The following is a 57,671-nucleotide window of genomic DNA, read 5'->3' on the forward strand; positions in this document are numbered from 1 at the left end:
ACCAGCCGCCTGAAGAACCGGTTTCATTTAAAGGCCAGCCGGCCCCGTGCATCACCAGACCTGGCTTATGTTTGGCCGGATCAATTTCCCAAAGTTCTTTAATGCCGATCCCGTAGTGCTGTGGATCAGCATCTTTATCCAGATTAAATTTTTGGATCAGGCGTTTACCTAAATGGCCACGGCAACCTTCAGCAAAGATGGTGTATTTGGCATGCAGCTCATAGCCCGGGGTAAAGTTATGCGTCGGTTCGCCATCTTTGCCAATGCCCATATCACCGGTTTGAATACCTTTGACCGTGCCATCTTCATGGTAGAGAATTTCAGCAGCAGCAAAGCCCGGGAAAATGGAGACTTCCAGCTCTTCGGCTTTCTGGCCTAACCAGCGCACCACGTTGCCGAGGGAAATGACATAGTTGCCATCATTATGCATGGTTTTTGGCACCATCCAGTGCGGAGCCTGTTTGGAGGTGGTTTCAGACAGCAGGAAGAACGTTTTGTCTTCAGTGACCGGCACATTAAGAGGCGCTCCCTGTTCTTTCCAGTCAGGGAAGAGTTCATTGATGGCACGAGGTTCGATAATTGCACCGGACAGGATGTGGGCACCGACTTCGGAGCCTTTCTCTACGACACAAACGGACAGATCGTTCAGGTTGTTTTCAATTGCAAGTTGACGGATTTTAATTGCCGCAGAAAGACCCGCAGGGCCTGCACCTACGATGACTACGTCAAACTCCATCGATTCACGTTCGATGTGTTCCATGTAGGACTCCTCATATGTCTATTCGGTGGCAACCATAATCAGCTGATTGGGTGCTGCCATGAGTGTTCTGAATTCCTAGACACAAAAATGCTAGTGTCTTTCATAATCTGGGCTAGTATAGTTTTAAACCCAGTTTTAGCCAATTGGCTGAAACATATTATTTTTCCGTCATTAAGGTCTTCTTTTATGGATAAGCCAATGCCAAACACGAATCCGACGAAAAAATTAACTGATCGTGATGATAAAAACTTAATGGACATCGCACAATACTTAAAAGATGCACAGGGCAGTCACAAAAGGTCAATCCCCCCTCTGGAGCAGTGGCAGCCAAAGCATTGTGGCGCAATGGATCTCAAGGTTTTGGCCAACGGCGAATGGTGGCACGAAGGTCAATTGATCAAGCGTCAGCCGATGATTGACCTGTTTGCAACGGTGCTCTGGAAAGAAAATGGTAAATTCTATCTAAAAACGCCGGTGGAAATGATTGAAATTGAAGTAGAGGACGAGCCTTTATTTGTCAATCAGGTCGATCAGGTCGAGATTGAAGGCAAAACCTATCTGCAGTTGAGCACCACGACCCAGGACCTGATAATTGTGGATCAAGCGCACCCGGTATTCATGCGGGAATATCAGGGCGAACTGCGTCCTTATGTGCATGTCCGTTTTGGAATCAATGCCCTGATCCAGCGTGCTGCCTTTTTACATCTGGTGGAGATGGGAGAGCTCAATGAAAATGCTGCCGGTGAAACCGTTTTAAGCTTAAAAAGTGGTGATTTAGACTTGCATTTGAGTACCTGAGGTTTAAGCTTTGCTTCAGGTATTTTGACACATCAATCCATTATTCCTTATGAGCGCCATTCAACCAGTTTCTTCAGTTCTTCAACCCATGCCTGAAGCGAGTGCAGATGCACCGATTGGTATTTTTGATTCGGGTGTTGGCGGCTTATCAGTCGCTGTAGAAATCGCCCGTTATCTACCGAATGAGCGTTTTATTTATTATGCCGATACTGCACATGTGCCTTATGGAGCACGGGATGATCAGGAAATTCGCAACCTGACTGCCAAGGCTGTGGACTGGCTGTATCGTCAGGGCTGTAAAGTTGTAGTGGTGGCCTGTAATACGGCATCTGCTTTCAGTCTGGATTATTTACGTGATTACTATGGGGAAAACTTTCCGATAATCGGTTTAGTGCCTGCTTTGAAACCTGCTGTGCTCAATACCCGCTCCAAAACAGTTGCTGTTCTGGCCACGCCTGCCACATTTCGCGGTCAACTGATTAAAGAAGTTATAACCCGGTTTGCCGAGCCTGCGCAGGTTCGCGTCCTGCCAGTAACCAGTCTGAAGCTGGTTCCTTTTGTAGAAGCAGGAGAGCAGCGAAGTGCGGCCTGTCTGGAAACTTTAAAACAGATTTTACAGCCTGTTGTCGATCAAGGCGCCGATTATTTAGTCTTAGGATGTACACATTACCCCTTCCTAAAACCCTCAATTCAGTATATTTTTGGTCATAAGCTGACACTAATTGACTCAGGATTGGCAGTAGCGAGACAAACCGCCCGTATTTTGATTAAAAATGGGTTACTATTTGAGCATGGTGATCAGCAAAACTTGAAAATTAGACTGGTTGTGAGTGGGCAGAATGCTGACCAGCTTCAACCTGTTTTACAGCGCCTGATTCCGGCTGATCTCAGCTGGCAACTTAGCAATATGGATACTTGATTCCAACCGGCGCAGTAAAAATTATTTCTATAAATTTGGAAAAGTATTTTTTAATACTGGGGGAGTCATAGGCTGCAAATGCGAAAGCTTTTTTGTGCCTATGCGGTAGAAGAGGATAACCCATGCTCGATAAACGCTATCAGGTATTCATTTCCACTTCTGGGGCAGACATGCAGCCAGAGCGGATTATTTTGTCTCAAACACTGGTGGGTATGGGGTTCTTTTCCTGGGGACTGGAACAGCGTACTCCGCTCAATACGGCATTTGCACGCCGCCAGATTGATGACTGTGATTATGTCGTGATCCTGCTGGGCAGCCAATATGGGGAGCAATCGGTTTCCGGTGTGGGCTATATGCACTTGGAATATATTTATGCGGTCGCGAAACAGAAGCCTATAATTGTCTTTATGCATGAGGACCCGGACTCACGTGATCCTGATCTGCATGATAGCAAGCCGGAATTAAAAGAAAAATTTAAGGAATTTCGTCAGTTACTCCAAAATGAAGCAGATCAGGTGTTTAGGTATCGCAGCCTGCGTGATCTGGAAATGGCGGTACGTCTGAACATGTCACAAATTCTGGAGCATTATCCGGTAGCGGGCTGGGTGCGTCCGCAAAATACCCAAGCCTTGCATGATGAAATTGACCAGTTGAAGACCAGACTGGCGCAACTGGAGCAGGAAATGGGAACACGCGAAATTGATCCATTTCTGAGCCTGCCTAAAGTCTCCATGCATGAGCTACTTTCTTTTGAATATCGTATGCATGCCTATCAGGATGGCAACTTTAAAGAATTGAAAGTCCAGAAAAAATTGACCTGGGCACAATTACTGCAGATCTTGGGCTCGACTTTTATCAATCCGACGCCTGAAGAATTTTTTTCCAAACGCATGAATGAATATTTAAATGAAACCGGTCTGGAAGATGCCCACGCAGAAATGCCGCGTGCACATGCGGTGGCTCGCGCCCAAATCAATATCCGTGCACTGCATAGCATAAAAATGCAAATGCGCCAGAATGACTGGATTATTCCTTCGGGGCGTGATGATCGCCAGCGTCTGCTTTGGCTGGTGACCCCAAAAGCACGTAAACTTCTGGACAGTCAGTTATTGGGTAAAGATCGTACTTTTCCATATAAGTCAGCCTATTAATCTATATAGAGAATAAGGTAAAAGCTGTTAAAGTAAGCGGGTTGATACCATGACGGATGCACTGAATGTTTTCTACAGCCAAACCTAAAGTCTCAATTATATTGGCAAATTTAGGCACGCCAGATGAACCGACCGTGCTAGCGGTACGCCGTTTCCTGAAACAGTTTTTGTCTGATCAGCGCGTAATTGAAATTCCCAAACCAATTTGGCAAATCATTTTGCGTTTATTCATTCTGCCTTTTCGTCCCAAGCGCGTTTCTCATGCTTATGCGCAGGTCTGGCAGCAGGATTCTCCTATGCGTGAGATTCTGTTGCAGCAGGTCGAGGCTGTAAAAGCCCAGCTGGCCGCGCGTTATCCACAGTTTGAGCTGAATGTGGTGCCAGCCATGACTTATGGCAATCCCAATATTCAAGAGGTGCTCCATCAGTTATCGGCCCAGCCCCAAGATCATATTATTCTGTTTCCCTTATTTCCCCAGTATTCGGCGACATCGACTGCGCCATTGTATGATGCGATAGCGAACTGGATTCCCAAACAGCGTAATCTGCCAGGTATCTCGATGATTCGGGACTATTATCAACACCCACTTTTTATTCGCTCTTTAGCGCAAAGTGTGCGGGATTATCAGGCAGTACACGGACAAGCAGAAAAGTTATTGATGTCTTTTCATGGTATTCCACAGCCTTATGCAGATAAAGGCGATCCCTATGCCGATCGTTGCCGGATTACCGGTCATCTGGTTGCGCAGGAACTGGGCTTGACTGAAGATCAATATGCGATCAGCTTTCAGTCGCGTTTTGGCAAGCAGGAATGGGTCAAGCCCTATACCGATGTACTGATTGAAGAGTGGGCCAGACAGGGGGTGAAATCCGTGCAGGTGATGAGTCCGGCTTTTTCAGCAGATTGTCTGGAAACCCTGGAAGAACTGGCCATCCAGAATGCCGAGCTGTTTAGCTCGCTAGGTGGTGGGCAGTATAGCTATATTCCGGCGCTGAATAATCGTGAAGATCATTTGCAATTGCTCAATACGTTGTTAGAAGCTAATCTTGAGGCGTTGACTCAAACTCTTGCCCATTAAAATATCTCGAGGTATTTCGTTCTATGCTACAAGTCAAAATTGTTCCTGTAACGGCCTTTCAGCAAAACTGTTCGATACTTTGGGATACGGACACTCAAGAAGCTATTTTGATCGATGCAGGAGGAGAGCCGGAAAAGCTGGTAGCTGAGGTGGAAGCACTGGGTGTAACGGTCAAAGCCCTGTGGCTCACACATGGTCATCTGGATCATGCCGGTGCAGTAGGTGCCCTACAAAAGAAATGGAATATTCCGGTTATAGGCCCGCATCGTGAAGACGCATTCTGGCTTGACATGATTCAGGAAGTTTCTGCACGTTATGGCTTTCCGATTCCTGAAAAAGTCGAGGTGACCCAATGGCTGGAAGGTGGGGAAGTCTTGCAACTGGGTGATGAGGAATTTGAAGTACGCTTTGCACCAGGTCATACCCCGGGCCATGTCATGTTCTATAACCAGAATCATGGCTTGTTATGGACCGGTGATGTGCTCTTTAAGGGTTCAATCGGTCGCACGGACTTTCCACGAGGCGATCATCAGCAATTACTGGACTCGATTCAACGAGAATGTTTTAGCTTACCTGATGACACTCGCTTTATTTCGGGGCATGGGCCAATAAGTAGCATTGGTTTTGAAAAACAGCATAACCCTTTTGTGGCGGGAAAGGCGGGTTGAGATAGCAGGCTAATTGTTAAAAAGACCAGCATTCGCTGGTTTTTTATCTGGAAAAAGGATTGTTAGGAAGCTGACGGGCTTGCATAGGCAATAACCCGCTTAGAAAGGCAAATAAAAAGCCTACCACAATAAACAGAACAGCTTGCTGAAAAATTCCAATACTCAGGCAAAGAAGGGCTAAGAAACACATCCCCATAAAAACAGCTTTTAAGAAGATATAGCCCATATGAATGCTCTAAAAATAATGTAATGGTTAAGTTCAGAGTAGGAGTGTGAGTAGGCGATCAATATGGTTAACTTGCGTGTAATTTTCGCTTAACTTGATCAGGTTTATATGAGTATGCCAGCTATTTTTCTATCTAGGGATAAGGAAAAAAGCAGACTTTCTCCGGTTTTAGTCTTCTGGAGCATCGGCTTGAGGCGCATCTTGGGTGGGCAGTTTATAGTCTTCATTGGCCCATGCCCCCAGATCAATCATTTTGCAGCGCTCTGAACAAAAGGGACGGAATTCATTATTTTCCCAAGTGGTGAGTTTGCCACAATGTGGACATTTTAAACTGGTAGACATGGTTAAACTCCCGATAAATATGCAGCTTCGATTAGGCAAATATAGCCGCAGTTGGTAGACTGATGCGGTTTTTATTAGTTTGATCTGATTATGCCGATTCGTCAATTTCAAGCACAGCGTATGCATGCGCCTCGTGATTTTCAAAGTATCAGTCCTGAGCCGATTTGTCTTGAAATCGGAGCGGGCAAGGGAAAACATGCTTTACTCTTTAGCCGGACACATCCGCAGAGTCAATTGATTGCCATTGAACGAACCCGGGAAAAATTTCTGGCCATGCAAAAAAAGCATGCGCTTGAAGGTCAGGCCAATCTGCAACCGGTTCATGCCGATGCGCTACCGTGGATTGTACATGCACTTTATCCGCAGCAAGTGGAACAGTGTTTTATTTTATATCCCAATCCGGAGCCGCATAATCCGGCACAGCGCTGGTTAAATATGCCATTTTTTGAATTCTTGTTATCCCGTTTAAAAAGCGGCGGTATGATCACTTTGGCCAGTAATATTCCGGAATATATTGCGGAAGCAGAACAGCAGTTAGTGCAAGTCTGGCAATTGCCATTTAAAAAAGAAGTGATTGCTCAGGATTCGGCGCGTACACATTTTGAAATTAAATATTTGGAGCGGGGGGAGCTGTGTCAGCAGTTAATCATTCGTAAACCAGAAGGTTATATCACCCGCTTTGACAAGTTTCAGCCTCTGCAAGGCCAGAACGCTCAAGTGATGGAATAATTTGCATGAGCCAGCGTATTGCAATTGTCGGTGCAGGTCCGGCCGGATTGATGGCGGCTGAAGTATTAAGCCAGTGGCATTATGAGGTGCATGTATATGAGCAAAAACCTTCGGCAGCGCGCAAGTTTTTAATGGCAGGAAAAACGGGGCTGAATATTTCCCATGCTGAACCTATTGAGCAGTTTATTCTGCGTTATGATCAGGCCGACTGGCTGGCGCCATGGCTAAGACAATGGGATGCTGCCTGGATTCAGAACTGGATGAAAAATTTGGGGATTGAACCTTATATTGGCTCCTCAGGCCGGGTCTTTCCCACCGAAATGAAGGCTGCACCGTTGCTGCGTGCCTGGTTACAGCGCCTGACCGAGCAAGGCATTCAGTTTCATTATCGGCATCAGGTGGAACAGGTGCAGCAGCAACACCTGCAACTTCAGGATATGAAGACTAAGCAAAGCCGGATCGAAGCGTTCGATGCGATTATTCTGGCCTGCGGGGCAGTCTCGTGGTCGCAGTTGGGCAGTGATGGAGCATGGCAAAGCTGGTTAGCGGCTGAAGAACTGGAGCCATTTCAGCCGAGTAATGCCGGGGTGGAGTATGTCTGGTCCCGGTTTATGCAGCCTGTGTTCGGACAGCCGCTAAAGCGTGTGGTGGCCTGGGTAGGACAGGGAGATAAAAGCACTGGCGATATTGTTATCAGTCATTATGGTCTGGAAAGTGGGCTGATCTATAAACAGGGCCGGGGGCTGCGTGAGCAATTAAAAGCTGGCCAGCCGATGCTGCTTGAGCTGGATTTATTTCCGGATCAAACGGTAGAGCAGCTGGCTAAAAAGCTGCAACCCGGCAAAAAACAGTCTCTGGCCAATGTCTGGCGTAAAGCGGGTCTGGAAGGAGCAAAAGCCGCCCTAGTGCGAGAACTGGTGGCGAAATCCATCTGGCAGGATGCAGACCAATTGGCTCAAAAAATCAAACAGCTGTCTATCACTTTAAGTGGCTTTCGGCCAATTGAAGAAGCAATCAGCTGTGCAGGCGGAGTGAAGCGTGAAGCGCTTTCGGAACAGCTGCAACTCAAATCCAATCCGCAGGTATTTCTTTGCGGCGAGATGCTGGATTGGGATGCACCGACCGGCGGCTATTTACTGACCGCCTGTTTTGCCACAGGGCGTGCAGCCGGAGAAGGGGTGCATCAGTTTCTGTCGAATTAAAGCCGAGCTGAATAGCTCAAATCAGACCAGAAACGGCTTAAATTCCCAGCTTCCTGTAAAGATGAAAAACGGTTTAATTCTGGGTGATTTTTGCTGGGGGTTGCGTATTTTGAGGATACTGCAAGCGCCAATGTTCTAACTGTTCCTGAGCATGCAGATATTTACCCAATCCCTGTACATTCTTGCTGGCTTCAGTGACGGTGCTGGCCTGACGTTCTGAACGCTTCAGTAGCTGTTCCTGATGTTCCCAGTATTGATACATCAAGCCCTGAATATAACGGCCCTGTTCAGTTTTAAGCTCCAGAGCCTTGAGCATGTTCAGGGCAGAACGAACATGGTCACGCTGACGTTGCTGGATAAATTCTTCAGTCAGATTTTCGTCTTTGCGCATCTGGTTCATTTCTGCTTCCAGATCCGCACTCATTTCCTGAAAGCGTAGCTCATAGTCCGTTAATACAGCAATGTCATGAGGATCATCAGCCGTTTGGGGGAAGGCTTTGACCGGATCGGTTTGTAGTTCTTTCATTACCTGTTCTGAGGCAGATGAATCTGGACTCGGCTCAGTATTTTCCGTATTTTTCTGATCACAGGCCATGAGAAATATGGCACTGCTCAAAAGCACAGTGCGTGTCATCCATTGCATTTTATTCATGATCAAATCCCATTTTTAGTCACTTCGCTGAAATACATATACATAAGTCCGATAGGGAAAATCTATCAGATCGTGGGCTTGTTTGGTCGTATATTGTTCAATTAGCTGTTCAAATTTCTGTTTAAGCTGCTGCCGCTGTGTCTCTGGCATCGCTGCAATAAAACTGGTCGATAGCAGACGCTTGGACACCACCTGTTCCACAGGACCATGCTGCACGTGCTGCATATGTGTCTCTGCATACGGCTGGAACAAGGTTTGTTGTTTAAATACCTCCTGCCATTGGCCATGATGAAAACGTGGCGTATTGCCTTCCAGGGGTGCGATATAATCTGCGAGAGCTTTTACCCAGTCTATCTCAGTATCACGCTGGTTCCAGACCAGAACCAGATAACCTTGCGGTTTAAGTACCCGATAAATGTCTTTTAAAGTATCCAGATTGGCAAACCAGTGAAATGACTGTGCACAAAACACGGCATTCACGCTATGATCCGGCAAGGGAAGCTGATGACTCAGACCTTCCAGGGTGTGAATATCTGGATGGGCCTGTTGCAGTTGGTTCAGCATTTCCGGCACAGGATCAATCGCCGTGATCCGGCTGCCGAGCGGACGTAAGGATGGGATAAATTTTCCCGTCCCACTGCCGAGATCTAAAAGATGCGCCTCCTCTGGCAAAGACAGGGTGGCGGCCAGCCAGCGGCTGAGATCTGCCGGATAGTCAGGCCGGACCTGCTGATAAAGCTCGGCCGCTGCACTAAACCCCTGTTGCGCTGCAGGATGTAATGATTGTGTCATATTTTGCGCTTTTTAATCTTTTTCATCGTTATAAAATAGCATATTCACTTTTTCGGTCGCATTCATTGACTGAATTGTTGCCGAAGGGTTCGATTAACCAGCACGGGAAAGTTATGGATAAGCAGATTGTTTTTGAAGATGAGCATATACGTGCGGTTTTTATGCCGGGATCATCTTCAGAATTGATTTTTTCATTTGGAGATTTGATTACCCGTGCGAAGGGCTTGAGCATCAATGCCGAGAAATCCTTGGCAAAATTTGAATTTAATGTACTCGGTATTATGCCTAAGCATAAATCCTGGTTTCCACAAGGTTCCATGTGGAACATGTTGCAGGCTATTGCCGAGCTGATTGCACCTTTCCAGCAGAGGATCGCCTATGGCGGCTCGATGGGCGGCTATGCGGCAATCAAATATTCCAATGCCTTAGATGTACAGCGCGTGGTGGCCATGGTGCCACAATATTCGATTGATCCTCAAGATGTCGAAGATCGCCGTTATAACATGTTCTATCAGCCAGAGCTTAATCAGGGCATGCGGATTGAAGTAGAAGATGTCAGTGCAGCGCGTGAATATATTATTATCTACGATCCTTATTGCGCCGAAGACCGTGCCCATTATCTGAAATTGCAGGCGGTCATTCCACAGCACCATGTCTTGCATTTGCCTTTTACCGGCCATGATGCCATCGCTGTGCTGGCCAGTTCCGAGTTGCTCTATGACTTTCTGGTACGGGATTATGATGCCAGCTATTTTTACCAGAAAATGCGCAAGGTCAAGAAAAACAGCAAGTTCTATTATCGTAAGGTGATCGAAAATATCCTGCCGCGCCATCGTCAGGCCCTGGGACGCATTTTAAAAAATAACGATCTGCTGCTGGATACCCAGTTTTTTGATGCGGCCCAGAAACAGGTCATTTTGCGGGAATTACTCAGCAATAAACAGGTAGATCAGCAGGATCTGCTGAAACTGGGGATTCATTTGAATCTGCCGCAGGAAAACCGTCAGCTATTGCTAGATGCCTATGGTCATGGGCTGGTGTTTAATGTGATCAGCAATAAAATTGAGAGCTATGCGGATGACGCGATTGCGCTGAACCATAAATTCCTGATTCCGATTTATGCCAAAGGCAACGGCTTGTTAACGATTAGCCTGAATGATGAGCGCTATCTGGTGGTGATGAATGACCGGCATATCATGAAACTGGTCAAGGAACAGGATACGCTCAGTCTGGGCATGCATCCAATTTTAATGAAGCGCTATGAAGACTTTTATATCTTCAGCTATAAACAGCTCAATCTGAGTACCAATGAATATGGCGCAGCCAGCTTTGTCGATTCAAGTGACAAGAATGTGCAGTTTGTGACTAAAAATGAGCTGGATTAACCAAAAAAAGTTAATCTAAAACAAATATTTGACATAAAGCTAAGGTGGCTTAAGATGTATTTAGGTGGCAGGCTAGGGGGGCTTGTCACTCCCGAAGCTGAAAACAGAAAGAGGGGATACAGAATGCAGTCTATGCCGATGAAGATTGGTTTGATCCTGACTGTGATGCTGCCAAATCTGGCCTATGCAGAAAGTGTGCATCCTAAAGTTATTTTATTCAGTGCATCTATTATTTTTGTGATTATTCTGGCGATTTATGTGATGTGCAAAATGCGGACTTCCTTGCGTAATTATATCGATAAGCCGCTCGACTAAAAAAACAGGCAGTGAAACGCCAGCACTAACTTGCTTTGTATGCCAATAGCGGTTAAGTCATGAGGTTATTGTCGAACAGGAACAAGGGAATTTATATGAACGGCGTTTTTCTGGACTATACATCCTTAGACAAGCAAGATCTGGATATGCAGGCTCTTCGGGCCGCTTTTGATGCACTGACCCTTTATCCGCTGACTTCTGCCGATGTGCTGCTGGAACGTGTGGCCGATGCCGAAGTGATCATCACCAATAAGGTGGTCATCAATGCCGAGACGATCCGGCAGTGTCCCCAGCTTAAACTCATTCTGATTTCAGCCACTGGCACCAATAATGTTGATCTGGCTGAGGCCAGGGCACGCGGTATTGTGGTATGTAACTGTCAGGCGTATGGAACCTCGGCTGTGGCACAGCATACCTTAATGTTGATGCTGAATCTGGCCACTTCATTTTTAAGCTATCAGCGTGCGATACAGCAGGGAGAATGGCAAAAATCTACCCAGTTCTGTTTGCTGGATGCACCGATTGTTGAGCTGGCTGGAAAAACGCTTGGAATTGTAGGTTATGGTGAATTGGGCCAGGCGGTCGCCCGACTGGCCGAAGCCTTTGGCATGCAGATCCGGATTGCTGCCTTGCCTGGCCGTCCTGCGGACGAATCGCGTATTCCATTTGCAGCGCTTTTGCCACAGGTAGATTTCCTCAGTCTGCATTGCCCGCTCACTGAAGATACCCGACATTTAATCAGTCATGCTGAGCTGGATGCGATGAAGCCCAGTGCATTTTTGCTGAACTGTGCGCGCGGCGGCATTGTCGACGAACAGGCACTGGCACAGGCCTTGCGTGAAGGCAAGATTGCAGGTGCAGCGACCGATGTGCTCTCGGTTGAACCGCCTAAAGAGGGCAATGTCCTGCTTGATGCTTCAATTCCGAACCTGATTGTGACGCCACATAATGCCTGGGGCAGTGTGGATGCACGTCAGCGAATCGTGGACCAGTTGCTGGAAAATGTCGAAGCCTTTAAACAGGGCCAGCCGATTCGGCAGGTGAATTGATTCTCGCCACTTGCGTGCAGCTAAAATTTTCCTGCTACACAAGATGTAAAAAGCCCATGAGGGGCTTTTTTTATAGATCAGTCACCGCATAACTGGTGGCTGCGCCTGCCTGCGGTTGAGCTTGTGGCATAGTTGGACTTTCGGTCACTGTTGACGACTGGCTTAAAGGTTGCTGTTGAATGGGTGCAGGCTGTTGAGGATTGCCACCCCACACCTCTTTAGTTTGCTGAATTTTTTGATTGGCCTGTTGAGCAGCCTGCTGGGCGCCCTGATCTACTTTTTGTACCGTATCAGAGGTTACACTCTTGGTATTGTCCCAGGCACGATCGACCCCCGGCTTAATTTTGGCAATACCTTTTTCAGTCACTTCACCTACTTTTTCGGCAGTATGGATTACGCCTTCCTGCGCCTTGTAGGCAAACACATGCAACAGGTTTGGATTTTCACCATAGGGTTTAACCGGTTTAGCGGGCTGAGTCGTGGTCTGTGCAAATGCCGGTATAGACAGCATTAAAGCTGCGCTTAAAAGAAGAGGAGTTTTGATATTCATTATGGAGCGACCTCGAATTTGTCTAAGAATGGTCTGAGTTTGTTTTTAGTGTAGCGGATGAAGGGTTGAAAACAATGAATATCCTGTGAAGAAAAAGATATTAAAATAGAGAGATTCAAAGCATTGTCATTTTTATAATGAAGAAAAAAGAGGAAGAAATAATTTTAAATTTTAGGCGGCTTAAAGAAATAGCCCTATTTTTTATCAAAATAGGGCCATCCATTTAGTCACATTGGCTCAGGGCATCTTTCGCGAAATGTTCTCTTAAGGTGACAAAGTTCTTTTGTACACCTGCGTCATGCAGATTAAATTTTTGCGCGGTGCTGGTGCCGTCGCGCTGGAAAGTTGCCGAACCGGCATCCATCAAGGTCATGCCTTTAAATGACCATTGTTCAATAATGCGGTTATTTTCAATATCGCCTGTAAATTCAATCACGCATTTATCGAGGAATTTGGTCAGTTTTGCCTGGTTATTGGTGGTTTCAGGAGATACGTCGAGGTTTTGTACTTCCTGTAAGACGCCAACTTCAAGCTGCGGAACTTTGGGTGCAGATGTACACGCTGTAAGAGCAATACTCGCAAGACCCGTCAAAATAAGAGCTTTAAATTTCATATGATTCTTTCTTGTTGAGTGTTGTTAGGGTGAGTATAGGGAATATATAGGGATATGCCTATAGTGGGTGAAATTTTAGAATCCAAAGATATTTAATTTTTAAATGAAAAATTACTTATTAAGTAAAGAAAAAAGGTCGTAGGTTTTTGTTACTATTAGATTAACAGGAATAAAAAAGAGATTGTTATGTACTTAAGAAATATTCATATTAGAAATATTGGACCACTTGAAAAACTAGATTTAGAGTTAGAATTACGAGAGGATTTAAATCCAAAGCACGTAATTTTAGTTGGAAAAAATGGTTCAGGTAAAACATATACACTCTCATACATTGCGGATTCATTTTTTGAACTAGCTAAAAGTGAATATCAGGACGCTGTAAAGGCTCAGACTAGTACATTTTCTCCATATTTTAAAATTGTTTCGGGTAATGATATAAATACAAATACAGTTAACCAAAGTGCTGCTGCATATTTAAGATATCAAGATGATCAGAATAATACAGAAATACATTACTGTGAAAAAATAGGTCAAACAGATTCTGCACGTGATCTGCTAAATCTATATTCTAATAAAATAACTTTTAATGAAGGAAAAAGAGGGAACGATAAGAAGGTTTTTGCTCAAACTAAAGATATAAAAAGCTTGTTCTCTAATACTATTGTTTTCTTCCCAAGTTTTAGAAAGGTTGTTCCTCATTGGTTAAACTTAAAAGCCCCAACTGAAGAATTATTTGATATAGAAACAAAATATGGGGGTAATCTGAATAAGGAAATAATGTGTATAGATACATTTCAAAAAAACATCCAGTGGATGTTAGATGTCATTTTGGATTCTGCTATTTTACCTGCAGAGTTAGATTGTCTAGTAGGAGATGGTGAGAGAGACCAAACCATACGAAATAAACATGCTATTAATAATTCATATAGAAATATAAATAAAGTTTTTCAAACAATTTTAGATAATCATGAACTATATTTAAAAACGGGTTGGCGAAATCAAGCTAAGTCTAGATTGTCTTTACATAGTAAAGGAAAGGTTGTTATTCCAACTTTAGAGCAACTTTCAACAGGTCAGTTAATTTTACTTAATTTATTTATCACGATTATTCGCCATGCTGATTATAAAAATATAAACAACAGTATTCGTTTAGATAATATTGAAGGAATTGTTGTTGTTGATGAAATAGATGCACATCTTCATAGTAAACATCAAAGTGAGATTTTACCAAAGCTAATAAAGCTTTTTCCTAAAGTGCAATTTATTGTTACTTCCCATTCGCCATTGTTTGTATTAGGAATGGAAAAAGAATTTGGTGCAGAAAATATTCAATTAATTGATTTACCATCAGGAATGAATATTACTTCTGAAAGGTTTAGCGAGTTTGAGGAATCATTTGATTTTTATAAGAACACTTCTAAATTTGAAGAAGAATTACATCAAAAAATTAAAGAAACACAAAAACCATTAATTCTAGTTGAAGGTAAAACTGATATTAAATTTCTAAGAAAAGCTTTTGAATTAAAAGGTAAAGCTGATTGGTTAGAGAATATCGAAATTGATGAAATTGGCATTACTACAGAAGATGGACAAGTTAAATTTGGTGGTGAAAGTAGTTTAGAAAAGGGGTTTGAATTTTTAAAACACAATTTAAATGCAATCAGTAGAAGAATATTATTTTTATATGATTGTGATACTAAAGCGCAGAAGCAAAAAATTGGAAGTGTTTTGAAGGAAAAAGTACCTTTTAATGGATGCAATAATAAAATCAAAAAGGGTTCTGAAAACCTTCTAAGTGAAGAACTTTTTACAGAAGAGTTTTATACAAAAATAGAGAAAATAGATGACTATGGGGCTCCATCAATAATCCAAAAATTTGAAAAAAATAAGTTTTGTGATCATGTATGTGAGAATGTTAATGATCCAATTAAATTTGATAAATTTGAAGAATTGGTGTTTCCTATTATTGAAGAATTTTTGGCACTTTAATAAAAAAACCCGCTCTAAAGCGGGTTTTTTATAGCTTAGAACTTAGTGCTGTAACACCGAAATATCAGCCACCTTGGTAAACAGATCACGTAGCTGAGCAAGTAGACGTAAACGGTTTGCTTTTAGCTCAGCATCATCCGCCATGACCATGACACCGTCAAAGAATGCATCGACTGGCGCACGCAGGGCAGCCAATGCAGACAACGCAGCCGTGTAATCCTTAGAAGCAAACAGCGGCTCAACCACTGGTGTGATTTTCGCAAGTTCAGCGAATAATGCTTTTTCAGCATCTTCAACCAGGTTTGCTTCAACCACAGCACCTTCAGGTGCAGCTTCTTTGGCAAGAATATTCGCAACACGTTTGTTGGCAGCAGCTAGAGCAGCAGCTTCAGGCAATGTACGGAAGTGATTAACCGCATTGACACGCTTGTCAAAATCCAGCGGGGATTTTGGTGTCAACGCCTGAACCGCTTGAATCACATCAACAGCAACGCCTTTGTCTTCATATTTGGCACGGTAACGACCTTCCAGGAAGGCAACAGCATCGGCTAGAGTCTTCGCCGGATCTTTCAGTACATCGCCGTAGGCAGCCAAAGCCAGTTTGATCAGTTCTTCAATTGAAACATCCAGCTCGTTTTCAGTCACCAGACGCAGGATACCAATCGCAGAACGACGCAGTGCAAACGGGTCTTTAGAGCCAGTCGGTGCCTGACCAATACCGAAAATCCCCGTCAAGGTATCTAAACGATCCGCCAGGGCAATCGTCGTACCGGTTTTGGTTTTCGGTAAAACGTCACCTGCAAATTTAGGTAAATATTGTTCACCTAAAGCTTCTGCAACTTCATCATTTTCGCTTTCAAGACGTGCGTAGTAAGTACCCGCAATCCCTTGAAGTTCAGGGAATTCGCCCACCAGCTCAGAGGTCAAATCGCATTTTGCCAGCAGAGCGGCTTTTTCAGCATCAGCAGCATTTGCACCGGTAATGGGCGCCAGTGCAACAGCCAGTTTAGCGATACGTTCAGACTTGTTCCAAAGCGTCCCCAATTCTATCTGGAAGATCATATTGGCCAGTTTCTCTTTACGAGAAGCCAGTGGCTGCTTCTGATCTTGCAGGAAGAAGAATTCAGCATCAGATAGACGCGGACGAACAACTTTCTCGTTACCTTCAATAATCTGGGCCGGATCTTTAGATTTGATATTCGATACAGTAATGAAGTAAGGCTGTAATTTATTTTCAGCATTTACCAGACAGAAGTACTTCTGGTTGTCCTGCATGGTGGTGATCAGCGCTTCTTGCGGCACGGTCAGGAAGCGCTCTTCAAAGCTGGCACGTAAAGCCACCGGCCATTCAACCAGCGCAGTCACTTCATCACGAAGGTCGCTTGGTACAATTGCAATCGCATTCACTTCATCCGCCAGTGCTTTGACTTGCTGGTCGATGATGGCTTGGCGCTCTTCAAAAGACGCCACAACGTAAGCTGCTTTTAACTTCGGAAGATATTCTTCCGCATGGGCCAGAGTAATCGCTTCAGGCGCATGGAAACGGTGACCATAGCTCAGGTTACCGGCTTGGTGGTCCTGAATAGTCGCTTCAATCACTTGATCATCTTTGAGCAATACCACCCATTTCACTGGACGTACAAACTCGGTACGGCTTGCCGCAGAGCGCATGCGTTTAGCGATAGGTAAGTTGTCCAGCGCATTTTGTAGAATTTGCGGTAATAGTGCATCCAGGCTTTGACCTTTGACATCTTTGTAGTAGCACACTTTTTCAACTTTACCAGCCTGAAAAGTAGAGACCTGATCAACGCTAATCCCTTGACCACGCATAAAGCCTTCTAGGGCTTTCGTCGGTTTGCCTTCTGCATCATACGCCGCTTGTACAGCAGGACCATCAAAACGTTTTTGCGTATCGGCTTGCGCAGCGTCAACATTGACAATTTTTAAAGCCAGACGACGGGGCGCTGCGTATGCTTCGATAGAATCAAAAGCCAGTCCAGCATCGTTTAAGCCTTTTACGGTTTCTGCTTGCAGCGCATCACGTAATTTTTTCAGGCTTTTGGGTGGAAGTTCTTCACAGCCAAGTTCAAATAAAATGGTATGTTTAGACATTATTTGTTCTCCGCTGATTTTTCTGCTTGGGCTGCTTCTGCTTCCACTTGGGCTTTTAATTGTGCCAAGACTTCATCACGCAGATGCGGTTCAGCCATTGGGAAGCCCAGTTTGGCACGTGCAGCAACATAACTTTGTGCGATAGAACGTGCAAGCGTGCGTACACGTAAAATATAGCGCTGACGCTCAGTCACCGAGATTGCGCCGCGTGCATCGAGCAAGTTAAAGCAATGAGATGCCTTGATGACTTGTTCATAAGCAGGCAATGGTAGTTCAGCTTCAATCAGGCGCGATGCTTCAGCTTCATAAAAGTCGAACAGATCGAGCATCTTCTCGATCGGGGCATATTCAAAGTTATAAGTCGATTGCTCTACTTCATTTTGATGGAATACATCGCCATAAGTCACTGTACCGAACTGGCCTTTGGTCCAGACCAGGTCGTAAACCGAATCTACTCCTTGTAAATACATGGCCAGACGTTCCAGACCATAGGTGATTTCACCAGTAACCGGGTAGCATTCAACACCACCGACTTGCTGGAAGTACGTGAACTGCGTCACTTCCATACCGTTGAGCCAAACTTCCCAGCCTAAGCCCCATGCGCCCAGTGTCGGCGATTCCCAGTTGTCTTCCACGAAACGGATGTCGTGTACCAAAGGATCAATACCAATCGCTTTTAAAGAATCCAGATAAAGCTGCTGGATGTTGTCCGGGTTGGGTTTTAGTACCACCTGGAACTGGTAGTAGTGTTGCAAACGGTTCGGGTTTTCACCATAACGGCCATCTTTGGGACGGCGTGAAGGCTGTACATAGGCCGCGTTCCAGGTTTCAGGACCCAGCGCACGCAGGAAGGTTGCAGTGTGGAATGTCCCTGCACCCATTTCCATGTCGTAAGGTTGTAACACGACGCAGCCTTGCTCCGCCCAGTAGTTTTGTAAGGCAAGAATTAAGCCTTGGAAAGTATCAATATGCGATATGGCGCGACTCATGGTCATCCACTTAAAATTAGAGAAAAATTGTGCTCAATTATAAGGACTTTGCCGGAGTGTGGCAAAGGTTTAAGCTCTGATCCCTGTTTTTAAATCTTTTATGCGCTGCCTGATTTCAAATGCACAGTTGGGATGGTTTTTTAGCCAAATCGCTAAACATCCAGGTAAAATCCAACAGCGTTTTATCATCAAAAGGTTCTAAAAAGATATTAATTTTTGGTTCATACATTAAGCTAAATCTTTGTGTAAATCTCAGTACAAGACAATGAAAATTCTGTAATTCTACATGAGTGATCGTGATTGACTCTTTGAACCTGTCCTCCATTCCCACTATGACGAGTAGCTGTTCTTCAGCCTTTATCTGACAAAAACGCATAATTTTTTCAGTGAGATCCGGCACAGGCAGGCAGATAGTGAGGTCTTTTACTTGAGCTAAAAGATGGATCACTTCAGCTTGAGATAATAGTTGCTGAGTGGAATAGAAAAGAATGGTGAAACTTTTTAAGCGTTAATTGTATTTGATATGATTTTAAGTTACTGATATTTATTGATTTTATTTTAAGCATTGTGGTATCAGTAAAAAAATCAATTTAGAAAAGATATAAAATGAATACATCTTCAATAACACTTGGTTTTATAATACGCAAAATTTGTAAAAAAATCAGACCAGGCAAAGCGTGTTTCACTCAAATCTCGAATGGCTTAATACCTTAAAACCCAATTTTAAAGTTCTTCCTTTTAAAGATCGTTTGTTATGTGGAATCGGTGCATTGCTGGGTCTTGGAGTATCCTCCCTGCTGAGTTACTGGATACTGGGAGACTTTGAGGCTTGGTATATTGCTCCGATGGGTGCGTCTTCGGTCCTACTTTTTGCTGTTCCAGCCAGTCCCCTGGCACAGCCCTGGAACATTATGGTGGGAAATACCATTGCTGCGGTGATCGGTGTGACCTGTGCCTTGTATATTGCCAATCCGACCGAAGCCTTTAGTCTGGCAGTGGCTCTAGCAATTATCCTGATGATGACCACGGATTCCCTGCATCCACCCAGTGGTGCGGTGGCTATTACGGCAGTACTGGGCGGTAGTGCGGTACATGAATTGGGCTATGCCTTTGTTTTTTACCCGGTACTGCTCAATTCGGTCTTGTTGATGGTGATTGCAATTATTTTTAACCGGATGATTGGCAAGCGTTATCCACAGCAACAGGCCCAGCTGAATACTCGTTCCAAAGACCCAACGCCGACCCAGAAAGTGACGATTCGGCCGCAAGATATTCAGGACGTGCTGGACCATCAGACCGAGCTGCTGGACATTAGTGAATATGATTTGCAAAAGATTATTTTAGAGGCACAAGACCTGGCCAATGCGCGTGCAGTCACCCAGTTCAGCTGTCAGGATATTATGACCAAGGACGTGGTCACATTGCATGAAACAGATAATATTCAGCATGCTCTGGACAAGTTTAAGCAGATGAACCTGATGAGCCTGCCAGTGGTCAATGCCAATGAAAAACTGGTCGGAACCCTGGCGATGTATGAGGTGGTGGAATGGTTGAAGCATGCCGGTGATCTTCGCAGCAGCTGGGAACATCCGGTCAAACACATTATGACCCGTAAGGTGGTGACAGTGCAGCCCTTGCAACCGATTCAGGATCTGGTGCCTTATTTTGTTGAACGTTCTTTTAATTATATTCCAGTGGTAAGTGAGCAGCAGCTGGTGGGGATTATTAGCCGGGCCGATATTATTGCCGCCTTAAATCAGGAACTGAACCATTTTAAAATGAAAGCTTAGACACTCAATTGTCTATAGCAGGGATGAGGCCTGTATTTTATTGAGTCTGCTTATCAGCCAGTTTTATAGAATTTGAGAGAAAAAAACAGGGCTTCTCTTTTTGCAGACTAGAACAATTTGGAGACGTCCATAAAAAAGCACACCGGAGTGTGCTTTGGTCTATATTTGAAAAGATAAATTAAATAAAGAACCAGTAAATAAATAGGGAAATCAGGAAAATACACATGATGTTCAGGACAAAGCCTACTTTCATCATTTCACTTTGCTGAATATGACCAGTACCAAACACAATCGCATTTGGCGGCGTTGCCACAGGTAGCATGAAGGCACAGGAAGCACCGATACCAATTACAATCACCAGAATTTCTTTAGGCATACCCATTTGGGCAGCAATGGCGGCAAAGACCGGAACCAGAAGTGCGGCAGAGGCTGTATTACTGGTAAATTCGGTCAGGAAAATAATGAAGGTTGCTACCACGAAAATAATCAGTAGTGGAGAGGCATCCCCAAAGGCATTGGCCAGAGTCTGACCCAGCACCAGTGAACTGCCTGAATCTTTCAGAACGGCACTTAATGTTAGGCCACCACCGAACAGATAGAGCACGCCCCAGTCGGTATTTTCTGAAATCTGTTTCCATGTCGCGGTGCCCAGAATGACCACCATACAAGCTGCTAAAATGGCAATCCAGGTATCGGGCTGGCTGATCCCGAAATTTTCCGTCAGCTTCTTGCTGAAAATCCAGGCGGTTGCAGTACATAGGAACAGAATCATGGTGGCGATACGGGTGCCGGTCCAGGGAATATCTTCAGTGATAAACTGGACCTTATGATTCAGTTTGGGACGCAGCACCAGATACAGACTGACCAGCATGGCAGGTAGGATAATCAGCATCATCGGTAAACCGATTTTCATCCAGTCGGCAAAATCATAGTCGAGCGCCTTGGCCGCAATCGCATTGGGCGGTGAGCCAACCATGGTGCCAAGACCGCCGATACTGGCGGAATAGGCAATCCCGAGCATAATAAAAACAAAGGTTTTGCGTTCATGCTGCACATCCAGATGTGCAAGTAAGCCCAGTGCCAGCGGTAACATCATTGCTGCGGTGGCAGTATTGGAAATCCACATGGAAAGCAAGGCGGTAACGATAAAAATTGCGAGCACCGAGACGCCAAGATGCCCACCGGAGAGTGAAATAATCCACATAGCAATTTTCTTGTCGAGTTTCTGGATATGCAGCGCCGTTGCCAAAGCAAAACCGCCGAAGAACAGGAAAATTACCGGATCAGCAAACGTGGCCAATGCTGCCTGAGTTGTGATGGGAACCAGTTCCTCACCCGAGGCCATGGGCATGCCCAGCAGTACCGCCAGCACGGGAACCAGTAGTGCAGTAATCGTAATATGTAAGGCTTCGGTCAGCCATAAAATACCAATAAAGATTAATAGGGCTAAGCCCTTATTGGCATTTTCATCATAGGGCAAAATGTTATACAGACCATAGGCAATCAGGGTGGAAAGAATAATCAGAATCCAACCCTTACGGCTTCCTTTGGGCATGACATTGGTCGGGGTGGTTAAATTAACACTCATACAATCTCCTTACTCCACATTTTATTTGAAAGAATTTGTCCTGGTTATTATTGATCTAATGTAATGGATATTGTCCTGAAAAATATACTACTTAATGAGTAGCGCAGAATGTTGTAATAGTGCAGTACTTTGCCAGAGTGCATGCAGGGCAAAGATCAGCAGCAGTCCTAAGACCAGAGATCTAAAATGTTGTGGTGATAGCCGATGGCGAATCTTTCCGCCTATCCAGACGCCGGCCAGCGCAAATGCTGTGATCCAGACTAAAATATACTGCTGTTGGGGATTGAGCTGTAGCAGAAGAGGGAAGAGCACACAGAGCTGCACCAGTTTGCTGACAATAAAATTCAGGTTGCTGACCATCACGACTTCAGGGGTAGAAATCTTGCAGCTCAGCAGATACATCATTAAAAAAGGGGCCATGGCATTGGTGGCCCCGCCAATTGTCCCTGCCAGCAGACCGAACCCGAGCATGCTCCATACAGTGGGGCTGACCTGAAAAGGTTGGTGGCGCAGCTGGTCTAGTACATAAAACAGGATCACTGCGCCGAGCAATAATTTAAGATAGCCCTCATTCAGCCAAAGCAGTAATTTTACACCGAGCAGGCTGCCCAACAGGCTGCTCAGAATCAGTGGCCAGTATTTTTTAAAATGATAAGCGATGCTTGCGAGCATCCCCCGGGAGGGATCGGCTTTGAGTAAGATCAGGTTAAGCAGCAGGCAGGGCAGAATGACCAGAGCGATGGCCAGACTTAAGGAGTATTGTGTCGAGAGTAACGCCGTACTCATCATTGGAAAGCCAAAGCCGCTTAATCCGTGTAACAGCGCGGCAAATGCACAAAGACATAAGATGATCCATTCTGCCTGCGTCATTGAATATCCATTTCTAGAAATACATGACTAAGTTATAGCGAATCTGCGGTAGGGTAAATAGCCAGCTTGAGATCGGCTTTAAAAAATAGAAAGAAAAATCAATAAAAAAACCGCAATAATTTGGGGGAATTATTGCGGTATAAAAGTTCACCACATTCAATCTTGGTGAAAAGTTAAAGGAAAATAAGGGTTATTCTTCCAGCATCAGGTTCTTTTTTGGAATCACCAGCCATAAGACCAGATAAACCAAAATACCCGGAAAGGCCGCGCTCATCACCGATAGCAAAACAAAAATAAGACGTAATAGGGTGACGTTCCAACCAAAACGTTCAGCAATACCGCCCATGACACCTGCAATCATATTGGAGCGGTTCGAGCGATATAAACCAACATTGGTCATACATATCTCCTGAAAAAAATAAGCTTGAATCTTTACAAAATGATTCATGAATTAAAAGATGGAGCTTTTTTGCAAATTTTAAAGCGTATCCTCCCGATTAATTCGTTAAGTAATGTTAATAAAGATTAATTATTTAGGCTCCAGCCTCTAACATAATGAAAAATTCATTGATTTATGTCAAAAATTTATACAACTCTTATAAGCCTTATGGCATATATAGCCCTATTGCGGTGCGTGAAAAGATGAAATCAATTGTGTCAGTTTATGCATTCAATACTTTGAGCCGGCTGGGTCTGGTATTCGCTGGTATAGCGGGGTTGTTGGCCTGTGATCGTCATCAGGTTCAGCCTATGCAGGAAATTGGTGGATCGGAACAGGCCAGTGGGATCAGCATAACGGCGGCCAATACCGTGCCTACAGAGCCGGTGGTCGCCAAGTCCTTGACCCAGATCGCTTCCCAGACCAATTTTCGGGCCGAAACAGCCGGGGAGTCTCAGCCTGTACCTGAATATGCTCAGGATTTTGTAGGACGCTATTGCGCTAAAATTCAGTGTGATGGCCGTTTTGTACCTTGTCTCGAGGGAACAGCTGAATTTATTCTGACTTTATTAGCAGATGGTACAGTGCATCGCAGTATTGTGCAGCATGGTAAAATTTTTATTGATAATTCAAAGAACTCCGATGATGGCAATATCACCTATCGTAAAGATCGCTGGATTGTGAATCCGGAACGTACCGAGCTGATTATCCAGCGTAAAGAAGGTGCCAGCTTTTATTACATTATTAAAAACAGCAATCAGCTGGTGATGAATCTGGAAAAAATTCACAGTGAAAAAGAAACCATCAATCAGGAGTTATTTGAGCGTGGCTATCCGGCACCCTCTAAAGCGTATGTCTTGAGCAAAAAAGATAATTTCCCACCGCAATAAGCGATCAGACCTTGAATAATGTCATGGGCATCGAAGGGTAAAAAACGGATTAGCTTGTTCGAACTTAGAATATACTTATAAAAATTAATAAGATAAGCGTTATACGCTAAACCGGAATAATCGGTTGATCAATAGAAAATTATTCTGGGAAGAAGAATGGTGGGTCGTCCGCGATTCGAACGCGGGACCAACGGATTAAAAGTCCGCTGCTCTACCGACTGAGCTAACGACCCATTCAAGATATTGCTTTAAAAGCGAAAAGAGCTTCGTATCAGAAGCCTTTAAAAGATGGTGGGTCGTCCGCGATTCGAACGCGGGACCAACGGATTAAAAGTCCGCTGCTCTACCGACTGAGCTAACGACCCATCTCTAGGTACATCAAAATAAGTGGTGGGTCGTCCGCGATTCGAACGCGGGACCAACGGATTAAAAGTCCGCTGCTCTACCGACTGAGCTAACGACCCCTGAACCAACACTCAAACTTGGTCTGAATGTGCAGTGCAAGAAAAAGAGATTTCCTCAACACCACTTCCGTTTTGATGGAGCGTATTGTAGCAAGTTATCAACTGAGCGCAAGTAAAAATTAGCAAACTTGTTGATGTTTGTTTATAAATGCAACAAATTCACTCAATCTCTTTAAAAAATACGCTTTGAAACTAAAAACGGTATTGATAGGCTTGAATATTGTTGAATATTTCCTGAGTCAATTCGCAATATTCTGTCGCATTCGGAAGCAAAACCAGCAAGCGTTCATCAGTTTTTTGAGGATCAAACGCCTGTTCTTTAAGCTGGTTTTTCTGGTATTTAAAGGTACCCGTAGTTTCCACTTGCTGCTGGATACGCAAGAACACCGGAATTGCATAAGCAGGCAAGCATTGCTTAAAGATGCTCACCATCTGTTTCAGATCCTGTTCGTTCAGTTCACTGCCTGGCTGCAGGGTAATGGCAGCCATGCCGGCACGGCCATTGGTATTGGGAATTTCCACGCCATAGACCACTGCTTCAACGATCTTGTCATATTCGGTCAGCATGTTTTCGACTTCAGTAGTCGAGACATTTTCGCCTTTCCAGCGGAAAGTGTCACCGAGACGGTCTACAAACTGGGCATGCCGAAAGCCGATATCACGCACCAGATCACCGGTATTGAAATAGGCATCTCCCTTAGTGAAAACGTCGGTCATAATCACGGACTTGTTTTTTTCCGGATCGGTATAGCCATCAAAAGGCGAACGACGGGTAATCTTGCCAATTAACAGGCCAGTTTCACCTTTTTTTACCCGTTTGCAGTGACCCTTGGTATCCCGGACTGGTTCATTTCTCTCTTTATCAAATTCGATAATTGCATAGGGCGTGGGCGAAAAGCCGACCGTATTGTCAAAATTAAACACATTACTAAAGCCGACATTGCCTTCGCTGGAGGCATATAGCTCTAGAACTTCTTTAATCCCAAAACGTGCCTTGAACTTGTCCCAGATATTCGGGCGCATGCCGTTGCCAATCATTTTGGTGACCCGGTGGCCGTGTTCCTGCTCCGAAGGCGGTGCATCCATCAGATAACGGCATAATTCGCCGACATATCCAATTGCGGATGCATCAAATTTTTTGACATCTTTCCAAAATGAGGAAGTCGAGAATTTACGCCGAATGGCCAGTGCGCTGCTTCCTGCAATCACGCCACACCAGCACACGACCATCCCCGTGGCATGATAAAGTGGCAGGGTGCAATACATCACATCCTCTTGATTCAGGTTCAGTACATGACCATAGGTACCATAGGCCAGTGTCCAGCGTCCATTGCTAAAGATAACAGCTTTCGGCAAACCGGTGGTTCCCGAAGTATAAATATAGAACAGACCGTCTTTGCCCTGCACTGAGCCGGTGGTAGACGGGTTGAATTTCGGGAACAGGTCAATTTTTTCTGCTAGATTGACAAAGCCTTCGGGTGCCTGCCCAGCATCTGTTTGTGTATCTTGGTCTGCAAACCAGTGGAAGTGACCCGCAGCAAGAGCCAGTTCATGCCGGATTTCATCAATTGCGACACGGCACTCTTCCCCGGCAATCACAGCAAACGGCTTGACCAGGTTGATGCTATGCGCAAGGACTTTGCCAACCTGTGAGGTATTGAGCAGGGCAATGGTCACGCCAATTTTTGCCAGACCAATAACCGTCGCGATGAGTTCGGGGCGGTTTTCGATTATGACCGCCACCACATCGCCTTTTCGTGCCCCTAAGGAAAGATAGCAATGAGCAATCTGATTGGCCCAGGCATTTAAATGCGCATAGCTATAACGCTGTTCTTCAAACAGTAAGGCGTTTCCGTCCGGATTACGCAGGACCGCTTTCTCAAAAGCCATACCTAGACCGGTTGGGGTATTGGGAGTACGTAAATAAGCCTGTTTTAGTCCATGCAGCAGGTTGGGTATTTTATTTAAAAAAGCTGGAATTTTGGCTGCGACATCTGCAATACCAATCAGATCGGGTTGGTTCATCTGGCTCATGATCTTCCTATTTATTTTTCGTATCCACTACATGTGATTTATATGCAATAAACGCTTAACTCTTATCTTTTAACGTTTAAAGTCTAGTGCAATCAACCTATTCTGACTAAATTTAGCAAAAAAAACCTAGTCACCGAAATGACTAGGTTTTTTTATCTTCCTACAATTGGGCGAATTATGACTCCGTTGCAGGATTTGCTTTTTTAGGTGGACGGCCACGTGGACGGCGTGGACGAGCAGCCTGCTTGTCGGCTTTCTCCGCCTCTGCTGCTTCAGTCGCTGTTTGATCTGCGGCAGGTGAATCCGCAGCTTCAGTGATAGGGGCTTTCTGTTCAGCTTGAGGCTTTTCTTCACGAGCTTCGCTGACTTCGGCCACTTCTACAGCTGCTGGCGTGTCCGTCACTTCTTCAGCTGTTACGGCTTCTTCGGGCACTGACTCGACTGCTGTGTTTTCCGGGACTTCAGCAGTTACGGTCGCACTTGTTGGCGCTTTCGCCACATCGGCCTGAACTGTCTCAGTGCTGGTCACTTCAGCTTGCTCTGCTTTTACTGCCTCAGCCTCTTCAACAGGTGCATCAGCCAGTTTTTTTGCCGACCCGGCCTGAGCTTGCTGCTTCGCCTGCTGTAAGGCTTGCTCTGCTGCAAGTTTAGCTAAACGACGGCGCTCTCGCGGGTCATTGGCTACACGCGCGGTTGGCGTAGGCGCTGGCGGTGTTAAATCCAGAACTGGTGCAGGCTCTGCTTCAGGCTGTGCCTTGGCAACTTCTACATCCCGGGTGACAGGCTTTTTCTCAGGCTCAGGCGCTGCTGCTTTGGCTACAGTCGCATTATATTCCTGCGTAAACTTCAGCAAGGCACGGTTAAAGGTGGGTAATAGACCAAACTGTTCAATCAGCACAGAACAGTCTTCACCATATACATGGCGAATCAGGCTGCCCACCGTAAACTGACCCAGAGTCGGAATTTGCGACGCAGTCAATTGTGGTGTTTTCGCCTGTTGAGATCGACCTTCACGCTGTTGACGACGGCGCTGACGCGGATCATTGCTGGCACGTGGCTTGGTCGACTGAGCTTCAGCTTTGACTTGCGGTTCTTCTGCTTCAGCTGTCTTCACCTCAGCCAACAACTCTTCAGCCGGTGGAGCCTCTACAGGTGCATCAGCTGGCGCAGTCACTTCAGGAGCTGGTGCTGCAACCGGTGCTACTGTGCCGTTTAATGCGACAATTTCACTGCTTGCCTGATCAATATTCACCACCATAGCTGTCGGCATAATGTCCTGACGCGGTGCATCTATCATCTCAACCTGAGGCTGTTTCTGGTTGATAGCTGCTGCTTCAGGCACTACCGGTGTTTCCACTGCTGGTTCATTCAGCACGCTTGGATCGCGGTGACGATTCGGGCGTTCCGGACGTTGCTGGTTGCGGCGGTCACGACGTGGCACACTCTGTTGCTGCTCATTGTTCTGAGCATCATGGCTCTGTGCGGTGTCGTTATGATGCTGACGGCGAGAATGACGTTTATGTTCACGTGCTTCTTGACGTTGCTCTTGACGTGATACCTGAACTACTTCTTCCACCACCTGATGAGAGGTGTTGGCGTGAGATGTCGATACAGGAGAGCTTTCAGACTGAGTGTGTTCACGTGTGTCTTTATGACGGCTAGGGCGCTGCTTTTTATGCGGACGCTGTGATTTTTCTTCACGCTCTACCAGTTTTTCAGTCGGCTCAGGCTCTTGCTTGTGTGCCACGGTAGAAGGCGCAAGATACACATTACTTGATGTTGCTGGTGCCACGCTGGCTACTGGTTGCGCCGGAGCTGCTGCATTGACCCGGCCAAACTGACCACGGCTAACCGCACCGCCATTTACCATTTGCTCAATTGCGGCAGCAGCATTATTTGCTGTACGGGACTGATCTACAGTGGCCGCCTGTTTTTGTACAAACAGGTTTTCTAACCATGCACATGGGCTGCTTGATGCTACAGGAGCTGCTGCCTGAACAGGGGCCTGCTGTGCAACTTGCGGTTGAGCCGGCTGGTTTTGCTGATTACGACGTTTATTGTGATTGCGGCCGTTGTTTTGTTGTGGCTGTGCAGGCGCTGGTGCAGCATGTTGTGCATGCTGTTCTTCTTCTAGATGCCATTCAGAAGACTCATAACCTAACTCTTTCTCACTTGAACGAGTGGCTTCTGTACGCTCATAGCTGGTCGGCGCAAAGCCTTCAGCATTATACGTGATTTCATAATGCGGAGTTTCCAAGTGCGGGTGCGGCAGCACAGTCACCCGTACATTGGAGGTTTGTTCCAGATAAACTAGGCTGTGACGCTTTTCATTCAGCATGAAGGCCGCGATTTCAACCGGAACTTCAACCTGTACTTCACCATGACGTTCACGTAGGGCAATTTCTTCGACTTTACGCATGATCGACAGGGAAAGTGAGCGTAAATCACGTACCATACCTGTGCCATGACAGCGAGGGCAAACATAGCCAGTCGCTTCTTCCAAAGACGGACGTAAACGCTGACGGCTCATTTCCATCAGGCCGAAACGGGATAATTGACCGAACTGGATACGTGCGCGGTCACTTTGGGTCGCTTCGCGCAGTTTGGCTTCGACCATACGCTGGTTGCGGTCTTTGGTCATGTCGATAAAGTCGATCACGACTAAACCGCCAATATCACGTAAACGTAATTGACGTGCGATTTCTTCAGCGGCTTCCAGGTTGGTGTTGAGTGCGGTGTCTTCAACGTCCTGACCACGGGTCGACTTTGCCGAGTTGATGTCAATTGACACCAGGGCTTCAGTCTGGTCAATCACGATTGAACCACCAGACGGAAGTTTGACTTCACGCTCATAAGCGGTCTGAATTTGGCTTTCAACACCGAAATGGGCAAATAAAGGCTCATTTAAGGTATAGGTTTTCAGCTTGTCAATTTGACGCGGCATGACGGCTTTTACAAAATTATAAGCTTCGTTATAGGCCTGCTCTGAGTCAATCAGGATTTCAGCAACATCATCACGTAAATAGTCACGAATGGCACGGGTTACGACACCAGCTTCTTGGTGCACCAGCATTGGGGATGGACCAGAATTGGCTGTGCTCTGGATTTGAGCCCAAAGATCCATCAAGTGTTGCAGATCAAGTTGTAACTCTTCCTGAGAACGGCCAATACCGGCAGTACGAACAATCACACTCATACCACGCGGTACGTTCAGGGAGGCCAGCATTTCTTTAAGTTCTTCACGTACTGCACCTGAAATCTGACGGCTGATACCGCCACCTTTCGGGTTATTTGGCATCAGCACCAGATAACGACCAGCCAGTGAAATAAACGTAGAAAGGGCCGCGCCTTTATTGCCACGTTCTTCTTTTTCCACCTGAACCAGAAGTTCGGTGCCTTCAGTGATCAGTTCGCGGATATTTGACGTTTGGCGAGGATCGGCTTTGTAATAAGAATTGGCGATTTCACGCATCGACAGGAAGCCTTGGCGACCTGCACCGTATTCAACGAATACAGCTTCTAAAGAAGGTTCAACGCGAGTCACGTGACCTTTGTAGATATTAGATTTTTTTTGTTCACGGGTACGGTTTTCTAAGTCGAAATCGTAAAGACGCTGACCAGTGACAAGTGCAACGCGAATTTCCTCGGCATGTGTTGCATTAATCAACATACGTTTCATGGGTGTAACACCTTATAGTGATACACAGCAAAAAATCGCTAGACACGTAGCGAACATCACACATCACGGATCAACGGCCCAGATACTAAATGTAAAGACATTGTGGTCTGAGTCTTTTTTTACCGGCTGCTACCTGTATAGATCAGCTTCGGCTTTGATTCACGTATTGAGGATGACAATACGGCTTCAATCTTTAAATGATTAAAGTCACCTGAACGCTTCACTGGCGGACGAGCGGTGCATTGGATGTGAGTAACTTTCACTGTCACGTTGTTCGAAGATCAACCCTTCTCTGTAGATAGGGGGTCTTGATACGGAATTATCATCGTATCTTTACAAACGGTGCAGATCCAATGCATCAAACACTGTAGCCTGAAGTCGTTTCCAGGGTGCGACTAATCTGATGTGTATCAGTTTACGTTTAAAAACCAACTAGGTTGGCGACATATTTTTTCAGACAAACTGATTTATGTACCTGAGGTACAATTAAACGCAACAGTTTGCTTTGTTTGCCGATATAATAAGCCTTCGGCGTCGGCATAATTCTTTGGGGACCTTCCCGTATCATGTGAGTCTTTAATTGAATAATCAAATTCAGAAAAAAATCTGAAATGCTTCAATTTTTATTCACAAACGATGGTTTCCGTGCGCTGACTATATCAAACCTTGCATCATCTGCCTATGGGCTAAGCTTATGTTTCTTGTGTAAAGCATAATCTAAATGATCATTTTTTATTCAATTTAAGTCAATTTCAGGTCACAGTAACTGTATGAATTCTACGCAACAATGGCAAAGTGTCACTTGGTTTGAAGTGGATGAACACCAGGATGGTCAGCGAATCGATAATTTCCTGTTTAGTCGTCTGAAAGGCGTGCCCAAAAGCCGTATCTATCGCTTGATTCGGGAAGGCCAGGTTCGTGTGAATAAAAAACGGATTAAGGCAGAAACCAAACTTTCGATTGGGGATCAAATTCGTGTAGCACCGATCCGTTATGAGCAGAAAGATGAAACTGCAGCGCCCGTCTCCGACAAGGTCGCTCAAGGTCTGTTGGCCCGTGTGATTTATGAAGATGAAGGCTTAATGGTGGTGAACAAGCCTTCCGGTATTGCCGTACATGGCGGTAGTGGTGTGGCCTATGGCCTGATTGAAGGGTTACGTGCTGCAACCGGTAAAAAATACCTGGAGCTGATTCACCGTATTGACCGGGATACTTCGGGCCTGGTGATGATCTCGAAAAAACGGAGCGTGCTAAAAACCCTGCAAGACCTGCTGCGAGAACATAAAATTCACAAGACCTATGCTGCGGTGGTCAAAGGCCAGGTGAGTCTGGACAAGCAGTTGATTGATGCCCCTTTGTATCGTTATGAGCTGCCAAATGGCGAACGTCGCGTGCGGGTGTCTAAAGAAGGCAAAGAGTCCAAAACCCAGTGGAATGTGCAAGAGCGTTTTATGCATGCCACATTGGTCTATGCCTCTCCGCTGTCGGGGCGTACCCACCAGATCCGTGTGCATGGTTTGAGTATTGGTCATCCTTTGGTGGGGGATGAAAAATATGGTCACGAAACCGAATATAGGGGACCTAAACCACGCCGTTTGTGCTTGCATGCTATGCGTCTGGATATTCCAGGCTATCCGACAGTTGAGGCGCCCTTGCCTGAAGATATGCAAAGTCTGGTGGCGCAGCTCAGAGCGCAGAAGGCGGATAAGCTGGTCACACTTGCCGAAGATGAAGAGTAATCTTTAGCTTTTTAATGAGTCTTCCTGATTTTGCTTTATTTGAGTGAGGAAAATTCCCTTCTTTATTAAAGGTAGAGATGATTCAAGACAATTTCTAAATCAATGAAGGGCGACATGGATGTCGCCGTTACTCTGTGGTACAAGGACGTGCCATCAGAGTAACAAAGGATTTTTGCTACTTTTCATCCTTGAAAAGTAGATAATACCTATACGAAAACAGCTGCTCACTGACATTAATTGTGGTAGTGAATTAAATTTAACTAACCTCTCCCAAACCCTCTCCTAGAAGGAGAGGGCTTAAAGATACTGAATCAAATATTAGGACCTTATATGAACTCACCTGTAAAACTGGTTATTTTTGATTGGGATGGCACCTTATTCGATTCAGTTGGCCAGATTGTGGCAAGTCTCCAGTTTGCAGCCCGGCAGTTTAATCAGCCGCTGACCGATGCCGATGCCAAAAGTATTATCGGTCTGGGTTTGCCTGAAGTTGCCGAGCGTCTGTTTCCGACAGTGCCAGAATTACATAGCGATATTTTACAGGCTTATTCTGAACATTATGTGGCGAACTCTACTGGAGATTGCTGGTTCGCAGGCGTGGCGGAGATGTTGCAAGAGCTGGCAGAGCAGGGCGTAAAACTGGCGGTCGCGACCGGAAAAAGCCGTAAAGGGCTGGATCGGGTCCTAAAGCAAACCGAGAGTGTCGAGCTGTTTGCGGTTACCCGCGCGGCCAGTGAGACCCGCTCCAAACCTGATCCGCTGATGCTGGCTGAGATTCTGTCTGAAACTGGTGTGGCGTCGCATGAGGCGATTATGGTGGGAGATACCTCCTATGACCTGGAGATGGCACAGAAGATTGCGATGCCGAGTGTGGGGGTGAGTTATGGCGTGCATACGCCTGAAACGCTGGCACAGTTTAATCCCTTGACCATCGTGCATGATATTCGCAGCCTGAATAGCTTTTTATTGGCTAAAGTTCAATGGAAAGAAGCGATTTAATCGCTTATCTTGAGATCGGTAAACTTGCAGGCACTCGGTTTGAAAAGAGTGCCTGTAAATGCACTCAACTGCCGGATATGTTCTTATCTTTTAGTCTAAAGCTGCAAACTTGATCAATTTAAGCGTCGAGCAATGTTGATGAATTTGCTGTGAATTTAGTCAAATTTATAACTTAAGTCGCTGTTTTATTTAAAATAATATTGGATTTATTAATAGTTAATAGCTATAGCGAAAAATAAAATAACTATTGGCATTCATCTCTTAATTTTCAGATTCTTAGATTGTATATGTTTATGTCTCGTTCAGGACAGACAATCCCAGCTCATTGTCAGGTCGTTTCCAGCTTGCTGAACGACTTCGTCTGGATGTAGGCATAAACTTCATTTTTGCAGTTTAAGGAAACACTGATGTCGAATTCTGCTGTTGTTGAATCAGTTGCACACGCCCTTCGTCGCGCTGAATTATCACAAACTGCGATCGCACCGATTCGCCCTGAACTTGGTGGTGAAAGTGCGGACGTGGATATTGCCTATGCCGTTCAAGAAATCAATACAGCGCGTGCGTTGTCTGAAGGCCGCCGTCTGGTGGGTCGTAAAATCGGGTTGACATCTAAAGTGGTTCAGACACAACTCGGCGTAGATCAGCCTGACTTTGGCATGTTGTTTGCAGACATGGCCTATGGCGATGGTGAAGCAATTCCTGCCGGTCTGTTGATTCAGCCTAAAGTTGAAGCGGAAATTGCATTGGTGATCAAAGAAGATTTAACCAAAGAAAAACACACCTATGCAGACATTATCAGCGCGACTGATTATGCACTTCCTGCAGTTGAAGTGGTCGATAGCCGTATCGAGAACTGGAAAATCAGCCTGATTGATACTGTGGCAGATAATGCCTCCTCGGCAGCATTTGTTTTGGGTTCACGCCCGGTGAAACTCGACAACCTTGACCTGGTGAACTGCAAGATGGTCATGACTCGCGGTGCTGAAGTGGTCTCACAAGGGGTGGGTAAAGCATGTTTGGCCAATCCTTTAAATGCAGCGGTCTGGCTTGCAGATGAGATGGTACGCCGTGGTCGCCCATTGCTCAAAGGTGACATCATCCTGACTGGTGCTTTAGGCCCAATGGTGGTTGCTCAGCCCGGCGATGAGTTCAAGGTTGAGATTGAAGGCTTTGGTTCAGTAACAGCTGCTTTTGCTGCTGAATAATGGAATATTGAGAGTACATTCATGAAAAAGATTAAATGTGCAATGATCGGTCCCGGCAACATTGGTACGGACTTGCTTTATAAATTACAGCGTAGCGAATGGTTGGAGCCAGTGTGGATGGTGGGCATTGACCCAACGTCTGAAGGTCTGGCACGTGCAGCGAAAATGGGCTTAAAAACCACGGCTGAAGGGGTAGACGGTCTGCTGCCGCATGTTCTGGAAGATGACATCAAAATCGCCTTTGATGCAACGTCTGCATACGTTCACGCTGAAAACAGCCGCAAGCTGAATGAGCTGGGCGTATTGATGATTGATTTGACACCTGCAGCGATTGGTCCGTTCTGTGTGCCGCCTGTAAACTTAGAAGCGTTATTGGCTGCTGGCGAAGTGCCGAACGTAAACATGGTAACGTGTGGTGGTCAGGCAACCATTCCTATGGTTGCTGCAGTTTCTCGTGTTCAACCGGTTGAATATGGTGAGATTATTGCAACCGTATCCACCAAGTCGGTAGGTCCGGGTACACGTAAAAATATTGACGAATTTACCCGTACCACTGCCGGTGCAATCGAAAAAGTCGGTGGTGCAAAACAAGGCAAGGCGATCATTATCATTAACCCGGCTGAACCACCATTGATGATGCGCGATACCGTGCATTGTCTGGTTAAAGGTGAACCGGATCAGGCGGCAATCACTGAATCAGTGCATGCCATGATCAAAGAAGTCCAAAAATATGTACCGGGCTACAAGCTGGTCAATGGTCCTGTGTTTGATGGCAACCGTGTGTCGATCTTCATGGAAGTCGAAGGTCTGGGTGACTTCTTGCCAAAATATGCGGGTAACCTGGACATCATGACTGCGGCGGCTGCACGTACTGCAGAAATGTTTGCTGAACACGTATTTGCAAAAGAACAGGCTTAAGGAGCAACCACATGTCTAAGATTATTGTTCATGATATGACTTTGCGTGATGGTATGCATCCACAGCGCCATCAAACCACTGTCGAGCAGATGATTGCGATTTCAACTGCACTTGATGAGGCGGGCGTACCGTTAATCGAGGTGACACATGGTGACGGGCTGGGTGGCTCATCAGTAAACTATGGTTTTGCTGCGGCAACAGATGAAGAATACCTGTCTGCTGTAGTGCCACGCATGAAGAATGCCAAAGTATCTGCATTGCTTTTGCCGGGTATCGGGACGGTTGACCATCTGAAAATGGCCCATGAGATTGGTGTATCAACCATCCGTGTGGCAACGCACTGTACGGAAGCGGATTGTTCTGAACAGCACATCACGGCTGCGCGTAAGCTGGAGATGGATACTGTAGGCTTCCTGATGCTGGCCCATATGGCAACTCCGGCTCAACTGCTTGAAGAAGCGAAGAAGATGGTGTCGTATGGTGCAAACTGTATCTATGTAACGGATTCTGCAGGTTATATGCTTCCTCAGGATGTAACCGATCGCGTTGCATGCTTGCGTGATGCGCTTGATCCAAGTATTGAACTAGGTTTCCACGGTCACCACAACTTAGGCATGGGCGTGGCAAACACGGTTGCTGCGGTGGATGCCGGTGCAGTGCGTGTCGATTTGGCCTCTGCCGGTTTGGGCGCAGGTGCAGGAAATACACCTCTTGAACTGTTCATTGCCGTTGCCAACCGTATGGGGATGGACACCGGGGTTGACCTGTTTAAAGTACAAGACGTGGCAGAAGATCTGGTAATTCCAATGATGCACAACCCGATCCGTGCAGACCGCGATGCGGCAACACTGGGCTATGCAGGCGTTTACTCATCATTCCTGTTGTTTGCGAAACGTGCGGAAGCCAAATATGGTGTATCTGCACGCGAAATTCTGCTGGAACTGGGCCGCCGTGGCACAGTCGGTGGTCAGGAAGACATGATTGAAGATCTGGCATTGACCATGTCCAAAGCCAAAGAAGCCGAAGCTTAATGTGTTTTTAACTGTTTAGCCTTTAAACCGCTGCGCAGTTATTTTCAGATCAACGTCCGATGTAGGTCATCGGGCGTTTTGTATTTTAAGAAGAGGAGCGCGAAGTAGAAGCGTTACTTGCTTAAATTTAAATTATAGCTAAAGCATATTGGTTTATAGCTGAAGTATATTAATATAATCAATTGCTTAGAAGAATTAATATGGGGATTTAAACTTAAAAGCGCTTAATTTTCTTGTTTTATATTTAAAAAACTAAAATTTTGTTAAAAATAAATGACAGAACAAGGGTTTAGAAAAAACCCCACGAATATCGAGCAAAATATCTTATTGTTTAAAGCTCTTAACCTGAGCGGAGGGCGAGTCAGGAAAAAACAAAAATAGGGTGCATGACTTAAATCTTAATACTCTGGTCGGATTCCGTTTCTGGCCATTGTTCAGCATGATGGCGCCCTAGCTTTATTTGATTATTGGGAATAAGTCATGCGTCGTCAAAATTTATGGATAGCAATGCTGGCTGCAACAGCAACTTTAGGAACCACTGCAACTCAGGCAGATTTTATTGACGACAGTCAGGTCCAGCTCAAATTTAAAAACTTTTACCTAGATCGCCAGATTAAAGACGATTCCGCTAAAAACTGGGGTTCGTGGTCTCAGGGGGTGATGCTGGATGCCAAATCTGGCTATCACGATATTGGTAGCGGTATTCAGGTTGGTGCAGACCTGTTGGTGCAGCATGCCTTTAAGCTGAATGGCCGTGACAGAAATCCAGACTTTATTTTGCCGCATGATGGTAAAGAGTCGAAAGACAATTTTGGTAAAGTCGGTGCCACCTTAAAAGCCAAAGTATCGCAAACTGAATTGAAAGTGGGTGAATTATTGCCAGTTTCTCCAGTTTTGGTGTTTGATCCATCGCGTCAGTTACTTACCACGTTTAGCGGTGCATGGTTAGAATCTAAAGACCTGAAAAATACCAAGTTAACGCTGGTCTATATTGACGGCATTAACAACCGTTATGACAACCAGTTTCGTGACCTCAGCAAATTTGCGCCACCTGCCTATGACAATGGTGCAACATCTGACGGAATGTGGCTTGCAGGATTAGACTATCAATTCACTCAGGAATTGGGTGCAAGCTATTGGTACGCAGATGTACAAGACATCTATCAGCAACATTTTGTAGGTTTAAACCATACTGCTGCTTTAGGTGAAAAAAGCAAACTGACCAGCCATGTACGTTACTTCGATAACTCGGATTCAGGTAACAAACTCTATGGTGAGATTGATAACCAGGCTTTATCAGTAGGTACTAAACTTAATCATGGTGGACATACGATTGGTTTGGGCTATCAGCAAATGCTGGGCGATTCAGCATTCCCGACATTGGGCGGCTGGGTGCCACAGCCTTATCTGGTCAACTGGGGGGTTGCGACTTTTACCAATCCTGATGAAAAATCATTGGGTTTAACCTATGGTTATGATTTCTCTGAACTGGGTGCCAAGGGCTTGAATGCTACCGCCGTGTATATGCTCGGGAAGGATGCAACTTACGGCACCAAAAAAGATCAGGATTCAGACGAGTTGAACCTGATTGTGAATTACACAGTGCCAGAGGGTAAATTAAAAGGCTTAGGCGTCCAGGCCATGTATATCGATGCTGATTTTGATTATAAGTCCGATTTGCAGGAATACCGTGTGGCGACCACCTATACCTATAAATTCTAAGCATTCAGCAGATTTAAACCGGCGATGCAACAGCATCGCCTTTTTAAGCCCTAAAGTCTGAGAAAACTTAAGGAATTAAAATAAAATATTTATATAAAACAGATATTTAAATTATATTTTTTTTGTAGCATACAATCGTAATTTTGTATCAGTTGACTCGGCTGCAGCGGTTAAGATAAGGGTGTAAAAAAGTCATTGTTAATGAGTCAACTTGGCGTTGACCTCTGTTATCAGATGGACACGCAAGCTAAAAACTGTAAGAGGAATCAACATGAGCACTGTTCAAATCCCAGAATACAAAACAGATCCATTTTTTGGTTTAGAAGACAAATGGATTGAAACGGCAGAAGGTGAGTTGACGCACTATCACGAGATTGGTGAAGGTACACCAATTCTGTTCCTGCACGGTTCAGGTACTGGTGTATCGGCGGCGGCAAACTGGTGGTTAAACCTTCCAGCCATTGGTGAGCAGGCACGTTGTATCGCCATTGATACCATTGGTTATGGCCAGACTGTGGTAGCACCTGGTACGGCTTATGGTATTCGTGCCTGGGTTGATCATGCGGTGCGTACTTTAGATGCACTGGGTATTGAAAAAACCTGGTTGGTCGGTAACTCACTGGGTGGCTGGTTGGCTTTCCAGATGGCACTTGACTATCCAGAACGTGTTCTTGGTATTGTTTCTATGGGAACCGGCGGTGCGAAACAAACTGCCGCGTTGAAAGCGCACGCAAATCCGGTGCTTACTGAAGAAGGGATCAAGAAAACCCTTTCTATGTTTGTCGTAAACAAAGACCTGATTACTGATGAACTGGTAAAAGTACGTTTTGCGTCTGCTGCAAATGACTATGCATCAAATCGTTTGATGGATGTGGTGGGTGCACGTGACCGTGACCGTTTTGAATTCCCGCTTGATTTTGAAAAAATGAAAGAGATCACAGTTCCTGTGCTGTTGATCCACGGTACGCAAGACGTGGTGATTCCTGTATCACGGACCTGGGATATTCTGAATATTGTGCCAAATGCCGATGCCCACATTTTCAGTCAGTGCGGCCACTGGTCCCAGGTGGAAAAAGCAGAAGAGTTTAATACCATTATCAAAAACTACCTGCTTGCACATGGCGTAAAATAAGCCCGAGTAAAAATATAAAAAAAGGATGCCAGGCATCCTTTTTTTATGGCTAAACGATTTTATGGGGAGAGCTAAAGCAGTCACCTTTCTCGTGTAGCAAGTTTGATAGATATTTTTAATCTGTTTTAAGTCTAGATTGAGGCTTTTTTAGAAGAAAAAACACTTAAATTTTCATTAGACTTAAGTTGTAAAGCAGATGATTTTTGAGCGGGAGTTCCTCATCTGTAGCCCAGGTTGAGGCTGATTTTGAGGCACCAAAAAGCTGGTCGTTATGAAAAAACCAGAATACAAAGCGGGTTTTAATAAGAAAATAATAAAAGCAAATAGCACAGGTATGTATAGAGCAACCTGTGCTGTCAAAAAAGGGGGAAATTTATTTTTGTTCGTCGCGATTGATATTGAGATAGAACACGTGGGTCAGTAACTCCAGGAACTTGTCCACGGCCATTGAATTTCCAGCTTTGCGGTAACTCACGTATAAATCCAGATAAGGCAGTTCAACGTCAAGCGGACGAATGACCGTATTATTCATGGTCAACGGGGCAATATAGCCCGGTAAAATCGTGCAACCTAAGCCCATGCTAATCGAGTTGATGTTGAACAGGATATTGTCAGCTTTTTGCACAATGTTGAATTCAAGATTGTTGACCTTGGCAAAGTCTAAAATCGCATTGTGCAGGGTCAGTGACTGTTCGGCAGCAGGAATAATAAAGTCTATGCCATTCAACTCTTTAACCGGAATTCGTTCATATTTGGCCAGTGGATGATCTTTAGGCAAAATAAAGATTAGCGGCTCACGCAGGACAAACTGGCTTTCAATTTCGTCGCTATGGAAGTTGTGACGGGTAAAGGTGAGATCTAGATCGCCTTTTTTCAGTAATCTCATTTGCTCTGTATTGTTCAGGCTGAGCAGTTCAATTTTCAGATCCGGGTTTTGGACACGCAGGTTGGGCAGAATGTACGGAAAGATCTTCATTTCGGCCACCGGCACAAAGCCGATGCGCAGCATCTGCTGCTTGGCCTGCGACACCTGACGCGCCATGGCAACGGCTTTGTCGGCCTGAGCCAGGGTCAAGCGGGCCTGTTCTAGAAATACAGCACCTTCTTCTGTCAGCTCGACCTTGCGTTTGGTACGGTACAGCAGTTGTACGCCGACATCTTCTTCCAGATCCTTAATCTGCTGGCTGAGAGAGGGTTGCGCCGTATAAAGTTTGAGTGCTGCCTTACTAAAGTTCAGTTCTTCAGCAACAGTGATAAAGTAGCGAAGGTGTCTTAATTCCATGTCATCAGCCCAAAGAGTAATCCAAAAAATGTCTTACTATAATTTGATAGGAGTATAGTCCATAAACAACTATGTCGTGAAGATGATTTTGTCATTTAGGAACTAAATACCTTAGAGGGGTGGATTGGTGTTTTAATATAAAAATAAGCGTGGTCAATAATTGCTTAAACCTATTAATTAAAACAAAAAAAATATTTCCCCAAAATCCTGCAAAAATCCATTATCCATTCGAGTTGAGTCTATTTATTGTGTGTCCATAGTGGCCACAGGAGAGCTTTTCATGAGTGGAAAAATTGATGTGCGCGAAATCGACGCTTTGGTCGATGCACAAAATGGACGTATCACGCCATCGATCTATACTGATCCTGACATTTACGAATTAGAACTTGAACGTGTCTTCGGTCGTACATGGTTATTTCTATGCCATGAAAGCCAAATTCCTAAGGCTGGTGATTTCTTCAATACCTATATGGGTGAAGATCCAATTATTGTGGCACGCCAAAAAGACGGCTCAATCAAAGCATTTTTAAACCAGTGCCGTCACCGTTCGATGCGGGTCAGCTTCGCAGACTGCGGTAATACCCGTGCATTTACTTGCCCATACCACGGCTGGTCATACGGTATTGATGGTTCACTCAAAGATATCCCGCTTGAAGAACGTGCTTATCCACATGGGGCATGTAAAGAACAATGGGGTCTGGTTGAAGTCAATCGTGTGAAGTCTTACAAAGGCTTAGTCTTCGGTTGCTGGGATGAAACCACACCTGATTTAGAAGAATACATGGGCGACATCGCCTGGTATCTGGATGGTGTGGTAGATCGTCGTCCGGGCGGGACAGAAATCATCGGTGGTGTACACAAATGGGAAATCGACTGTAACTGGAAATTTGCAGCGGAACAGTTTGCTTCTGACCAATACCATGCTTTGTTCTCTCACGCTTCTGCGATTCAAGTTCTGGGGGCAAAACCGGATGATGAATCCTCGAAGAAACTCGGTGCTGCACAAACAGCGCGTCCGGTGTGGGAAACCGCCAAAGACGCGATTCAATATGGTTCACGCGGTCATGGTTCAGGCTTCTTCTTTACTGAAAAGCCGGATGCCAACGTATGGGTGGATGGTGAGGTAGCGAACTATTTCCGTGAAACTTATGAAGAAGTCAAAGAGCGTTTAGGTGAAGTACGTGCGCTGCGTCTTGCAGGTCATAACACCATGTTCCCGACATTGTCTTGGTTAAACGGTACGGCAACACTGCGCGTATGGCACCCACGTGGTCCAAACAAAACTGAAGTTTGGGCATTCTGTATTGCGGATGCTGAAGCGTCGCAGGAAGTAAAAGAAGCTTTTGAACGTTCGGCAACGCGTGCCTTCGGTCCGGCCGGTTTCCTTGAGCAAGATGACTCGGAAAACTGGATCGAAATCCAGAAAGTGCTTCGGGGTTATAAAGCGCGTCAAAACCGCCTGATCATGGAAATGGGTAAAGGCAACGAGAAAGTTCGTGAAGATGATATTCCGGGCATTACCAACTACATTTTCTCAGAAACTGCAGCACGTGGCATGTACCGTCGCTGGGCAGATTTATTGATCCATGAAAAATGGGAAGACGTAGAAAAAGCCGCTGACGAATACGAGAAGGAGCTTGTGAAATGAGTCAAATCAGCTTAGAACTGCATCACCAGATCAGTCAGTTCTTGTACCGCGAAGCAAAATTGCTGGACGACTGGAAGTTCCGCGAATGGCTGGATGTATTGGCAGAAGATATTTCGTATACGCTGCGTACTACACCGAATGCGCAAACCCGTGACCGTCGCCGTTCGATTGAGCCGCCAACCACCTGGGTATTTAACGATTCTAAAGATCTGCTGGAACGCCGCGTTGCCCGTTTGGAAACCGGTATGGCCTGGGCGGAAGAACCTCCTTCACGTACTACACATATGGTGTCTAACATTATTGTGGAGCCGACTGAAGTTGACGGTGAATACGACGTGTATGTCACTTACCTGTTGTACCGCACCCAGAAAGAAAAAGATGTCACCATCTACTGCGGTAAGCGTCACGACAAAATCCGTCAGGTCGATTCCGAGCAAGGCTTCCAGATCTTCAACCGTAAGATCACACTGGACCAGGCGACTTATAACTCACACAACCTGAGCGTGTTCTTCTAATGAATAAGATTTTTGTTTGCCAAGTTGACGAACTGGACGAAGGCGAAGCGTTAAAAGTAGATTGTGGCGTAAACGGTATTGAAGCGCTGGCAGTATTCAATAACGGTGGTGAGTTTTTCGCCATGAACGACCGCTGTTCACATGGTAATGCCTCAATGTCTGAAGGTTATCTGGAAGATGACGGCACGGTGGAATGTCCACTTCATTCAGCGCGTTTCTGTCTAAAAACTGGTACAGCACTTTGCTTGCCAGCAACTGATCCGATTCAGACTTTCCCGGTAATTGTAGAAGATGGTCAGTTATTTGTTGAGATGGCAGGAGAGTAAGCATGGGTTGGCTACAAGGCGAAGTTGCACTGATCACGGGTGGTGGTTCAGGCTTAGGCTGGGCTTTGGTCGAGCGTTTTATTGAGGAAGGTGCACAAGTTGCGGTTCTTCAACGTTCAAAAGCTAAAGTGGATGCATTAAATGAACACTTCGGTGGGAAAGTTCTTGCGATCGAAGGTGATGTAGCCAGCTATGCAGATAACGTTCGTGCAGTTCAAGCAACTGTAGAACGTTTCGGTAAACTCGATTGTTTCGTGGGCAATGCCGGGATCTGGGATCATTATGCCGATATCGTCAATACTTCGGGCGAGCAGCTGGAAAAAGCCTTTGACGAAATCATGGGTATTAATACCAAATCTTTAATCCTGGGAGCGAAGGCTGCGCTGGATGCATTGATCGCTTCTGAAGGTTCTATCATATTTACTTTGTCTAATTCGGCACTGTACTCCGCTGGCGGAGGCCCTGTATATACTGCATCCAAGCATGCCGGTGTCGGGGTGATGAAGGAACTGGCTTATGAGCTTGCGCCTAAAGTACGAGTGAATGCGGTTGCACCCTCAGGTATGAATGTGAATATCAAAGGCGCGGCATCCTTGGGTCAGGATAATCTGGGCCTGCTGGATGCTCGCGACCCTGAGAAAATCGCACGTGGTATGCCACTGAATTTCTTGCCTGAACCGGAAGACATGACCGGTTCATACGTGCTGTTGGCATCGCGTCAAAATAACCGCCCACTGACCGGTGTTCTGATTAATGCAGAATGTGGTCTGGGAATTCGTGGCTTACGCCAGCCACGCGCCGGTTTCTTTGACGAATAAAAATCTAGTCTAGTCGAATGGACTTATCGGCAGCCTGTTCTGGGCTGCCTTCCTTATTCAGGAGTCTCTCATGGCCGTTAAACTCATTTGTGCATCGCACAGTCCGTTAATGGAATTTGCTTCACCGCAGGATCAATCCAAAGAGCAGAAAGTACGTGCTGCTTTTGAACAGTTGTCTGCTGAAGTAAAAGCCTATGATCCCACTCTCATTATCACGTTTGGTCCAGACCATTTTAACGGTTTCTTTTATGACCTGATGCCAAGCTTCTGCGTGGGGATTCGTGCCAAAGCCGCAGGCGACTGGGATTATGGCAAGGACAATGACCACATTGATGTACCGGAAGATCGGGCACTGGCGCTGGTTCGCCGGGTGCTGGATGAAGGGGTCGACGTTGCATACTCCTACCGTATGCAGGCGGACCACGGGGTGACTCAGCCTTTACATTTTCTGTGCGCAGGCAAGCTTGATCGTTATCCAACAATTCCGATTTTTATTAATGGCGCTGCAGCACCGATGCCGACCACCAAGCGCACCATCGCTTTGGGCCGTGCAGTCGGCCAGTTTATCAAGTCTTTAAACCTTGAAAATGAGCGCGTACTGGTGCTGGGTACAGGGGGGCTGTCCCATGATCCACCGACACCACAAATGGGTTCAGTACCACCAGAAGTGGAAGAGTTTCTGATCGCCGGCCGTCATCCGACAGTTGAAGCCCGGGAGGCACGTCAGGCAAAAATTATTGCTGTCGGCCAGAAACTCGCAGCAGGGGATACCTCGGTTGCAGTGCCACTCAGTCCGGAATGGGATGTCGCATTACTTGAAAAATTCAAGCAGGCCGACTTCGCTGCACTGGAAGCCATGACTGAAGCTGACATTCGCCGTGATGGGGGCCGTGGCGGTCAGGAAGTCCGTTCCTGGATGGCGGCTTTTGCTGCTTTAAGTGAAATGGGCGAATACGACATGACCACCCACTGCTATGAAGATATCAGTGAATGGATTGCGGGCTTTGGCATCGTATCTGCAGAGTTAAAAGGTTAATGACATGAGCAACATCGAAACCATCGTGATTGTAGGCGCAGGCCAGGCAGGTGCAAGCGCGATTTTAGAACTGCGTGGCAACAAGTTTGAAGGCAACATCATTCTGATTGGTGATGAAATACATCTGCCTTATGAACGTCCACCACTGTCTAAAGACGTGATTCTAAAACCTGAAGAAACCAAAATTGAAATCCTGTCCGAAGAAAAACTGGCAGATTTGGGGGTCGAGCATATCCGCGGCAATGGCGTGGTGAAAATCAATGCTGAAGCGCACACGGTTGAGCTGCAAAATGGTGACGTTGTTGCTTATGACAAGCTTTTGCTGGCCACCGGTGGTGCGGCACGCCGTTTGCCAAACTTCGATGCCTTAGGCAAGCACGTCTACACTTTGCGTAATCTGGAAGATTCACAAGCGCTGGTGCCTGTATTACAGCCGGGTCGCCGTATCATCCTGATCGGTGGTGGCGTGATCGGTCTGGAACTGGCCTCCAGTGCTCGCTTCAAAGACTGCGAAGTGACTGTGATTGAAATGGGTCCAATGGTCATGGGGCGTTCATCTCCACGTATATTGAGCGAGTTTTTATTGGCTCAGCAGCGTCTGGCTGGGGTCAATGTGCGTCTTGAAACCAAGATTGCAGACTGCCGTCTTGAAGGTGAAGAAGTTGTCGTTACTCTTGAAGGTGGTGAAGAGCTGCGTGCTGATGCAGTTGTTTACGGTATCGGGATTGTGCCAAATGCACAGCTGGCGATTGATGCCGGTTTAGCGGTGGATTGTGCGATTCAGGTGAATGAACACTGTCAAACGTCTCATCCTGATATTTATGCTGCCGGCGATGTAGCGACTCAGCTGCGTGACTGCGGCAATCATCGCCGTGTCGAAACCTGGGAAAATGCCAATCTGCAAGCCGGAATTTTTGCCCGTCATGTGATGGGGCTCGAGCAGCCAACCCCTAATCCGGCGTGGTTCTGGACCGATCAGCTCAATATCAACTACCAGTTCGTGGGTGATATGACAGCAAGCGAGTGGGTTGTACGTGGTGAAATGAATGCCGAGCAGGGGGCTGATTCATCATTTGTATTGTTTGGTGTCACAGATGGCATCATCGTCGGTGGCATCACGGTGAATGCGGCCAAAGACATGCGTCATCTGAAAAAACTGATCAGCAAGCAGGCGGCTTTTGAGGCGGATAAATATCTGGATTTAAGCCAGGATTTGCGTAAGCTGGTGAAGTAAGCTGAATGTTTAACAAAGGCAGATCTTGGGGAACTGGGGTCTGCTTTTTTTATGGCTACTTTATTTATTGTTTTGGCATGACCACTATTTATATTGCGACGTTTAATTACTTTGTGCAGTTGTGTCTTACTTTTCAAAGATGAAAAGTAACAAAAATCTTTTGAGCGTTTGAAGATACTTCCTTGTATCCCAAACGCTCGAGCGGCATCCATGCCGCTTGTAATACTGCTAATCGTGGATTTGAACAGAACTTTTGGTTTAATTCTTTTTATTATATTTAATTGAGTCATTTATGAATTCAAATTCATCTTCTATGCTGGTGACGGCAAGTATATATGCGCTTTTGGTGCTGATCTGGGCAGCGACGCCGCTGGCGATTGTCTGGAGTGTGGCAGAGGTGCATCCGATGTGGGTGCTGATTATCCGCTATTTTGGTGCCTCCATCATTGCGCTGCTAGTGCTCAAACTGATGCGCGGTCCATTACCTTTTGACCGTACCTCGATGCAAAGCTATCTGGCCGGAAGCTTGAATTTAATTGGCGCCCAGCTGTTTATTTATCTGGCTGCCAATTATTTAACTTCAGGTCTGATGGCCCTGATTTTTGGGTTCTCACCGCTAATTGCCGGCTTGATCGGGCATGTGATTTTAAAAACCCATCGGCTGGTATGGCTGCAATGGCTGGGAATGGCGGTTGCGGTAGCTGGCCTGAGTTTTGTCTTTGCCGATTCGGCAGATTCAAAAATTAACCCGTGGGGCGTGGTGCTGATGCTGATCAGTATGGTGTCGTATATCAGTTCGATTTTCTGGGTCAAACAGATTAATGCACCGCTAAAACCAATGTCGCAAGCCACCGGTTCATTATTGGTGTCTGCGGCAGGTTCACTGTTGTTAATCCCGTTTATCTGGCAGCATTTTCCCACACAGATGCCAGGTACCCATGCCATGATCGGGTTCCTGTTTACCATGATCATGTCATCAATTGTGGCCATGCTGTGCTATTTCTGGCTGATCCGCCGTCTGGCTGCGTCTACGGTCTCTTTAAGTAATGTAATGACCCCGGTGATTGCACTGGTTCTGGGAGCAACACTCAACAATGAAATAATTAGCAGTCATGCTTTCGCCGGAATTGCGGTGGTGATGTTGGGCATTGTCATGTATTTCTGGAAAGAATGGCGCGAACAGTATTTTTCCAGAACTTAGCGGCACAGCAAACAGGAAGGGCCTCAGCTGTTCTTTTTAGAACTTCAGTGCGCCCAACCGCCCGGATCATCCATCAATCTCACCACGCTACAACAATTTATAAAACAACTGCTGCTTATAAACTGATTAAAATACTGGTACATAAGATCAAGAAAAGCTGAATACAGCTTGTTTAGGACAGTTTCAGGATGTCTGAATCAAATAAAGTTGTGGTCTATGCTGCCCTGTTTGGGAATCTGACGATTGCAGTGGTGAAGTTTATTGCAGCCTATATGACCAACAGTTCAGCAATGCTGAGTGAAGCCATCCATTCCATTGTGGATACTTTAAATGAAATTCTGCTGCTGTATGGCATGAAAACCTCCCAAAAACCGGCAGATGCCCAACATCCTTTTGGCTATGGCCGCGAGTTGTATTTCTGGGCATTTATTGTGGCTCTGATGGTCTTTGCCCTAGGCGCCATCGTTTCCATTTATCAGGGCATACAGCATATTTTACAGCCTGAGGAAATGCAGGACCCTGTCATTAACTATATTGTGCTGGGTATCGCAATTGTATGTGAAGGGTTTTCCTGGTGGGTGGCTTTAAAAGCCTTTCGCAAGCAGAAGGGCAAGCTCGGATATTTTGCCGCATTCCGACGCAGTAAAGATCCCACCACTTTTACCGTATTATTTGAAGATACTGCTGCCTTGACCGGCTTATTGATTGCGCTGGTCGGAATTTTCTTGGCCCATCAACTGAATATTCCCGAGCTGGATGGTGCAGCATCAATTCTGATTGGCGTTGTGCTGGCGATTTCAGCCTGGCTTTTGGCGCAGAAAACCAAAGGTCTGTTACTCGGCGAAGTTGCAGATCCCAAACTGCGGGACCATGTTTTAAAAGTAGCCCAGCAGGATCATGCCGTTCATAGCGCCAACGGTCTGCTGACTGAACAGATGGGCGCGCATCAGGTGATTGTATTTTTAAGCCTGGAATTTAAAGATGATCTGACTTCAGATGAAATTGAACACTGTGTCAATCGGATAGAAGCCCAGATCAAACAGTTACATCCTGAAATTATTGCCCTCTTTGTCAAGCCGCAAACCAAGGCAGTATGGCTGGAACGCACCCGGGGCCGGGTCTAAACACCCCGCTTATCAGGTGAGGCTTCAGCTTAAGTGGATAGCGCCTGTTGTAAAAGGATGGTTTATGCGTTCAAGCCGGCTTTCTTTGAGAGCCAAAAGGCTGCTATATTTGAGCTGGGGTGTACTTCAGGGCAGCATATCGAAAGTCTGTTTAATCCGACCAGTAACTACTCGCAAAGTTTCGAAGCTCTTCCTTTTTTGGTTTTTTTGCTAAAAATAACAAAAACATAAATGAATACCCTGATCAGATTTCATAGTATGCTTAGATACGCAGGTATAGAAGTTGGTATGCTAATAACAAAGATACTTCGCTTGAGCGCCTCAAGTCGATGCTGTCTTGCATATAGCAAATAATAAATAGTGGATGTTTATGCAAGATTTTTTTAAAACTAAAAAGTTTCAGCTTGAGACCGAATCCAGTTGGAAGCATCTCTGGTCCAAGCCGGTATTTGACTATTTGCATTCAGCGCATTTTGATGGTCAACGGTTCAAAAATCTGGAGCCCTCTTCGCTTGAGCAGAGCCGCTTCGACTTGTATAAATGGTTATTTACCAGAAAGTCCAAAACCTGGGAAGTGAACCTGAAACAGGAGCAGGCCGACTTCCTGTCGCGTCCGCGTGCCTTACCGCATCACCGCCCCGATGCTTCTTTGGATGACTGGCAAATCTGGTTTATCGGCCATGCCACGGTCCTGATCCAGATCGGTCCTTATAACTTTCTGACCGATCCGGTCTGGTCAGAATATGCCAGCCCGTTTTCATCCCGCGGTCCACAACGGGTGATTCCTGCCGGGATTGCCCTGGATGAATTGCCTCCGATTGATGCAGTGCTGCTTAGCCATAACCATTATGATCATATGGATCTGGCCACACTCGGCTGGTTGCATCACAATTTTAAGATGCCGATCTATACCGGTCTGGGAAATGCCTGGTATCTGCCTAAAGACTATAATGTGATTGAAATGGACTGGTGGGAAAACAGCTTTTTTCAAAACATCCGGATTGTGTATACACCTGCGCAGCATGCCTCAGGACGCGGCATGCGTGATCAGAACTGTGCCTTATGGGGAGGATTTTCCTTGCTGCATGGTAAAGAACACTGTTTCTTTGCCGGCGACAGTGGCTATTCTTCGCATTTCAAGGAAATCCGCAAACGTCTGGGTGAGCCGCGAATTGCATTACTGCCTATCGGGGCCTATGAGCCGCGCGAGCTGATGCGTTATATCCATATGAACCCGGAAGATGCCTTTCATGCCCATCAGGACCTGCATGCGCGCTGTTCTCTGGCCATTCATTACCGGACCTTCCAGTTGACCGATGAAGACCGTGACCAGCCTGAAAATGTCCTGCAGGATATTATCCAGCATTCTTCCAAGCTGATTAACCCGTTTTACTGTATTCGTGAAGGCAAGCGCATTATTGTCTAGCTGCTGGATGCTGTTCTAGGACAATGAGAAGAATCAGCAGGGCAGGCTTCATGATCGGTGGGCTAAATCCTGCTGTCCGTGTGATAGGGGAGCTAAGCCCCATCAGCCAAAAAACATTCATCTCTCCAGAAAGTTCAAGCTGGAGTTTTCGCATAGTTCCCCCGATTCAGCCACCGTCCAACAATCCTGAGCCAAACCGTACAAAGTAGCTAAAAACTTAAGACTCATCCATCACATCTTCCAGAAAATGGCGCTTATTTTCACTAGAAGGTAGCAGGCAGGTATTGGTTTTTCCAAACCACTGATAACGGTTTAAAGCAACCTGACGATACAGAAAATCGCGTGCAACGCGTGGAATAATATACCCGATATTCATGAATGAAAAAGGCAAGCCGAGTTGCTGCATGACTTTTAGCACAGCAGTTGACTCGGTATAAAGCTGCCCCTCTTTAATGACGAGCAGCGTCGTATACTGCTCCGTTGACATCTGATAATGCTGAAGCAGGGCAGAGCCTAAGGGAGATTGTGCAGAGACCAATTTAAACTGGATTTTTCTGTCATATCGGATTAAAAAACGTGCCCAGCGCGTGCAGATGACACACACGGCATCAAATAAAATAATGTCGTATTCTTGAATGATGTCTTCTATCGTCTTGCGCATGGTTATACTTTTTTTGTAATGGGCTGTTTTCATATTGCATGAGCGACCAACAAAAAACCACCCGAAGGTGGTTTTTTACGCTCTTTACTCAAGTTTTAGAGAAAACTTGGTAAGTTTTTCGCAGGATCACTTTCACGCGCGGCTTGTGCATCGGCCACAGTCATGCCCAATGCTTTGGCGACACCTTCACCGTATGCAGGTTCACATGCATAGCAATTACGGATATGGCGGTATTTGATGAAATCCAGTGCATCCCCCATCGCGCCGGCAGTGTTATTGAACAAGGCCTGTTTTTGTTCATCGTTCATCAAGTTGAACAGGGCTCGTGGCTGGCTGAAATAATCGTTGTCGTCTTGGCGATAATCCCAGAAATCCGCATCACCGGTAATTTTCAGTGGGGGTTCTCTGAACTCTGGTTGTTCCTGCCACTGGCTGAAACTGTTTGGCTCATAATGGGGCAATGAACCATAGTTGCCATCCATACGGCCCTGACCGTCACGGCGGTTCGAATGCACAGGACAACGCGCAGCATTGACCGGAATTTGTGAATGATTCACGCCTACACGGTAGCGCACAGCATCGGCATAGTTCACCAAACGGGCCTGTAACATGCGGTCTGGTGAATAGCTGATCCCGGGAACCAGATTACTTGGCGCAAATGCCGCCTGTTCCACATCCTGGAAATAGTTTTCAGGGTTGCGGTTCAACTCGAACTCACCCACTTCAATCAGTGGATAGTCGCCTTTTGGCCAGACTTTGGTCAGGTCAAATGGATGATAGGGGACTTTTTCTGCCTCTGTTTCCGGCATGATCTGCACGTACATTGTCCATTTCGGGAAATCGCCACGCTCAATGGCATCAAATAGGTCGGTCTGGCTGCTTTCCCGGTCTTTGGCAATCAGCGCTGCTGCTTCCGCATCGGCCAGGTTTTGAATGCCTTGCTGGGTGCGCATGTGGAATTTCACCCAGAAGCGCTCATTTTGGGCATTAATAAAACTATAGGTATGGCTGCCAAAACCGTGCATATGACGATAGCCATCTGGAATGCCGCGGTCTGACATCACAATCGTCACCTGATGCAGGGCTTCAGGCAATAAAGTCCAGAAATCCCAGTTATTGGTGGCACTGCGCTTGTTGGTTTTTGGATCGCGTTTAACCGCTTTGTTTAAATCCGGGAATTTGCGAGGATCACGCAGGAAGAATACCGGGGTATTGTTGCCGACTAAGTCCCAGTTCCCTTCTTCCGTATAGAATTTCAGGGCAAAACCGCGAATATCACGTTCGGCATCAGCTGCGCCACGTTCACCCGCTACGGTAGAAAAACGCGCGAACATCTCGGTTTTTTTACCTACTGCAGAGAAGATCTTGGCACGGGTATAGCGGGTAATGTCATGGGTGACGGTAAAGGTACCGAAAGCGCCCGAACCTTTGGCGTGCATACGACGCTCAGGAATCACTTCACGCACAAAATTTGCCAGTTTTTCATTCAGCCATAAATCTTGGGCAAGCACGGGGCCACGAGCACCAGCTGTCATGCTGTTCTGATTGTCTACAACAGGCGCACCAGCTTCAGTGGTAAGGTGCGTGACAGGACATTTTTTAGAGTCATCGCTCATTGTATATCTCCATTATTATCATCATCATATTTTAAGGACTGCGAGAAGAATCTATGCAGAGTATCACGCTCAATCCAATATGAACCGTTCTGTAAATTGATTTTAAAGTGGCGTTGCTATAGCGATGCGATCTTCAAAAACCGAAAAATTAAAAAATGCAAAAATATCTAGAAGCACAATAACATGAAAGTTGTGGTTATCTTATTGCTCTAAGCGGAGTGTTAGGCTCTGAGATTAATCAGAATTATGCATTTTGACAAATAGAATATTATGTTTGCATTAACCGTTTATTTCGATCATTCAAGTTTTTGTTATTTATTTAAAATTAAATGAATTCACGGGTCTGGCGAGTTGTAGTGGATGGCTCCATTACAGCAGTCTTGGGCTAGGTCATTTGGCATAGATAAGCTATACAGCGCATGCGCCTCGTTGATTTTTGATAAAATTTTTATTTTAAAAACTGCCTATGCTGGGGAGATTTATTGACTATACTGGGATGAAAACCGCCATAAAAATAAAACAGGAATTAGAGCAATGCAGACATGGACGACCCATCAAATTCACAACCAGTTTGATGAAAAGCAGGATTATAATTTATTTGAAACCGATATCGTATTACAGCAAATTTTACAGCGCTATGGCAGCCAAGATCAGGCCACCTTGTCTAAAATGGCACAAATGGCCGGTTCAGCCGAATATTATCAACATGCCGAACTGGCCAATCAACATCCTCCCATCTTGCATGCCTTTGATGCCCGTGGCCGTCGTAAAGATTTCATTGAATTTCATCCCTCCTGGCACAAATGGATGGGCTTGAACCGTCACTTCGACACACATGCCTATCCCTTTAACCACCCGCAATCTCCATCCAGATGGGTGGAGTGGGCGGCTCGATTTTATCTGGCTGGACAGATCGAATGTGGCAACCTGTGCCCCAATTCCATGACGCTGGGCAGTATTCCGCTCATCCAGCGTGAACCTGAGCTATGGGCAAAGCTGGGTGAGCAACTGCTATCGACTGAATATGATGAGCGCGATGTACCGATTGCCCAGAAAAAATCAATTTGGCTAGGCATGGGCATGACCGAGAAGCAAGGTGGTTCAGATGTGCGGGCGAATCAGACCATTGCTGTGCCAATTGCGGAGCCGGGCCGTGGCAAAGCCTATGTGCTGACCGGACATAAATGGTTTTTTTCTGCGCCGATGTGTGATGCACATTTGGTGGTGGCAAAAACCGAGCAGGAAGGATTGGCTTGCTTCTTTGTACCACGCTGGCTGGACGATGGCACAAAAAATAATATTCATGTGCAGCGCTTAAAAGACAAAGTCGGCAATCGCAGTAATTCCAGTTCCGAGGTCGAATTTAATCAGGCCTGGGGCATAATGATTGGTGAAGCCGGGCGTGGGATTCCCACGATTATCGAAATGGCGAATTACACTCGGCTTACCTGTTCGGTGGGCAGTACCGCCATGCTGCGCCAGGCTCTGGTACAATGCCTTGCCTATACCCGTCAGCGTAAGGCTTTTGGCAAGCATTTGGTTGAACAGCCCTTGATGCGCGCCGTGTTGGCAGATTTGGCTTTAGAAACTGAAGCGGCCATGCAACTTAGTTTTCATTTGGCGCATTGTTATGAATCCGATGATGCCTTAGCACTGGCATGGAAACGCATCATGACACCAGCATCTAAATTCTGGATTTGCAAACGGGCTGTCGAGCTGACAGGCGAGGCGATGGAAGTCTTGGGCGGTAATGGTTATGTTGACGATGGTATTATGGCGCGTATCTTTAAAGAAGCCCCGGTAAATACCATCTGGGAAGGTTCAGGCAATGTCATGTGTCTGGATGTACTGCGTGCCATTGCACGTGAACCTGAGTCGATGGAAATGCTGTTTAAAGACTGGGCATCTACCGCTATGCACAATGAAACGCTAAAAACGGAATTGCAGTCTTTATTTAAACTCTTCCAGCAGCCGCCCGAAGAATTACAGTTTATGGGACGCAGTCTGGTTAGCCGTCTGGTGATTTTGGCCCAAGCAGTGTTGCTGACACGTCATGCCCCGGACTATGTAGCCGATGGATTTATTCAAACCCGCTATAGCGGTTTTCATGGCCGTGTGGCGGGAATGATTGAGGCGAAGCAGGTGGATGTGGAACGGGTGTTGGAGCGGGTCTTGGCAGCTTAAGAACCTGTCTTCCATTTTCTGGATGCTGTAATCCGCCCAGCTTGGCTGAATAAAAAAGATTGTACAATGTACAAAAAAGCGTATGATCAGCTTCTCTCAAGCTCATGGAAATGAGCGCCTACATGCAAGAAATAATGCAAGCTGAACGGGCTTGAATTTCAACCCTGTGAACCCATTAATCCTATAGGCAATAACTGAAATCCACAGGATTTGCAGGTTGACTCAACCGAAAACCTGAACCGAGACTAAAGCCCCTCAACTGAAAAAGGACAGCGCGATGGCAAAGAAAAAAGCACTGCCAGAAGTGGTCATTCACAACTTCGTGGCGAAACACATGCATGAGGTCAACAAGAGTCAGGTCTTTGTAGACCGGAAGAAAAATGCAAAACGTGGCTACACCAAGCACAAACAAGGGCGATATCAACAAGATGATCGCCCTTTTTTATTACTGCATTTTTTGGCGGCTGGTGTTTAAGCCCCGACAATCCGGGTGGTTGCTTTCACCATATCCCCCAGACCATGGGTTTTAAAATAATATTCAATCCGGCTTTTCACCACCAGAGGATTATCCATTTTTAAGGCATGTGCCAGCATCTCTTGCGCATCATTCATCGGTACATGACAGATCGCCTTGCGGACCCGCAAAATATTACTGGAACTCATCGACAGGGTATTAAAGCCCATTGCCATCAATAGAATTGCAGAAAGCGGATCTCCTGCCATTTCACCACAAATACTGACCGGCTTTTCATTGCGATGACAGTCTTGAACCAGGCGGTCCAGCGCGCGTAAGACAGCAGGATGCAAATGAGAATAGACATTGGCCACCCGCGGATTATTACGGTCGACTGCCAGCAAGTACTGGGTCAGGTCATTGGAGCCGACCGAAAAAAAGTCCACCAGTTCCGAGAACTCATCAATCTGATATAAGATACTGGGCACTTCCACCATAATACCGATTTTGGGTTTGGTAATTTTGACCTGTTCTTCTTCCTGAACGGCATGATGGTCGCGTTCCAGCAAATATAAGGCTTCTTCGACTTCGCTGACACTGGTCACCATTGGCAGCAGAATATGCAGATTATTCAGCCCGATACTGGCTTTTAGCATGGCGCGGATCTGGGAAGAGAAAATCTCCGGATGATCGAGGGTAAAACGGATGCCGCGCCAGCCCAAGGCTGAATTTTCTTCTTCAATGGAAAAATAAGGCAGATCCTTGTCGGCACCAATATCCAGGGTACGCATGACCACCGGTTTGTTGGCAAAATGGCTCAGCTGCTGGCGGTAAATGGCGCGCTGCTCTTCTTCACCGGGAAAGCGATCTCGCAGCATAAAAGGAATTTCAGAGCGATAAAGGCCAACGCCTTTGGCACCCCGTTGAACGCCACGAACCACATCAATCATCAGGCCGGTATTGACATACAGTTTCACCACAATGCCATCTGGGGTAATGGTATCCTTGGTTTCATACTGCCGCAGGTCTTTGGCAATCAGTTCTTCTTCTTTTTGAATTTCTTTATAACGGGTACGCAGGCGGCGCGGCGGATTGATAAACACCCGGCCCTGATGTGCATCCACAATCATTTCCACATCATCAATGCTACTGATTGGCAGCTCGGTCACCCCGACCACGGTAGGAATACCGAGGGCACGTGCCACAATGACCATATGCGAGTTCATGGCCCCTTCAGAGGTTACAATCGCTGCAATCTTATCGACCGGCAATTCGACCAGAGCAGCCGTCGAAATTTCTTCACCAATCAGGATACTTTCGTCGGTGAGTTCACGGTGGCTGGAATCCGCTTCCTGTAAGCGTGCCAGAATGCGCCGTCCCAGATCTTTCAGATCTGCAACCCGTTCCCGCAAATAGTCATCTTCCATCTGGGCGAACTGGGCCACATGGCTATCAATTACAATACGGACTGCGCCTTGTGCCCAGTTTCCATCACGAATTTCAGCTTTAATTTCAGCCGGCAGGGCATTTTCATCCAGCATGCGCAGGAACACACTAAACAGGGCGCGTTCTTCGGCCATCAGTGCATCCTGCATTTTTTCATCCAGCGCCTGAATTTCTTCACGCACTGAATCTAGGGCATTGTCCAGAAGCTGTAATTCTTCACTAATATCGTCGGCTTCGCGATCTGGTACAGCGGCCAGATCGGCAGGCGGATAGAGAATAACAGCGCGGCCCAGTGCAATTCCGCCAGAGCCGGAGATTCCCTGAAAGGTTTTATAGGCAGGCAGATTGCTGGGCTTGCGAAAGACATCAATATTGCCAACCGCGTGGGCATGTGCAATCACGCCCGACAACTGGGCACAAAGTGTGACCAGAAAAGATTCCGCTGCTTCAGAGAAATCCTGAGGTTCTTTGTTCTGGACCACCAGTACACCCATCACTTTGCGACGGTACATGACCGGCACGCCGAGAAAAGAGTTATAAATCTCTTCTCCGGTTGCAGGCAGGTACATAAAGCGTTCGTGTTTGGAGGCATTATCGAGGTTGACGATTTCCTCACGCTGCCCGACCAGACCCACCAGACCTTCACTGGTATGCAAGGAGACATGGCCGACAGACTCAGAGTTTAGACCCTTAGAAGCCATCAATAGATAACGCTGGTTGCGTTCATCCAGTAGATAGATGGAGCAGACATCCACATGCATGGCGGCAGCCACATGATTGACCATAATCTCGAGAGATTCATGCAAACTGGCCGAGGCATTGATTTCTTGAACAATGCGTCTTAAAGTGTCCAGTTGCATATTTGACATCAGTTCTGCTCCGTCATACTCAGAATTTTAATCGGATACTTATTTATAACAATAGCCAGCCAAAAAATCTGCATATTGATGCGATTTTTTAAGGTTTTTGCTGTGGGAGCTGCTGGCACAACTCGATCATTGCCTTGCGATAAACATCACGTTTAAAATTCACGACCTGGCCCAATGGATACCAATAACTGACCCATTGCCACTGATCAAATTCTGGTGGGTCGGACAGGTTCAACTGAATGTGCTGTACCGGCGCCGTCAATTTGAGTAAAAACCACTTTTGCTTTTGACCGATACATACCGGATCTGAATCCGTACGTATATAGCGGTGTGGCAAACGATAACGCAACCAGCCTTTGGTTTGCGCAACTATTTGGACATGTTCAGGCAGTAAGCCAACTTCTTCTCTCAGCTCACGATAGAGTGCCTGCTCGGGGGTTTCTCCAAATTGGATCCCGCCTTGTGGAAATTGCCATGCATTATGACCAATGCGTTTTGCCCATAAAACCTGTCCAGCATCGTTTGCCAAAATGATCCCGACATTCGGTCGGAAACCTTCAGAGTCGATCATTTGGCTACCTAAAAAATTTGTTTAATTTATGCCTTTGCTTCTGGGGGATGTTTATTTCTTTATCCTGCACACAAAAAGCAAAGTTTAAAAATGTTAAAATTGTTATGATCTTAACGAATTTCTATCGACTAGCGGAGATAGATTTACAAATTTTTTCTTAAATTTCAGTTTTTACGAGTATTTTCATGAAATTGGCACTATTTGATCTCGATCACACCTTGTTAAATACTGATTCAGATCATTCTTGGGGAGAGTTTTTGGTTCATGAAGGCCTGGTCGATCCAGTTCAGCATCGCGCCATAAACGATAAATTTTATGAAGATTATAAAAAAGGCCAGCTGGACCCGATTGCCTATAACGAATTTGTATTCCAGTTTTTAACCCGACATGAGCAGGATTATCTGACCAAATTACATCAATTGTTCATGCAAAAAGTGATT

51 protein-coding genes and 3 tRNA genes (1 of these 54 running past the window's edge) are annotated in these 57,671 nt (G+C 45.9%); 32 read left to right on the top strand and 22 right to left on the bottom strand.

Annotated features, from left to right (window positions below):
* The coding region (locus NI461_RS01525; RefSeq protein WP_253156306.1) for an NAD(P)/FAD-dependent oxidoreductase at positions 1-760 on the bottom strand (760 nt) is incomplete at its 3' end.
* Between the two features lie 186 nt (positions 761-946).
* Here NI461_RS01525 and NI461_RS01530 point away from each other — a divergent pair.
* The 5 genes from NI461_RS01530 (at position 947) to NI461_RS01550 (ending at position 5,375) form a co-directional block, all read left to right on the top strand.
* The gene (locus NI461_RS01530; RefSeq protein WP_151208154.1) at positions 947-1,558 is read left to right on the top strand and encodes a DUF1285 domain-containing protein; all 612 of its coding nucleotides are present in this window, start codon (positions 947-949) and stop codon (positions 1,556-1,558) included.
* A gap of 49 nt (positions 1,559-1,607) precedes the next feature.
* Complete coding sequence (gene murI / locus NI461_RS01535; protein ID WP_151208155.1) at positions 1,608-2,477, top strand: glutamate racemase; 870 nt, start codon at positions 1,608-1,610, stop codon at positions 2,475-2,477.
* Positions 2,478-2,599: 122 nt separating this feature from the next.
* On the top strand, positions 2,600-3,628 hold the full coding sequence (locus NI461_RS01540; RefSeq protein WP_151208156.1) for a DUF4062 domain-containing protein: 1,029 nt from the start codon (positions 2,600-2,602) through the stop codon (positions 3,626-3,628).
* Positions 3,629-3,693: 65 nt separating this feature from the next.
* Positions 3,694-4,707 carry a ferrochelatase gene (gene hemH, locus NI461_RS01545; RefSeq protein ID WP_151208157.1) on the top strand — a complete coding sequence of 338 codons (1,014 nt, stop codon included), beginning with the start codon at positions 3,694-3,696 and terminating at the stop codon, positions 4,705-4,707.
* Between the two features lie 23 nt (positions 4,708-4,730).
* A complete protein-coding gene (locus NI461_RS01550; RefSeq protein WP_151208158.1) occupies positions 4,731-5,375 on the top strand; it encodes an MBL fold metallo-hydrolase in 645 nt (214 codons plus the stop codon).
* Between the two features lie 43 nt (positions 5,376-5,418).
* On the opposite strand, the gene NI461_RS01555 is transcribed toward NI461_RS01550, so the two are convergent.
* Both NI461_RS01555 and NI461_RS01560 read right to left on the bottom strand, forming a co-directional pair.
* Positions 5,419-5,601 (bottom strand): hypothetical protein, encoded by a 183-nt coding sequence (locus tag NI461_RS01555; RefSeq protein ID WP_151208159.1) that lies wholly within the window; start codon positions 5,599-5,601, stop codon positions 5,419-5,421.
* A 168-nt stretch (positions 5,602-5,769) separates the two neighbouring features.
* Complete coding sequence (locus NI461_RS01560; protein ID WP_151208160.1) at positions 5,770-5,943, bottom strand: DNA gyrase inhibitor YacG; 174 nt, start codon at positions 5,941-5,943, stop codon at positions 5,770-5,772.
* 84 nt (positions 5,944-6,027) lie between these two features.
* On the opposite strand from NI461_RS01560, the gene NI461_RS01565 reads away from it, so the two are divergent.
* A complete protein-coding gene (locus NI461_RS01565; RefSeq protein WP_171480689.1) occupies positions 6,028-6,672 on the top strand; it encodes an SAM-dependent methyltransferase in 645 nt (214 codons plus the stop codon).
* Positions 6,673-6,677: 5 nt separating this feature from the next.
* Positions 6,678-7,874 carry a TIGR03862 family flavoprotein gene (locus NI461_RS01570; protein ID WP_151208162.1) on the top strand — a complete coding sequence of 399 codons (1,197 nt, stop codon included), beginning with the start codon at positions 6,678-6,680 and terminating at the stop codon, positions 7,872-7,874.
* Between the two features lie 73 nt (positions 7,875-7,947).
* Here NI461_RS01570 and NI461_RS01575 read toward each other — a convergent pair whose 3' ends face one another.
* Together NI461_RS01575 and NI461_RS01580 are read right to left on the bottom strand one after the other, a co-directional pair.
* On the bottom strand, positions 7,948-8,526 hold the full coding sequence (locus tag NI461_RS01575) for a hypothetical protein (protein WP_151208163.1): 579 nt from the start codon (positions 8,524-8,526) through the stop codon (positions 7,948-7,950).
* A gap of 15 nt (positions 8,527-8,541) precedes the next feature.
* Positions 8,542-9,318 carry a class I SAM-dependent methyltransferase gene (locus NI461_RS01580; RefSeq protein WP_151208164.1) on the bottom strand — a complete coding sequence of 259 codons (777 nt, stop codon included), beginning with the start codon at positions 9,316-9,318 and terminating at the stop codon, positions 8,542-8,544.
* 113 nt (positions 9,319-9,431) lie between these two features.
* Between NI461_RS01580 and NI461_RS01585 the strand changes: the two genes are divergently transcribed.
* The 3 genes from NI461_RS01585 to NI461_RS01595 all read left to right on the top strand — a co-directional run bounded on the left by NI461_RS01585 (position 9,432) and on the right by NI461_RS01595 (position 12,067).
* Positions 9,432-10,703 carry a hypothetical protein gene (locus NI461_RS01585; RefSeq protein WP_151208165.1) on the top strand — a complete coding sequence of 424 codons (1,272 nt, stop codon included), beginning with the start codon at positions 9,432-9,434 and terminating at the stop codon, positions 10,701-10,703.
* A 123-nt stretch (positions 10,704-10,826) separates the two neighbouring features.
* Positions 10,827-11,018: a hypothetical protein gene (locus tag NI461_RS01590; protein ID WP_151205637.1), complete on the top strand. Its 192-nt coding sequence runs from the start codon at positions 10,827-10,829 to the stop codon at positions 11,016-11,018.
* 95 nt (positions 11,019-11,113) lie between these two features.
* Positions 11,114-12,067 carry a 2-hydroxyacid dehydrogenase gene (locus NI461_RS01595; protein ID WP_151208166.1) on the top strand — a complete coding sequence of 318 codons (954 nt, stop codon included), beginning with the start codon at positions 11,114-11,116 and terminating at the stop codon, positions 12,065-12,067.
* A 70-nt stretch (positions 12,068-12,137) separates the two neighbouring features.
* Here NI461_RS01595 and NI461_RS01600 read toward each other — a convergent pair whose 3' ends face one another.
* Together NI461_RS01600 and NI461_RS01605 are read right to left on the bottom strand one after the other, a co-directional pair.
* The gene (locus tag NI461_RS01600; protein ID WP_151205130.1) at positions 12,138-12,617 is read right to left on the bottom strand and encodes a hypothetical protein; all 480 of its coding nucleotides are present in this window, start codon (positions 12,615-12,617) and stop codon (positions 12,138-12,140) included.
* A 223-nt stretch (positions 12,618-12,840) separates the two neighbouring features.
* Positions 12,841-13,230: a hypothetical protein gene (locus NI461_RS01605; protein WP_151208168.1), complete on the bottom strand. Its 390-nt coding sequence runs from the start codon at positions 13,228-13,230 to the stop codon at positions 12,841-12,843.
* 186 nt (positions 13,231-13,416) lie between these two features.
* On the opposite strand from NI461_RS01605, the gene NI461_RS01610 reads away from it, so the two are divergent.
* Complete coding sequence (locus tag NI461_RS01610; RefSeq protein WP_253156308.1) at positions 13,417-15,219, top strand: AAA family ATPase; 1,803 nt, start codon at positions 13,417-13,419, stop codon at positions 15,217-15,219.
* Positions 15,220-15,261: 42 nt separating this feature from the next.
* Here NI461_RS01610 and glyS read toward each other — a convergent pair whose 3' ends face one another.
* Together glyS and glyQ are read right to left on the bottom strand one after the other, a co-directional pair.
* Positions 15,262-17,331, bottom strand: a complete 2,070-nt coding sequence (glyS, locus tag NI461_RS01615) for a glycine--tRNA ligase subunit beta (RefSeq protein WP_253156310.1) — start codon at positions 17,329-17,331, stop codon at positions 15,262-15,264.
* Positions 17,331-18,320, bottom strand: coding sequence for a glycine--tRNA ligase subunit alpha (gene glyQ, locus NI461_RS01620; RefSeq protein WP_151205127.1), 990 nt, complete (start codon positions 18,318-18,320; stop codon positions 17,331-17,333). Before glyQ ends, glyS begins: the two co-directional genes overlap by 1 nt.
* A 677-nt stretch (positions 18,321-18,997) precedes the next feature.
* Here glyQ and NI461_RS01625 point away from each other — a divergent pair.
* Entirely contained in the window at positions 18,998-20,110 is a 1,113-nt protein-coding gene (locus NI461_RS01625) for an HPP family protein (protein WP_253151571.1), read from the top strand.
* A 178-nt stretch (positions 20,111-20,288) separates the two neighbouring features.
* On the opposite strand, the gene NI461_RS01630 is transcribed toward NI461_RS01625, so the two are convergent.
* The 3 genes from NI461_RS01630 to NI461_RS01640 form a co-directional block, all read right to left on the bottom strand.
* Positions 20,289-21,698, bottom strand: a complete 1,410-nt coding sequence (locus tag NI461_RS01630) for a DASS family sodium-coupled anion symporter (protein ID WP_253156312.1) — start codon at positions 21,696-21,698, stop codon at positions 20,289-20,291.
* 87 nt (positions 21,699-21,785) lie between these two features.
* Positions 21,786-22,568, bottom strand: a complete 783-nt coding sequence (locus NI461_RS01635; RefSeq protein ID WP_253156314.1) for a sulfite exporter TauE/SafE family protein — start codon at positions 22,566-22,568, stop codon at positions 21,786-21,788.
* 190 nt (positions 22,569-22,758) lie between these two features.
* Positions 22,759-22,968, bottom strand: coding sequence for a PspC domain-containing protein (locus NI461_RS01640; protein ID WP_151205123.1), 210 nt, complete (start codon positions 22,966-22,968; stop codon positions 22,759-22,761).
* 350 nt (positions 22,969-23,318) lie between these two features.
* Between NI461_RS01640 and NI461_RS01645 the strand changes: the two genes are divergently transcribed.
* Positions 23,319-23,897, top strand: a complete 579-nt coding sequence (locus NI461_RS01645) for a hypothetical protein (protein WP_227548235.1) — start codon at positions 23,319-23,321, stop codon at positions 23,895-23,897.
* A gap of 157 nt (positions 23,898-24,054) precedes the next feature.
* Here NI461_RS01645 and NI461_RS01650 read toward each other — a convergent pair.
* The 5 genes from NI461_RS01650 to NI461_RS01670 form a co-directional block, all read right to left on the bottom strand.
* Positions 24,055-24,130, bottom strand: a tRNA-Lys gene (locus NI461_RS01650).
* A 56-nt stretch (positions 24,131-24,186) separates the two neighbouring features.
* Positions 24,187-24,262 (bottom strand) — tRNA-Lys (locus tag NI461_RS01655).
* A 23-nt stretch (positions 24,263-24,285) separates the two neighbouring features.
* Positions 24,286-24,361, bottom strand: a tRNA-Lys gene (locus tag NI461_RS01660).
* Between the two features lie 192 nt (positions 24,362-24,553).
* A complete protein-coding gene (locus NI461_RS01665; protein ID WP_253156316.1) occupies positions 24,554-26,395 on the bottom strand; it encodes a long-chain-acyl-CoA synthetase in 1,842 nt (613 codons plus the stop codon).
* A 175-nt stretch (positions 26,396-26,570) separates the two neighbouring features.
* Positions 26,571-30,074: an Rne/Rng family ribonuclease gene (locus NI461_RS01670; RefSeq protein ID WP_253156317.1), complete on the bottom strand. Its 3,504-nt coding sequence runs from the start codon at positions 30,072-30,074 to the stop codon at positions 26,571-26,573.
* A gap of 770 nt (positions 30,075-30,844) precedes the next feature.
* On the opposite strand from NI461_RS01670, the gene NI461_RS01675 reads away from it, so the two are divergent.
* From NI461_RS01675 to NI461_RS01705, 7 genes are all read left to right on the top strand, one after another.
* Positions 30,845-31,813: an RluA family pseudouridine synthase gene (locus NI461_RS01675; RefSeq protein ID WP_253156319.1), complete on the top strand. Its 969-nt coding sequence runs from the start codon at positions 30,845-30,847 to the stop codon at positions 31,811-31,813.
* 330 nt (positions 31,814-32,143) lie between these two features.
* Positions 32,144-32,812, top strand: coding sequence for an HAD-IA family hydrolase (locus NI461_RS01680; protein WP_151207102.1), 669 nt, complete (start codon positions 32,144-32,146; stop codon positions 32,810-32,812).
* A gap of 407 nt (positions 32,813-33,219) precedes the next feature.
* The gene (locus NI461_RS01685; protein ID WP_151205424.1) at positions 33,220-34,017 is read left to right on the top strand and encodes a fumarylacetoacetate hydrolase family protein; all 798 of its coding nucleotides are present in this window, start codon (positions 33,220-33,222) and stop codon (positions 34,015-34,017) included.
* Positions 34,018-34,038: 21 nt separating this feature from the next.
* Positions 34,039-34,935: an acetaldehyde dehydrogenase (acetylating) gene (locus NI461_RS01690; protein WP_253156321.1), complete on the top strand. Its 897-nt coding sequence runs from the start codon at positions 34,039-34,041 to the stop codon at positions 34,933-34,935.
* A gap of 11 nt (positions 34,936-34,946) precedes the next feature.
* Complete coding sequence (gene dmpG / locus NI461_RS01695; RefSeq protein WP_151207099.1) at positions 34,947-35,966, top strand: 4-hydroxy-2-oxovalerate aldolase; 1,020 nt, start codon at positions 34,947-34,949, stop codon at positions 35,964-35,966.
* A 480-nt stretch (positions 35,967-36,446) separates the two neighbouring features.
* Positions 36,447-37,688 (top strand): OprD family outer membrane porin, encoded by a 1,242-nt coding sequence (locus NI461_RS01700; protein WP_253156323.1) that lies wholly within the window; start codon positions 36,447-36,449, stop codon positions 37,686-37,688.
* Between the two features lie 271 nt (positions 37,689-37,959).
* The gene (locus tag NI461_RS01705; RefSeq protein WP_151205557.1) at positions 37,960-38,820 is read left to right on the top strand and encodes an alpha/beta hydrolase; all 861 of its coding nucleotides are present in this window, start codon (positions 37,960-37,962) and stop codon (positions 38,818-38,820) included.
* A 373-nt stretch (positions 38,821-39,193) separates the two neighbouring features.
* On the opposite strand, the gene hcaR is transcribed toward NI461_RS01705, so the two are convergent.
* Positions 39,194-40,102 (bottom strand): DNA-binding transcriptional regulator HcaR, encoded by a 909-nt coding sequence (gene hcaR / locus NI461_RS01710; RefSeq protein WP_253156324.1) that lies wholly within the window; start codon positions 40,100-40,102, stop codon positions 39,194-39,196.
* Between the two features lie 280 nt (positions 40,103-40,382).
* Here hcaR and hcaE point away from each other — a divergent pair, with 280 nt between their 5' ends.
* The 9 genes from hcaE to NI461_RS01755 all read left to right on the top strand — a co-directional run bounded on the left by hcaE (position 40,383) and on the right by NI461_RS01755 (position 49,430).
* Positions 40,383-41,750, top strand: coding sequence for a 3-phenylpropionate/cinnamic acid dioxygenase subunit alpha (hcaE, locus tag NI461_RS01715; RefSeq protein ID WP_151205625.1), 1,368 nt, complete (start codon positions 40,383-40,385; stop codon positions 41,748-41,750).
* Positions 41,747-42,265, top strand: coding sequence for a 3-phenylpropionate/cinnamic acid dioxygenase subunit beta (hcaF, locus tag NI461_RS01720; protein ID WP_151207093.1), 519 nt, complete (start codon positions 41,747-41,749; stop codon positions 42,263-42,265). Before hcaE ends, hcaF begins: the two co-directional genes overlap by 4 nt.
* On the top strand, positions 42,265-42,591 hold the full coding sequence (gene hcaC, locus NI461_RS01725; protein ID WP_151205623.1) for a 3-phenylpropionate/cinnamic acid dioxygenase ferredoxin subunit: 327 nt from the start codon (positions 42,265-42,267) through the stop codon (positions 42,589-42,591). The genes hcaF and hcaC overlap by 1 nt, the downstream gene beginning before the upstream one ends.
* A gap of 2 nt (positions 42,592-42,593) precedes the next feature.
* On the top strand, positions 42,594-43,409 hold the full coding sequence (gene hcaB, locus NI461_RS01730; RefSeq protein WP_151207091.1) for a 3-phenylpropionate-dihydrodiol/cinnamic acid-dihydrodiol dehydrogenase: 816 nt from the start codon (positions 42,594-42,596) through the stop codon (positions 43,407-43,409).
* Between the two features lie 70 nt (positions 43,410-43,479).
* Positions 43,480-44,445 carry a 3-carboxyethylcatechol 2,3-dioxygenase gene (locus tag NI461_RS01735; RefSeq protein WP_253156327.1) on the top strand — a complete coding sequence of 322 codons (966 nt, stop codon included), beginning with the start codon at positions 43,480-43,482 and terminating at the stop codon, positions 44,443-44,445.
* 4 nt (positions 44,446-44,449) lie between these two features.
* Positions 44,450-45,679 carry a 3-phenylpropionate/cinnamic acid dioxygenase ferredoxin--NAD(+) reductase subunit gene (gene hcaD, locus NI461_RS01740; RefSeq protein ID WP_253156329.1) on the top strand — a complete coding sequence of 410 codons (1,230 nt, stop codon included), beginning with the start codon at positions 44,450-44,452 and terminating at the stop codon, positions 45,677-45,679.
* A gap of 292 nt (positions 45,680-45,971) precedes the next feature.
* A complete protein-coding gene (locus tag NI461_RS01745) occupies positions 45,972-46,880 on the top strand; it encodes an EamA family transporter (protein ID WP_151204028.1) in 909 nt (302 codons plus the stop codon).
* A 188-nt stretch (positions 46,881-47,068) separates the two neighbouring features.
* Positions 47,069-48,004: a cation diffusion facilitator family transporter gene (locus NI461_RS01750; RefSeq protein ID WP_253156331.1), complete on the top strand. Its 936-nt coding sequence runs from the start codon at positions 47,069-47,071 to the stop codon at positions 48,002-48,004.
* A gap of 370 nt (positions 48,005-48,374) precedes the next feature.
* Positions 48,375-49,430 carry an MBL fold metallo-hydrolase gene (locus tag NI461_RS01755; protein WP_253151604.1) on the top strand — a complete coding sequence of 352 codons (1,056 nt, stop codon included), beginning with the start codon at positions 48,375-48,377 and terminating at the stop codon, positions 49,428-49,430.
* 217 nt (positions 49,431-49,647) lie between these two features.
* On the opposite strand, the gene NI461_RS01760 is transcribed toward NI461_RS01755, so the two are convergent.
* On the bottom strand, positions 49,648-50,091 hold the full coding sequence (locus NI461_RS01760) for a thiol-disulfide oxidoreductase DCC family protein (protein WP_253156333.1): 444 nt from the start codon (positions 50,089-50,091) through the stop codon (positions 49,648-49,650).
* A gap of 95 nt (positions 50,092-50,186) precedes the next feature.
* Positions 50,187-51,707: a catalase gene (locus NI461_RS01765; RefSeq protein ID WP_253156335.1), complete on the bottom strand. Its 1,521-nt coding sequence runs from the start codon at positions 51,705-51,707 to the stop codon at positions 50,187-50,189.
* A 534-nt stretch (positions 51,708-52,241) separates the two neighbouring features.
* Here NI461_RS01765 and NI461_RS01770 point away from each other — a divergent pair.
* Together NI461_RS01770 and NI461_RS01775 are read left to right on the top strand one after the other, a co-directional pair.
* Positions 52,242-53,891 (top strand): acyl-CoA dehydrogenase family protein, encoded by a 1,650-nt coding sequence (locus NI461_RS01770; protein ID WP_151204023.1) that lies wholly within the window; start codon positions 52,242-52,244, stop codon positions 53,889-53,891.
* A 277-nt stretch (positions 53,892-54,168) separates the two neighbouring features.
* Positions 54,169-54,366: a hypothetical protein gene (locus NI461_RS01775; protein WP_151204022.1), complete on the top strand. Its 198-nt coding sequence runs from the start codon at positions 54,169-54,171 to the stop codon at positions 54,364-54,366.
* Here the strand turns inward: NI461_RS01775 and ptsP are convergent.
* Both ptsP and NI461_RS01785 read right to left on the bottom strand, forming a co-directional pair.
* The gene (gene ptsP, locus NI461_RS01780; protein WP_151207072.1) at positions 54,363-56,660 is read right to left on the bottom strand and encodes a phosphoenolpyruvate--protein phosphotransferase; all 2,298 of its coding nucleotides are present in this window, start codon (positions 56,658-56,660) and stop codon (positions 54,363-54,365) included. The genes NI461_RS01775 and ptsP overlap by 4 nt on opposite strands.
* A gap of 88 nt (positions 56,661-56,748) precedes the next feature.
* The gene (locus NI461_RS01785; RefSeq protein WP_151204020.1) at positions 56,749-57,231 is read right to left on the bottom strand and encodes an RNA pyrophosphohydrolase; all 483 of its coding nucleotides are present in this window, start codon (positions 57,229-57,231) and stop codon (positions 56,749-56,751) included.
* 185 nt (positions 57,232-57,416) lie between these two features.
* Between NI461_RS01785 and NI461_RS01790 the strand changes: the two genes are divergently transcribed.
* Positions 57,417-57,671: the 5' end (the start) of an HAD family phosphatase gene (locus NI461_RS01790; protein ID WP_151204019.1), read on the top strand. Its footprint extends 396 nt past the window's final position; the window shows 255 of its 651 coding nt (coding positions 1-255); it begins with the start codon at positions 57,417-57,419; its stop codon lies beyond the right edge, outside the window.

Origin of the sequence: Acinetobacter sp. S4400-12 (assembly GCF_024129495.1) — a bacterium.
Classification (GTDB): Bacteria; Pseudomonadota; Gammaproteobacteria; order Pseudomonadales; family Moraxellaceae; genus Acinetobacter; species Acinetobacter lwoffii_C.

Excerpts from the sequence above, each read along its gene's own strand:
- NI461_RS01570 (WP_151208162.1), top strand. The coding sequence starts at position 6,678 with ATGAGCCAGCGTATTGCAATTGTCGGTGCAGGTCCGGCCGGATTGATG.
- hcaF (WP_151207093.1), top strand. The coding sequence starts at position 41,747 with ATGAGTCAAATCAGCTTAGAACTGCATCACCAGATCAGTCAGTTCTTG.
- ptsP (WP_151207072.1), bottom strand. The coding sequence starts at position 56,660 with ATGTCAAATATGCAACTGGACACTTTAAGACGCATTGTTCAAGAAATC.
- hcaR (WP_253156324.1), bottom strand. The coding sequence starts at position 40,102 with ATGGAATTAAGACACCTTCGCTACTTTATCACTGTTGCTGAAGAACTG.
- NI461_RS01705 (WP_151205557.1), top strand. The coding sequence starts at position 37,960 with ATGAGCACTGTTCAAATCCCAGAATACAAAACAGATCCATTTTTTGGT.
- NI461_RS01610 (WP_253156308.1), top strand. The coding sequence starts at position 13,417 with ATGTACTTAAGAAATATTCATATTAGAAATATTGGACCACTTGAAAAA.
- NI461_RS01560 (WP_151208160.1), bottom strand. The coding sequence starts at position 5,943 with ATGTCTACCAGTTTAAAATGTCCACATTGTGGCAAACTCACCACTTGG.
- NI461_RS01750 (WP_253156331.1), top strand. The coding sequence starts at position 47,069 with ATGTCTGAATCAAATAAAGTTGTGGTCTATGCTGCCCTGTTTGGGAAT.
- NI461_RS01550 (WP_151208158.1), top strand. The coding sequence starts at position 4,731 with ATGCTACAAGTCAAAATTGTTCCTGTAACGGCCTTTCAGCAAAACTGT.
- hcaD (WP_253156329.1), top strand. The coding sequence starts at position 44,450 with ATGAGCAACATCGAAACCATCGTGATTGTAGGCGCAGGCCAGGCAGGT.
- NI461_RS01700 (WP_253156323.1), top strand. The coding sequence starts at position 36,447 with ATGCGTCGTCAAAATTTATGGATAGCAATGCTGGCTGCAACAGCAACT.
- NI461_RS01605 (WP_151208168.1), bottom strand. The coding sequence starts at position 13,230 with ATGAAATTTAAAGCTCTTATTTTGACGGGTCTTGCGAGTATTGCTCTT.
- NI461_RS01630 (WP_253156312.1), bottom strand. The coding sequence starts at position 21,698 with ATGAGTGTTAATTTAACCACCCCGACCAATGTCATGCCCAAAGGAAGC.
- NI461_RS01690 (WP_253156321.1), top strand. The coding sequence starts at position 34,039 with ATGAAAAAGATTAAATGTGCAATGATCGGTCCCGGCAACATTGGTACG.
- hemH (WP_151208157.1), top strand. The coding sequence starts at position 3,694 with ATGTTTTCTACAGCCAAACCTAAAGTCTCAATTATATTGGCAAATTTA.
- NI461_RS01635 (WP_253156314.1), bottom strand. The coding sequence starts at position 22,568 with ATGACGCAGGCAGAATGGATCATCTTATGTCTTTGTGCATTTGCCGCG.
- NI461_RS01595 (WP_151208166.1), top strand. The coding sequence starts at position 11,114 with ATGAACGGCGTTTTTCTGGACTATACATCCTTAGACAAGCAAGATCTG.
- NI461_RS01685 (WP_151205424.1), top strand. The coding sequence starts at position 33,220 with ATGTCGAATTCTGCTGTTGTTGAATCAGTTGCACACGCCCTTCGTCGC.
- NI461_RS01600 (WP_151205130.1), bottom strand. The coding sequence starts at position 12,617 with ATGAATATCAAAACTCCTCTTCTTTTAAGCGCAGCTTTAATGCTGTCT.
- NI461_RS01555 (WP_151208159.1), bottom strand. The coding sequence starts at position 5,601 with ATGGGCTATATCTTCTTAAAAGCTGTTTTTATGGGGATGTGTTTCTTA.
- NI461_RS01640 (WP_151205123.1), bottom strand. The coding sequence starts at position 22,968 with ATGACCAATGTTGGTTTATATCGCTCGAACCGCTCCAATATGATTGCA.
- murI (WP_151208155.1), top strand. The coding sequence starts at position 1,608 with ATGAGCGCCATTCAACCAGTTTCTTCAGTTCTTCAACCCATGCCTGAA.
- glyQ (WP_151205127.1), bottom strand. The coding sequence starts at position 18,320 with ATGAGTCGCGCCATATCGCATATTGATACTTTCCAAGGCTTAATTCTT.
- NI461_RS01760 (WP_253156333.1), bottom strand. The coding sequence starts at position 50,091 with ATGCGCAAGACGATAGAAGACATCATTCAAGAATACGACATTATTTTA.
- hcaE (WP_151205625.1), top strand. The coding sequence starts at position 40,383 with ATGAGTGGAAAAATTGATGTGCGCGAAATCGACGCTTTGGTCGATGCA.
- NI461_RS01530 (WP_151208154.1), top strand. The coding sequence starts at position 947 with ATGGATAAGCCAATGCCAAACACGAATCCGACGAAAAAATTAACTGAT.
- dmpG (WP_151207099.1), top strand. The coding sequence starts at position 34,947 with ATGTCTAAGATTATTGTTCATGATATGACTTTGCGTGATGGTATGCAT.
- NI461_RS01680 (WP_151207102.1), top strand. The coding sequence starts at position 32,144 with ATGAACTCACCTGTAAAACTGGTTATTTTTGATTGGGATGGCACCTTA.
- NI461_RS01675 (WP_253156319.1), top strand. The coding sequence starts at position 30,845 with ATGAATTCTACGCAACAATGGCAAAGTGTCACTTGGTTTGAAGTGGAT.
- NI461_RS01540 (WP_151208156.1), top strand. The coding sequence starts at position 2,600 with ATGCTCGATAAACGCTATCAGGTATTCATTTCCACTTCTGGGGCAGAC.
- NI461_RS01785 (WP_151204020.1), bottom strand. The coding sequence starts at position 57,231 with ATGATCGACTCTGAAGGTTTCCGACCGAATGTCGGGATCATTTTGGCA.
- hcaB (WP_151207091.1), top strand. The coding sequence starts at position 42,594 with ATGGGTTGGCTACAAGGCGAAGTTGCACTGATCACGGGTGGTGGTTCA.
- NI461_RS01735 (WP_253156327.1), top strand. The coding sequence starts at position 43,480 with ATGGCCGTTAAACTCATTTGTGCATCGCACAGTCCGTTAATGGAATTT.
- NI461_RS01765 (WP_253156335.1), bottom strand. The coding sequence starts at position 51,707 with ATGAGCGATGACTCTAAAAAATGTCCTGTCACGCACCTTACCACTGAA.
- NI461_RS01770 (WP_151204023.1), top strand. The coding sequence starts at position 52,242 with ATGCAGACATGGACGACCCATCAAATTCACAACCAGTTTGATGAAAAG.
- glyS (WP_253156310.1), bottom strand. The coding sequence starts at position 17,331 with ATGTCTAAACATACCATTTTATTTGAACTTGGCTGTGAAGAACTTCCA.
- NI461_RS01775 (WP_151204022.1), top strand. The coding sequence starts at position 54,169 with ATGGCAAAGAAAAAAGCACTGCCAGAAGTGGTCATTCACAACTTCGTG.
- NI461_RS01645 (WP_227548235.1), top strand. The coding sequence starts at position 23,319 with ATGCAGGAAATTGGTGGATCGGAACAGGCCAGTGGGATCAGCATAACG.
- NI461_RS01745 (WP_151204028.1), top strand. The coding sequence starts at position 45,972 with ATGAATTCAAATTCATCTTCTATGCTGGTGACGGCAAGTATATATGCG.
- NI461_RS01580 (WP_151208164.1), bottom strand. The coding sequence starts at position 9,318 with ATGACACAATCATTACATCCTGCAGCGCAACAGGGGTTTAGTGCAGCG.
- NI461_RS01585 (WP_151208165.1), top strand. The coding sequence starts at position 9,432 with ATGGATAAGCAGATTGTTTTTGAAGATGAGCATATACGTGCGGTTTTT.
- NI461_RS01665 (WP_253156316.1), bottom strand. The coding sequence starts at position 26,395 with ATGAGCCAGATGAACCAACCCGATCTGATTGGTATTGCAGATGTCGCA.
- hcaC (WP_151205623.1), top strand. The coding sequence starts at position 42,265 with ATGAATAAGATTTTTGTTTGCCAAGTTGACGAACTGGACGAAGGCGAA.
- NI461_RS01590 (WP_151205637.1), top strand. The coding sequence starts at position 10,827 with ATGCAGTCTATGCCGATGAAGATTGGTTTGATCCTGACTGTGATGCTG.
- NI461_RS01755 (WP_253151604.1), top strand. The coding sequence starts at position 48,375 with ATGCAAGATTTTTTTAAAACTAAAAAGTTTCAGCTTGAGACCGAATCC.
- NI461_RS01670 (WP_253156317.1), bottom strand. The coding sequence starts at position 30,074 with ATGAAACGTATGTTGATTAATGCAACACATGCCGAGGAAATTCGCGTT.
- NI461_RS01575 (WP_151208163.1), bottom strand. The coding sequence starts at position 8,526 with ATGAATAAAATGCAATGGATGACACGCACTGTGCTTTTGAGCAGTGCC.